43 protein-coding genes are annotated in these 40,525 nt (G+C 64.1%); 12 read left to right on the top strand and 31 right to left on the bottom strand.

The window, feature by feature from the left end; all coding sequences use genetic code 11:
- The first annotated feature begins 96 nt into the window (after window positions 1-96).
- Genes gspD through gspG form a run of 3 tightly spaced genes read left to right on the top strand, consistent with a single transcriptional unit; the run spans window position 97 to window position 3,190 of the window.
- A complete protein-coding gene (gene gspD, locus CK228_RS33435; RefSeq protein ID WP_095771383.1) occupies window positions 97-2,223 on the top strand; it encodes a type II secretion system secretin GspD in 2,127 nt (708 codons plus the stop codon).
- A 2-nt stretch (window positions 2,224-2,225) separates the two neighbouring features.
- The gene (locus CK228_RS33430) at window positions 2,226-2,720 is read left to right on the top strand and encodes an A24 family peptidase (RefSeq protein WP_095771384.1); all 495 of its coding nucleotides are present in this window, start codon (window positions 2,226-2,228) and stop codon (window positions 2,718-2,720) included.
- The gene (gene gspG, locus CK228_RS33425) at window positions 2,720-3,190 is read left to right on the top strand and encodes a type II secretion system major pseudopilin GspG (protein ID WP_179296124.1); all 471 of its coding nucleotides are present in this window, start codon (window positions 2,720-2,722) and stop codon (window positions 3,188-3,190) included. The genes CK228_RS33430 and gspG overlap by 1 nt, the downstream gene beginning before the upstream one ends.
- Window positions 3,191-3,211: 21 nt before the next feature.
- Here gspG and CK228_RS33420 read toward each other — a convergent pair whose 3' ends face one another.
- From CK228_RS33420 to CK228_RS33370, 11 genes are all read right to left on the bottom strand, one after another.
- Window positions 3,212-3,931: a general secretion pathway protein GspJ gene (locus tag CK228_RS33420; RefSeq protein ID WP_245438173.1), complete on the bottom strand. Its 720-nt coding sequence runs from the start codon at window positions 3,929-3,931 to the stop codon at window positions 3,212-3,214.
- Window positions 3,928-4,287: a prepilin-type N-terminal cleavage/methylation domain-containing protein gene (locus CK228_RS33415; protein WP_095790580.1), complete on the bottom strand. Its 360-nt coding sequence runs from the start codon at window positions 4,285-4,287 to the stop codon at window positions 3,928-3,930. The genes CK228_RS33420 and CK228_RS33415 overlap by 4 nt, the downstream gene beginning before the upstream one ends.
- Window positions 4,284-4,757 (bottom strand): GspH/FimT family pseudopilin, encoded by a 474-nt coding sequence (locus CK228_RS33410; RefSeq protein ID WP_095790579.1) that lies wholly within the window; start codon window positions 4,755-4,757, stop codon window positions 4,284-4,286. Before CK228_RS33410 ends, CK228_RS33415 begins: the two co-directional genes overlap by 4 nt.
- Window positions 4,754-5,971 (bottom strand): type II secretion system F family protein, encoded by a 1,218-nt coding sequence (locus CK228_RS33405; RefSeq protein WP_095790578.1) that lies wholly within the window; start codon window positions 5,969-5,971, stop codon window positions 4,754-4,756. The genes CK228_RS33410 and CK228_RS33405 overlap by 4 nt, the downstream gene beginning before the upstream one ends.
- A complete protein-coding gene (locus CK228_RS33400) occupies window positions 5,971-7,614 on the bottom strand; it encodes a GspE/PulE family protein (RefSeq protein ID WP_095790577.1) in 1,644 nt (547 codons plus the stop codon). The genes CK228_RS33405 and CK228_RS33400 overlap by 1 nt, the downstream gene beginning before the upstream one ends.
- Window positions 7,611-8,537: a hypothetical protein gene (locus CK228_RS33395; RefSeq protein ID WP_095790576.1), complete on the bottom strand. Its 927-nt coding sequence runs from the start codon at window positions 8,535-8,537 to the stop codon at window positions 7,611-7,613. Before CK228_RS33395 ends, CK228_RS33400 begins: the two co-directional genes overlap by 4 nt.
- Window positions 8,534-9,091 carry a hypothetical protein gene (locus CK228_RS33390; RefSeq protein ID WP_095790575.1) on the bottom strand — a complete coding sequence of 186 codons (558 nt, stop codon included), beginning with the start codon at window positions 9,089-9,091 and terminating at the stop codon, window positions 8,534-8,536. The genes CK228_RS33395 and CK228_RS33390 overlap by 4 nt, the downstream gene beginning before the upstream one ends.
- Window positions 9,088-9,681, bottom strand: a complete 594-nt coding sequence (gene gspM, locus CK228_RS33385; protein ID WP_095790574.1) for a type II secretion system protein GspM — start codon at window positions 9,679-9,681, stop codon at window positions 9,088-9,090. Before gspM ends, CK228_RS33390 begins: the two co-directional genes overlap by 4 nt.
- Window positions 9,682-9,683: 2 nt before the next feature.
- Entirely contained in the window at window positions 9,684-10,637 is a 954-nt protein-coding gene (locus tag CK228_RS33380) for a PilN domain-containing protein (RefSeq protein ID WP_245438171.1), read from the bottom strand.
- Between the two features lie 393 nt (window positions 10,638-11,030).
- Window positions 11,031-12,158 (bottom strand): serine hydrolase domain-containing protein, encoded by a 1,128-nt coding sequence (locus tag CK228_RS33375; RefSeq protein WP_095790573.1) that lies wholly within the window; start codon window positions 12,156-12,158, stop codon window positions 11,031-11,033.
- A gap of 100 nt (window positions 12,159-12,258) precedes the next feature.
- On the bottom strand, window positions 12,259-13,299 hold the full coding sequence (locus tag CK228_RS33370) for a proline racemase family protein (protein WP_095790572.1): 1,041 nt from the start codon (window positions 13,297-13,299) through the stop codon (window positions 12,259-12,261).
- Window positions 13,300-13,407: 108 nt separating this feature from the next.
- Between CK228_RS33370 and CK228_RS33365 the strand changes: the two genes are divergently transcribed.
- Entirely contained in the window at window positions 13,408-14,370 is a 963-nt protein-coding gene (locus CK228_RS33365; RefSeq protein ID WP_095790571.1) for a dihydrodipicolinate synthase family protein, read from the top strand.
- Between the two features lie 73 nt (window positions 14,371-14,443).
- On the opposite strand, the gene CK228_RS33360 is transcribed toward CK228_RS33365, so the two are convergent.
- From CK228_RS33360 to CK228_RS33330, 7 genes are all read right to left on the bottom strand, one after another.
- A complete protein-coding gene (locus CK228_RS33360; protein ID WP_095771394.1) occupies window positions 14,444-15,190 on the bottom strand; it encodes an SDR family NAD(P)-dependent oxidoreductase in 747 nt (248 codons plus the stop codon).
- 38 nt (window positions 15,191-15,228) lie between these two features.
- Entirely contained in the window at window positions 15,229-16,407 is a 1,179-nt protein-coding gene (locus CK228_RS33355; protein ID WP_095790582.1) for an alanine--glyoxylate aminotransferase family protein, read from the bottom strand.
- Between the two features lie 25 nt (window positions 16,408-16,432).
- On the bottom strand, window positions 16,433-17,239 hold the full coding sequence (locus tag CK228_RS33350) for a 4-pyridoxolactonase (protein ID WP_095771395.1): 807 nt from the start codon (window positions 17,237-17,239) through the stop codon (window positions 16,433-16,435).
- Window positions 17,240-17,286: 47 nt separating this feature from the next.
- Window positions 17,287-18,222: an ABC transporter permease gene (locus tag CK228_RS33345; protein ID WP_095790570.1), complete on the bottom strand. Its 936-nt coding sequence runs from the start codon at window positions 18,220-18,222 to the stop codon at window positions 17,287-17,289.
- A gap of 3 nt (window positions 18,223-18,225) precedes the next feature.
- The gene (locus CK228_RS33340) at window positions 18,226-19,323 is read right to left on the bottom strand and encodes an ABC transporter permease (protein WP_095790569.1); all 1,098 of its coding nucleotides are present in this window, start codon (window positions 19,321-19,323) and stop codon (window positions 18,226-18,228) included.
- The gene (locus tag CK228_RS33335; RefSeq protein WP_095790568.1) at window positions 19,320-20,888 is read right to left on the bottom strand and encodes an ABC transporter ATP-binding protein; all 1,569 of its coding nucleotides are present in this window, start codon (window positions 20,886-20,888) and stop codon (window positions 19,320-19,322) included. The genes CK228_RS33340 and CK228_RS33335 overlap by 4 nt, the downstream gene beginning before the upstream one ends.
- Window positions 20,889-20,965: 77 nt before the next feature.
- On the bottom strand, window positions 20,966-21,994 hold the full coding sequence (locus tag CK228_RS33330; RefSeq protein WP_095771399.1) for a BMP family protein: 1,029 nt from the start codon (window positions 21,992-21,994) through the stop codon (window positions 20,966-20,968).
- A 99-nt stretch (window positions 21,995-22,093) separates the two neighbouring features.
- Between CK228_RS33330 and CK228_RS33325 the strand changes: the two genes are divergently transcribed.
- Window positions 22,094-22,519: a hypothetical protein gene (locus CK228_RS33325; protein ID WP_095790567.1), complete on the top strand. Its 426-nt coding sequence runs from the start codon at window positions 22,094-22,096 to the stop codon at window positions 22,517-22,519.
- Between the two features lie 37 nt (window positions 22,520-22,556).
- Here the strand turns inward: CK228_RS33325 and CK228_RS33320 are convergent, their stop codons facing one another.
- From CK228_RS33320 to CK228_RS33275, 10 genes are all read right to left on the bottom strand, one after another.
- A complete protein-coding gene (locus CK228_RS33320; protein WP_095771401.1) occupies window positions 22,557-23,567 on the bottom strand; it encodes an ABC transporter substrate-binding protein in 1,011 nt (336 codons plus the stop codon).
- A 33-nt stretch (window positions 23,568-23,600) separates the two neighbouring features.
- The gene (locus tag CK228_RS33315) at window positions 23,601-24,428 is read right to left on the bottom strand and encodes an ABC transporter permease (RefSeq protein WP_095790566.1); all 828 of its coding nucleotides are present in this window, start codon (window positions 24,426-24,428) and stop codon (window positions 23,601-23,603) included.
- Entirely contained in the window at window positions 24,425-25,255 is an 831-nt protein-coding gene (locus tag CK228_RS33310; protein ID WP_095771403.1) for an ABC transporter ATP-binding protein, read from the bottom strand. Before CK228_RS33310 ends, CK228_RS33315 begins: the two co-directional genes overlap by 4 nt.
- Window positions 25,256-25,385: 130 nt before the next feature.
- A complete protein-coding gene (gene fhmpcd1, locus CK228_RS33305; RefSeq protein WP_095790565.1) occupies window positions 25,386-26,315 on the bottom strand; it encodes a 5-formyl-3-hydroxy-2-methylpyridine 4-carboxylate 5-dehydrogenase in 930 nt (309 codons plus the stop codon).
- Window positions 26,312-27,943 carry a choline dehydrogenase gene (locus tag CK228_RS33300; RefSeq protein ID WP_095790564.1) on the bottom strand — a complete coding sequence of 544 codons (1,632 nt, stop codon included), beginning with the start codon at window positions 27,941-27,943 and terminating at the stop codon, window positions 26,312-26,314. The genes fhmpcd1 and CK228_RS33300 overlap by 4 nt, the downstream gene beginning before the upstream one ends.
- Window positions 27,944-28,054: 111 nt before the next feature.
- The gene (locus CK228_RS33295; protein ID WP_095790563.1) at window positions 28,055-28,777 is read right to left on the bottom strand and encodes a class II aldolase/adducin family protein; all 723 of its coding nucleotides are present in this window, start codon (window positions 28,775-28,777) and stop codon (window positions 28,055-28,057) included.
- A gap of 70 nt (window positions 28,778-28,847) precedes the next feature.
- Window positions 28,848-29,306, bottom strand: coding sequence for a YbhB/YbcL family Raf kinase inhibitor-like protein (locus tag CK228_RS33290; RefSeq protein ID WP_095790562.1), 459 nt, complete (start codon window positions 29,304-29,306; stop codon window positions 28,848-28,850).
- Window positions 29,307-29,335: 29 nt separating this feature from the next.
- On the bottom strand, window positions 29,336-29,926 hold the full coding sequence (locus tag CK228_RS33285) for an amino acid synthesis family protein (protein WP_095790561.1): 591 nt from the start codon (window positions 29,924-29,926) through the stop codon (window positions 29,336-29,338).
- Between the two features lie 69 nt (window positions 29,927-29,995).
- Window positions 29,996-31,135: an NAD(P)/FAD-dependent oxidoreductase gene (locus tag CK228_RS33280; protein ID WP_095790560.1), complete on the bottom strand. Its 1,140-nt coding sequence runs from the start codon at window positions 31,133-31,135 to the stop codon at window positions 29,996-29,998.
- Window positions 31,136-31,177: 42 nt separating this feature from the next.
- Window positions 31,178-31,996, bottom strand: coding sequence for a 2-(acetamidomethylene)succinate hydrolase (locus CK228_RS33275; RefSeq protein WP_245438174.1), 819 nt, complete (start codon window positions 31,994-31,996; stop codon window positions 31,178-31,180).
- Between CK228_RS33275 and CK228_RS36190 the strand changes: the two genes are divergently transcribed.
- From CK228_RS36190 to CK228_RS33265, 3 genes are all read left to right on the top strand, one after another.
- Window positions 31,893-32,111, top strand: a complete 219-nt coding sequence (locus tag CK228_RS36190; RefSeq protein WP_245438175.1) for a hypothetical protein — start codon at window positions 31,893-31,895, stop codon at window positions 32,109-32,111. The two genes, CK228_RS33275 and CK228_RS36190, sit on opposite strands and share 104 nt — an antisense overlap.
- A gap of 85 nt (window positions 32,112-32,196) precedes the next feature.
- Window positions 32,197-32,868: a GntR family transcriptional regulator gene (locus tag CK228_RS33270; RefSeq protein ID WP_010914325.1), complete on the top strand. Its 672-nt coding sequence runs from the start codon at window positions 32,197-32,199 to the stop codon at window positions 32,866-32,868.
- 149 nt (window positions 32,869-33,017) lie between these two features.
- A complete protein-coding gene (locus CK228_RS33265) occupies window positions 33,018-34,562 on the top strand; it encodes a GMC family oxidoreductase (protein ID WP_179296122.1) in 1,545 nt (514 codons plus the stop codon).
- Here the strand turns inward: CK228_RS33265 and CK228_RS33260 are convergent.
- Window positions 34,559-35,560 (bottom strand): bile acid:sodium symporter family protein, encoded by a 1,002-nt coding sequence (locus CK228_RS33260; RefSeq protein WP_095790581.1) that lies wholly within the window; start codon window positions 35,558-35,560, stop codon window positions 34,559-34,561. The two genes, CK228_RS33265 and CK228_RS33260, sit on opposite strands and share 4 nt — an antisense overlap.
- Before the next feature lie 93 nt (window positions 35,561-35,653).
- Between CK228_RS33260 and CK228_RS33255 the strand changes: the two genes are divergently transcribed.
- Entirely contained in the window at window positions 35,654-36,502 is an 849-nt protein-coding gene (locus tag CK228_RS33255; RefSeq protein ID WP_095790558.1) for a LysR substrate-binding domain-containing protein, read from the top strand.
- A 167-nt stretch (window positions 36,503-36,669) separates the two neighbouring features.
- The gene (locus CK228_RS33250; protein ID WP_095790557.1) at window positions 36,670-37,344 is read left to right on the top strand and encodes a GntR family transcriptional regulator; all 675 of its coding nucleotides are present in this window, start codon (window positions 36,670-36,672) and stop codon (window positions 37,342-37,344) included.
- Between the two features lie 173 nt (window positions 37,345-37,517).
- Here the strand turns inward: CK228_RS33250 and CK228_RS33245 are convergent, their stop codons facing one another.
- Window positions 37,518-37,958: an Lrp/AsnC family transcriptional regulator gene (locus CK228_RS33245; protein ID WP_095771477.1), complete on the bottom strand. Its 441-nt coding sequence runs from the start codon at window positions 37,956-37,958 to the stop codon at window positions 37,518-37,520.
- Window positions 37,959-38,091: 133 nt separating this feature from the next.
- Here CK228_RS33245 and rocF point away from each other — a divergent pair, with 133 nt between their 5' ends.
- Window positions 38,092-39,024 carry an arginase gene (gene rocF, locus CK228_RS33240; RefSeq protein ID WP_095790556.1) on the top strand — a complete coding sequence of 311 codons (933 nt, stop codon included), beginning with the start codon at window positions 38,092-38,094 and terminating at the stop codon, window positions 39,022-39,024.
- A gap of 2 nt (window positions 39,025-39,026) precedes the next feature.
- Entirely contained in the window at window positions 39,027-40,082 is a 1,056-nt protein-coding gene (locus CK228_RS33235) for an ornithine cyclodeaminase (protein ID WP_095790555.1), read from the top strand.
- A gap of 102 nt (window positions 40,083-40,184) precedes the next feature.
- Here CK228_RS33235 and CK228_RS33230 read toward each other — a convergent pair.
- The coding region (locus CK228_RS33230; RefSeq protein WP_143750627.1) for an SIS domain-containing protein at window positions 40,185-40,525 on the bottom strand (341 nt) is incomplete at its 5' end.

Genomic DNA, 40,525 nt, shown 5'->3' with positions numbered 1-40,525 from the left:
CCCCACCTACCCTGTGGATAGACCCCAAACACCGCCATCATTCCCGACATCGGCCAGCAAGAAGCCCTAGACTGAAGCCCTTGGGGAATCGGGTGGATGTCGAGCAAGCCGAGTCGTTGCGTCGTGTTGTTCACGCTGCTGGCTGTTGCCGGCTGCACCTCCGCGCCGGGCAAGGACTTCTTCACCGAGACCATCGACAGCCTGCATGCCAAGAACTCGCCGCTGCGGGCGGGCTATAGCGGGCCTGCCGCCGTCACTTCGGCTTCGAACGCGGCACAGCGCTTCAACGGCGCGCAGTATCAGGGCACTGGCCAGTTCGTCTCGTCGGGCGCCCCGGTCACCAAGGTGACAAGCGATGGTTCCGGCAAGTTCGAGCTCAATCTGGTCAATGCGCCGATCGCCGACGCGGCCAAGGCGGTGCTGGGCGATGCGCTGCACCTCAACTACATCGTCGACCCGCGCGTGCAGGGCACCGTCACGCTGCAGACCTCGCAGCCGGTGTCGCAGGATGCGCTGGTCGATATCCTGCAATCGGCGCTGGCGGTGAATGCCGCCGGCATCACCAGCCGCGGCGGCACCTACCAGATCGTGCCGCTGTCGGAGATCATGGCCTCGACGCCGCCGGTCTCAGTGCCGTCGACCTCGCCGTCCGGCCCCGGCGTCAAGGTGCAGGTGCTGCAGCTGCAATTCATCGCCGCCGACGAGATGAAGACCATTCTGGAACCGATCACCCGCCAGGGTTCGGTGCTGCGCGTCGATTCCACCCGCAACATCATCACCGTCGCCGGCAGCGACAGCGATCTCAATGCCATCCGCGAAGCGGTTTCGGTGTTCGATGTCGACTGGATGCGCGGCATGTCGGTGGCGCTGCATCCCCTGAAGACCTCCAAACCGGAAGCCGTCGCCGCCGAACTCGATTCGATCTTCGGCACCAAGGACGGTCCAGGCGCCAAGCTCATCCAGTTCATCCCCAATGACAGGCTGAATTCGGTGCTGGTGATCACCTCGCGCCCGGCCTATCTGGCGCGCGCGGCCACCTGGATCAACAAGCTCGACAGGCTGGCCGAGACCAATGAAAGCCAGCTCTTCGTCTACCAGATCCAGAACCGGCCGGCCAAGGAACTGGCATCGGTGCTGAGCTCGGTTCTCGGCACCACGGTGAAGACCGAAGGCCAATCGGGCGGCTCGAACGTGTCGCCCGACCAGACGCCGATCGCCATGCAGTCGGACGGCGTCACGCCGGCGCCGCTGACCGGGCCCTCGCCCTCGCTGCCGCAGCAGGACAACGAGGCGCCCGCCCATGCCACTGTCGTCGCCGATGTCGAGAACAATGCGCTGCTGATCCAGACCACGGCGCGCGACTACCAGCGCATCGAGCAGATCCTGACCAAGGTCGACGTGCTGCCGACGCAAGTCATGCTGGAAGCGGTGATCGCCGAGGTCACGCTCAACGACGACCTGAAATACGGCCTGCGCTGGTTCTTCGAGAATGGCGGCACCAAGGTCTCCGTGACCGACGTGGCCAAGGCCGCCGCGGCGGCCACCCTGCCCGGCTTCAACTGGAGCTATGCAACCGACAACATCCAGGTGACGCTCAGCGCACTTTCCAAGATCACCGACGTCAACGTCATTTCGGCGCCCACCATCATGGCGCTCAACAACCAGAAGGCGATCTTGCAGGTCGGCGACCAGGTGCCGATCCTGACCCAGCAGTCGCAGGACACCGGCAACGGCAGCGCGCCGATCATCAACTCGGTCCAGATGAAGGATACCGGCGTCATCCTGACGGTGACGCCGCGCATCAACAATGCCGGCAGGGTCATGCTCGACATCCAGCAGGAGGTCAGCAACGTCACCAAGACGGACAGTTCCGATATCGACTCCCCAACCATCCAGCAGCGCAAGATCCAGACGCGCGTGCTGGTCAATGACGGCGAGAGCCTGGCACTGGGCGGCCTCATCCAGCAGAACAACAGCGTCGACCGCAGCCAGGTGCCGATCCTCGGCGACATCCCGATCTTCGGCAATGCGTTCAAGCAAAAGAACGACACCATCAGGCGCACCGAATTGATCATCTTCATCCGGCCGCATGTCGTACGCGACATCAATGAGGCCCGCGAGGTGACCGACGAATTCCGCGGCAAGATCAGCCTGCAGACGCCGATCCAGAAACGGCGCGGCGGCACCAAGCTGCAGCAGGATCTGAAGAGGCTGGCATATTGACGATGGCTACGCACCCCTCTCTCGTGCTTGCCGCCACGGTCGCCCTGGCGGCCGTTCTCGCCGCCATTTCGATCACCGATTTCCGCCGGCAGATCATTCCGGACGGGCTCAACCTGGCGCTCGCCGGCATCGGCCTTTCTTATCAGCTGGCGGCGGACGCCGAGGGGGTGCCGGTGCAGATCCTCTTCGCCGCCGCGACTTTCGCCGCTGCCTGGCTGCTGCGGCGCGGCCATTTCCTGATGACCGGCCGGATCGGCCTCGGCCTCGGCGACGTCAAGATGCTGGCGGCCGCTTCATGCTGGATCAGTCCGCTGCTGTTGCCGGTGCTGCTGTTCATCGCCAGCGCCAGCGCTTTGCTGTTCGTCGGCGGACAGGTGGTCGCGACAGGGCCGGCGGCAGCGCGGGCCCGCGTCGCCTTCGGTCCGTTCATCGCCATCGGCCTCGGCGCAAGCTGGGCGCTGGAGCAATTTGCAGGTCTAGACATGGGACTGCTCTGATGATGCGCTTTCTTCAACCCTCCGAAAACCTTCAATCCTCCGAAACAAAAGGCCGTGCTCGCGACGATCGCGAAAGCGGCTTCACCCTGGTCGAGCTTCTGGTCGTGCTGGCCATCATCGCGCTGATCGCCACGCTGGCGGCGCCACAGGTGCTGCGCTATCTCGGCGCGGCCAGGACCAATGCGGCCAAGGCGCAGATCCGCAACATCGAAAGCGCGCTCGAACTCTACTATGTCGACAATGCGAAATACCCGACCGACGAAGAGGGGCTCAACGCCCTGGTCGCGCAGCCGGCCGGTGAAACGCGCTGGAACGGGCCTTATCTCAAGGGAAGTACCGGCCTTAAGGATCCATGGGGCAGGCCCTACTCCTACGAAGTGAAGGCCGATGCCAGCGGCGTGGTCATTCGCAGCCTTGGCAAGGATGGCAAGCCCGACGGAACCGGCGAGGACCAGGATGTCACCAACTGAGGGCGGCCGGTGAGAGCGCGCTCAATTCGTGCGAGGGGGGCCGGCCAGATCGAGGCGGGTAAACCCTCGCGATGAATAGGCCGCGCCATCGCGTACCACCGAAAGGGTGAAGCGCACGGCGGCGGGCAGTCGCCGCGGCGCATTCCAGCCCGGCAGCCATGATGGCGGCGCCAGCGCGTTGTCGAGATATTCGAATTTCATGGCACTCACGCCGCCGATCAGCCGCACCGGTTCGCCGGACACCGCTGCGCCGGGTTTGCCGCCGCGCCGCGTTCTCTGGACGATGGCCAGGGCGGGTCCCGTCTGGCCTCCGTCGCCAAGCGACACGGTAATCTCGCGCAATGCGGTGGATTTGAAACCGATCGCCTGAACGGCATTGAACTCGATCCGGGCAGCATCGCCGCTGAGATAGAGCACCTGGTCCGGCGACGATTTCGACAGGGGCAAAGGCTCGGCATGGCTTATCGCCGTCTCGAGAAACCGCGATGCGGCATCGGCCTCCATCTGGAACTCGGTTGCCTTTTCGATGCGCACCATCGTTCGGGCCTGGCCGAGAAAGACCATCATCAGCGATGTGATGACGCCGATCAGCGCCAGCCCGACCAACACATCGATGAGCGCAAAACCCGCCACCGGTGCGGAGGGTTGCGGATGCGCATCGACGCCCAATGAAGCAGCACGCGCAAGATGACGGCCAACGGCGCGGGCCTTCGTCCGAGTGCGGGAGAGCGGCCAACTCATGGCGCGGCCGGGCCTTGCGCCGGCACAAAGGTCAGAAACGACCCGCTTGGAAACGCGCCGCCCGGCTTCTCGATGAGAACAGCGGTCACCTTCGCTTTCGCGACGTCCATCGTGCGGGTCTTCAGGGTCCAGCCGGGTTGCGCCGCGGTTTGTGCCCGGGCCTCGTAGTCGGCCAGCATCATTCGAACCGTTCTGGCCGCCTCGACCTGGCGTTTGGCCGCGGCAATGCTGCGGCTGGCCAGCACGATCGACTGGCTGGCGATGCCCAGCACGAGCGCCAGGATCGTCATGGCGACGATCATCTCCAGGATCGAGAATCCATCTTCGGACGAGGATTGGGGCAATGGCCCGGTCATGGCAGGGTTCGCCATGTCGGAAGCCCTGTCAGCCAGTTGACCCCGATGCGCGCGGTCCGGCCTTTTTGCTGCAGCGTGATGTCCATGCCGGAAGCGCGGCCGTCGGGAAGGAAGGTCAGCACCGTCTGCCGGTCGGCGACGACAGTCTCGCGGCCGGTGATGACGGTCATTTTGACATCGTCCGGCAAGGCCAGGCTGTCTCGTTCGCCGAAACGGATGAAACGGCTACCCAGATCGACAAGAACCTGCTTCGGCCGGGTGGTGGCGATGGCCAATGTGCGCGACAGGCGCAGCCGCATGGTGATCTCGCCGGCCACCGTCTCCAGGCTCTTGGTGCGATAGTGGCTGACCAGCCCCGGTGCGGCGATGGCCGCGACAAGCGCCATGATGGCCAGCACCACCAGCATCTCGACCAGCGTGAACCCCGCCGTTGCGTCCGCAGGTGCGTTGGCTCCGGAAGCGGCGGTCATTGCAGCGCCAGATCGTTGATGCTGAGGATCGTCGTCATCACCGAAATGACCAGGCTGCCGACGAGAAAACCGAGCGAAATCGTCAGCGCCGGCGTCAACAGCTTCAGCACGGTGTCGATCCGCCGCGTCAGCGTCAGCTGAAGCATCCTGGCGGCGCGATCCAGCACCACGGGAAGCGCATTGGCCTCTTCGCCAAGGGAGACCAGCGACATTGTCGCGTGATCGAAAATCCCTGCCTTGACGATCGCGCCGTGCAGGCGGGCGCCATTGGCGACATTGTCTTCGATCGATGCAAAGCTTGCCGCCAGCGAACTCTGCCTGGAAACATTGGCGGCAAGGCCAAGCGCCTCGGTCATCGCCACGCCATTGCCGAGCAGCAGCGCAAGCGTTTCGAGATAGCGCGCGATCACGGCGTCCCTGACCAGCGCGCCGATCAGCGGGATCTTCAACAGCCAGCGCGAAAGCTGTCTTCTGGCGCCGGCGGAACGGGACAGCAGGAGATAACAAAGCAGGCCAAGCATCGCAGCCAGCGGGAAAATGAAGGGGTAGTCGCGGAACACCGTGCCGAAGGCGGAAAGCATGGTCATGGTGAACGGCTTGGGGGCCGATGAGCCCTCGAAGATCGGCTCCAGCGCCGGCACCAGGACCGTTGCCAGAATGACCAGCGCGCCGCTCATGACCAGGAGCAGGAAGGCCGGATAGGCGAGCGCCTCGATGATCGCGGCGCGGCGCTTGGCCGTCGCCTCGAACGTGTCCGCCAGCCGCTGGCAGATAAAGGCCATCTTGCCGCTGCGCTCGCCGCTGGCAAGCAAGGCGGCAACGTCCGGGGTGATGCCCGGCAGAGCGGCAAAGGCTTCGGCGATCGGCCGGCCGCCGGTCGTCAGGTCGAGCACCGATTGCAGTTGCTGGCGCCGCTGCCGGTTGGCTTCGCCGGAAATGACCGCGCCCAGGGCGCGGTCGACCGTGAAGCCGGCGTTCAGCAACACCGCAAGCTCGGAAAACAGTCGGCTGAGGTCGACCCTGCGGGTCAGCGTCAGCGCGCTGCGCCCCGGCAGGCGAAGCTGCGGCCTTTCGCTGTTCACCGGCGCAAGATGGTAGGAGCGGCGGCCCTGCTGCGCCAATTTGCGGGCGGCGTCCTGTTTGGTCGACGCATCGAGAACGCCGGCCTCCGTCGAGCCGTCGGCCAGGTAGGCGCGATAGGCGAAGGCCGGCATCAGTCACCTCCCGCGAGATCGATGACACGGCGGACCTCGTCCATCGTGGTGACCTGCGATCGGGCAAGCGCGGTTGCATGGACCGACATCGGCACGAGGTCGTCCTCGGCGGCAATGCGGCCGATCTCCATTTCGCCGGCGCCCTGATCGATAAGCTCGGCAATGCGCGGTGACACCTGCAGCATTTCATAGGTCACCGTGCGCCCGCTGTAGCCGGAGCCGTTGCAGGTGCGGCAGGCCGGACCGGTCTGCTCCGCGCCCCGGCAGGTCGGGCAGATACGGCGCAACAGCCGCTGCGCGATGACGCCGCGGATCGTCGCGCCGAGCAGATAGCCGTCGATGCCCATGTCGCGCAGCCGTGTCAGCGCGCCTGCGGCACTGTTGGTGTGCAGTGTCGAGAACACGAGATGGCCGGTCAAGGCCGCCTGGACCGCGACCTGCGCCGTTTCGCGATCACGAATCTCCCCGAGCAGGATGATGTCGGGATCCTGGCGCAGGATCGAGCGCAAGGCAGCGGCGAAGTCGAGGTCGATCGCGGGATTGACCTGCAACTGGGTGATGCCGGCCATGCGGTACTCGACCGGATCCTCAACGGTGAAAATCTTGACGTCCGGCCGCGAACGCTCGGCCAGGATCGAATAGAGCGTCGTCGTCTTGCCGCTGCCGGTCGGCCCGGTGATCAGCACGATGCCATTGGCCGCTTGCGACATGTTGCGGATCTTGGCCTGCGCGGCACCATCGAAGCCAAGCTTCTCCAGCTTCAGCTCGACGCCGGCGCGATCGAGAATGCGCAGTACGATGGCCTCGCCGTGAATGGACGGAATGACCGAGACGCGCAGGTCGACGTCGCGGCCGCGCACGGCAATACGCATGCGTCCGTCCTGCGGCAGGCGCCGTTCGGCGATGTTGAGCCGCGACAGGATCTTGATGCGGGTGGAGATACCGGACAGCATCGCGATCGACGCGGTGTCGATGGTGGACAGCATGCCGTCATGCCTGAAGCGGATGCGGACATGGTCCTCGAGCGGCTCGATGTGGATGTCGGTGGCTCTCGCGTCGACCGCCTTGTGGATGGTCTCGGCGACGAAGCGCACGATCGGCGCCTCACGGGCAAAATCCTTCAAGCGCTCGAGGTCGTCAGGGCCGAAATCCAGGATTTCACCGTTGCTGCCGCCATTCGAAACGGCAGCCAGCGCTGATTGCTCGATGCGGTCGATGCATTCGGCGATCAGGCGCCTTGGCAAGATGCGCAGCGCCAGGGTCCGCTCATAGTGGAAGGCCAATGCATCGATGGTGGCCGAGGAGAAAGGATCCGCCACGGCGACGACAAGCCGTTCGGCGTCCATCTGCAGCGGCAGGATGGCGTTTTCCCTGAGATAGGCCAGCGGCACGCTTGCCAGCATTTCGGGGCTGACCTGTTCGGGGATCTCGACCGGCATCGGTGCGTCGAGGTAGCGGCTGAGGCTGCTGGCAAGCTCCTGCTCGCCGATCAGCCCAAGTTCCGTCATCACCGTATCGAACGGATGTCCCGAAGTTCGCGATGCCCCCAAGGCGCGTTGGGCGGCATGCGCGGTCAGCACTTTCTCGCCCTCGAGAAAGGCGAGAAACGCTTCGATCTCCTTCGTCTGGACGGCAGCGTTCATGAGCTCCACCCCCGCAGGATCTGCGCCGTCTCATTGCCGAAAAGCACCTCGCAGCCGGCGGTGCCGGCGACTGGCGGCAATGCGCCGGCTTCGGCGGCCGGGCTCCGGGAGACGCGCGAGAATGCCGCGCCCGTCGGAGATTTTTCGATGATGAACCCGGCCTCGCCCGCGATGCCGGAGCCGTCCCGCCTCACCACCACTTCGACCGTATAGGCGGACGCATCGGCCACCGCCTGAACGACCGAAGCACTGGAGCCACCGGCAAGGGCGGCGCGCAGACGGTCTGGCGCGCGGTCGGCGCTGATCGTGCCACGCTTCGAGTTGACCGTGAAAACGCCATTCAAGGTCCGCAGGGGTATCGACGACAGTGCCGAAAACTCCTGCAGTTCGGATACGGATTCGAACGGCGCCTGCTTGTCCTCGGGCGGCCCGACGGCGCTTCTCGACCGCGGCAGGTCGGCGAACAGCTTGGCGTTGTCGCGAAACCGGAGCGCGGCCTTGGCCAGTTCGGTCGACGCCCGCTGCTCGAAGCCGAGCGCCGCGAAGCCGAGCTCGAGCAGGCGGTCATCCGCGGCATTGAGATCGATCAGCCCGCCATGATCCTGGACGCGCACGGCGAAACTGAACCCTGCCGACCGGCATGATGCCGGCGTGGAATCCAGCGGAAACTGTTGCCGGCCGGAGGTGCCGGTCAACATGCTCGCGACCACATTGCCGAGGCCTTCGGCCAGCAGCGATAGGCGCTCCTGTTCGACCTCGCTGTTGGCGATCATCAACCGTGTTTTGGCCGTCACGGCAAAGGGGACGACGATCGCCGAGACGATCAGCATGAACACCAGCACGGCAACCAGCGAGAAGCCGCTGCGGGCGCTTTCATCCCGCGAGCTGGTGCCCGCCCTGTCATGGGGAGCGCGGTCGCTCATAGTTGCGGTTCGCTCGGGAGTGACGGCGGCGCATTCTTCCATGGCGGATAAAGCGGGATGCGCGCCAGCTTGCCATCCCGCTCCAGCACGGCCTGATCCTTGTCGATCGCCGACACCCTCCAGCCGTCAACAGTGTCGCCACTGCCATACCAGACCGCGGCTTCGCTGCCGGCGACGCGCAGCAGCGCCTTCGCGGCGCCGCCGTGAATGCTGATGCCCAGCAGCGATGGGGCGACGGCCGGTGGGGCTTCGGGTGGTGGTGGCGCCGGCGCCGGCTCGACCGGTGCAACGGCAACCTCCACCGGCGGCGGCGCGACCGGCGGGGGCACGAATTTCCGGCGCGTCGGCGTGAACAACGGGCGCTGGAACGTCTCGCTAAAATCGCCGGCTTCGGGAAATTGCAGCGATCCCGCGACTAAGGTTGGGCCGCCATCATGCCCCTTGCCGGAGGCCACGGGTGTAATGTCGACAGGTGTGTCGTAAAGCGCGACATTGACCAAAGCGAGGGCCGCGATCACCGCCGCAATCGCCAGGCCGGTGAATTTCCCGGTCATGGCTTGACCCCGGCGGGCGCCATCTGCGTTTGCAAAGGCCCGTAAAACAGGATCTCGGCGAAAAGCTCGGGGTCGCCGGTCCGTCCCGCCGCCGGCCTGACATCGGTGGTGCGCAAGGTGGCTTCGCGGATGAACAGCACCGGCAGCGAGGTCTCGATGGCGAGAATGGCGTTGTGGATGCCTTCCAGCGGCCCCGAAAGGTTGGCCCGCAGCCCGATGAAATCGACGCCGGTTTCGCTGAGCACTGGTGCATTGCCGGCAGACAGCACGCTGACACCATTGGCGGCGGCAATCGCGTTCAGCCGGGTCTGCAGCCCGCCGCGGATGATGGCCTCGCTGCCGCCGGTGAGAAATTCGGGATTGGCCGCGGCTTCCGGACTGGCGGCGCCATCGAGGCGCTTTGCCAGCGCGGCCACGCTCTGCAGCTGGCCGAGAAGCTCGCGCTTTTCCTCGATCCCAGCCTGTGCGGAGGCGACGCTGTCGAACGCAGCGAACACCAGCCAGGCAAGCGCACAGGCCGTGACCGCGGCGATCGCCAGCGCAATCAGGCGGCGGATCGTCGGCCTCGTGTTGAGGATGGCGGAGAGCATCGTCAGAGCGCCCCGATCTTGGCCGAAATGGTGAAGTGCTCGCCGTCCTGACCGGGAACCTTGACCACCGGCGAGGCGAATTCGGGCGCCGAAAACAGTGGCGAGGCGTCGATCGGCTGGATCAGCTCGGCGGCCGAGGTGGAAAAACCTGATATGGTCAGGTCGTCGCCCTTGGCCGAGAGATCGGTCAGCCAGGCCGTGTCGGGCAGCAGATGCGTCAGCTCGGCCCATACGCGCACCAGCGATGCCGTCGTCTTCTTTTCCAGTCGGATCTTTTCGATCCGCTCAATGCCGGCCTGGCGCTTCTGCAGCGAGGTGCGCGCCGCCTTGGCCAGCACCTGCGCATCGGCGATCTGCGTATCTAGTTCAGCCTCGGCCTGCCAGGCGCGCCAATGCGCATGCACGAAGGTCACCAGCACGGCCCCGGCCAGCACCGAAAGGGCCGCAATCCAGGCGGTCCTGGCACGCCGGTCACGCGCCGTCGGCGGCCAGATGGCGGCGAGGCTCAGCGGATCGGCGCGCAGCGTGCCGGCCGGGTGCGACAGCGACAGGCAGCGAACGCACCCGCCGGCGCGGCGGACCGCGTCCAGCACGGCGGCAAGCGTCTTGGCCTTGACGACGTAGTAGACGCTGTCCTGCGCCGCCGTCGCGGCGAAGACGACATGCACCTGCGCCGGGTCGATCGGCGTCGAAGCCATAAGGTCGAGTTCGGCCATGTCGCGTGCCTGCCGAACCGGCAACCGCCGCACCGCGAGATGGCGGGGCAGGAACAGGCCTGGCTGGATGCTGATATCGAAGCTCGGCCTCCTGCGCCGAGACCCGCCTTGGAGCAGTGCCAGTATCTCGTCGGAGGAAGCCGTCAGCGCCAGCGGGATCGACTGGAACTCCGGCGCCTTGGCCTCGCGCACACGAATGCCGTCATCCGCCAGGCTGACGATCCAGTCGGCGGCGGACACTTGCTCTTTCCTGGGAACAACCCGCGTCCAGACCCCTCGCAGCTCATCGAGCCACCAGTCGAAAAAGTCCAGAAATTGCGCGTTGAATGTCGCCACAATCAACCACCCGCCGCCCCGGCTGATTCTCAGCCGGGGTTTCAGGCCGAGACTACTACAGATGGTGGCGTGATGCGGATATTTGCGAAGGCGCAGGAGAGGGATTAGCCACAGCTTTTGTTGGAACGCCGGGGGATAGCGAGGGAGCTATGTGTCTTCCATCGGAAGGATGGGCCTACAATCCCGAACGACCCGAAGCCGGCAAGCCGCCGGCGTGAACCAGGGTCACTTTTCGCCCCGCCGAGCGCGCACCGCTTCCGGCCCGCCGGGCCACTCGGCTGGCTCTTAGCCATTCAGTCAGAGCGAGTCGTATACGGCTTCGATCAACATTTTGCGGCGCGGGTCCATGTCGTCAAAACCCAGCATGCGGTTGGTGACGTAGCCGAAACCGACGCCGGCACCGGGATCGGCAAAGCCGATGGCGCCGCCCCAGCCGGTGTGGCCGAACGTTTGCGGCGACGCACGGCCGCCATAGACCGGATCTTCCATCTGATAGCCGGCGGCGAAGGCGGTGGGTGCGGCGAAGCTTTCGTCCGTGCCGCGAACACGCTGACGCGCCGCCGCTTCGATTGCCGCGCGGCCGATCAGTGGATGGCCCTCCCAGACGCCACCGGCTGCCATCATGCCGTAAATACGCGCCAGTGCGTGCGCCGTCGACTGGCCATTGCCGCCCGGCACCTCGGCGGCGCGCCAGACGCGGTCGTTGGGGGCCAATGCACGGGGCGCCGGATTGTCGGCTGCGTGGGGAAAGGGCGAGGCGCGGACAAAGTCGACCCAGTCCGAGGCACCGGGGCCTTCGATCATCTCGGCGACCCTGGAATCCTCACCGTCCGGCAGACCGACATGAAAATCGGCTCCGAGCGGGCTCGCGATCTCTTCGCCGATGAAGCGGCCGATGCTTCGTCCGTCGACGCGTCGCAGCACTTCGCCAGCAAGATGACCGTAGGTAAGCGCGTGATAGATGCAGCGGCTGCCGGGCTCCCAGAGCGGCGGCATGGCCGCAAGCGCGTCGACAAAGGGCGTCCAGGCGAACATACCCGCCTCGTCCATCGGCACGGCAAGACCATTCAACCCCGCCTGGTGCGACATCACCTGGTCGAGCGTGATGCGCTCCTTGCCTCCGGCCGCGAATTCCGGCCAGTAACGGGCAATGGGTGCGGCATAGTCCAGCCTGCCGCGCTCCACCAACATTGCAATCGCCAGCGCCACGACGCCCTTGGTGCAGGACCAGACATTGATCAGCGTATCCTGCCGCCACGGGCGGGTTCGCGCGGCATCGGCATGACCGCCCCACAGGTCAACGACAGTCTTGCCGTGGACGACGACGGATACGCCACCGCCATGTTCCAGCCCCTCGGCGAAACACTCGGCAAACGCCGCGCGCACGGCACCAAAGCGCGGATCGCAGATACCATCCATGTTCATGCGTGAATTCTCACCAGGTACTGATATGACGGGCATGCCGCCGTTGAGGCCATTCTGGCTTGGCGAGAACCCGCCAGTCCAGTGAATTGCCGGCTTCGACCTACTGCTTCACCGAGGTGGAGGTGCCCCAGGTATCCGACAGCACGTAGCCTTGGGGATAGGGATCGGTCGGATCGAGATAGTAGCTGTGCTCGCCTGTAATCCAGGCCCGGCCGGTGATCTCCGGAACGATGGCCTTGCGCCCAGCAATTTCCGTCAGCTCCACGATCCTGCCGGTGAAACGCGAGCCGATGATCGATTCGTGGATCAACACGTCGCCAACGCCCATCATGCCGCGCGCCTGCAGCAAGGCCATGCGGGCCGACGTACCCGTTCCGGTCGGGCTGCGGTCGGAGCGGCCCGGCGAGACAATGCAGGTGTTGCGCGTGACATTGCCCGGCCCCTGGAACGGCATGGCGAACTGGACGATCGACACGCCGCGCACATGGTCGAATTGCGGATGCACGACATCGAGCTGCCCGCGCGCGGCCCGCCTGATCTTCTCGCCGGCCACCGCCAGTTCGCGCGCCTCGTCGGGGGCGACCGAGAAGCCGAGCGCCTTGGCATCGACGATGGCGTAGAACATGCCGCCATAGGCGATGTCGACGATGAGCGTGCCCAGCCCCTCGACCTCGATGGCAGCGTCGAGACGTTCGGCAAAGGCGGGTGCGTTGCGCAACGTGATCGAGACGCATTTGCCGTCGCGGCATTGCGCGCGCACCTCGATGACGCCACCCGGCATGTCGAGCTTGAAGCGCGTCTCGGGCTCCTGCATCGGCACCATGCCGGTCTCGAGCAGCACCGTGGCGACGCAGATCGTGTTGGATCCGGACATGGGCGGATATTCTGTCGGCTCCATGATGATGGCGCCGGCGGCGCAATCCTCGCGCGTCGACGGAACGAGCAGGTTGACGTGGCGCGCGACGCTGCCGCGCGGCTCGCAGATCAGCATGCGCCTGATATGGTCATGATCGCGCTCCATCGTGATCATCTTGTCCATCATCGTGCGGCCAGCCGGCGGCAGGACACCGCCGATGATGACGTCGCCGACTTCACCTTCGGCATGACAGCCGACGACACGAATGCTGGTTTTGCTGCGCATTGCTGTTCCTGCGTTGGTCCCTGGCGGCCACGACTATTTTGCTTGGCAAGCCGTGCCGCTTCGGGACAAACTGATCAATCCGCGTGCAAGCCTCAAGGAGAATCCGAAATGACCTCTAATGTTTTTTCCGGCTGCATGCCGGCGTTGATGACCCCATGCACGCAGGACCGCCAGCCCGACTTCGACGCGCTGGTGCGCAAGGGACGAGAGCTGATCGCGGCCGGCATGTCGGCTGTGGTCTATTGCGGCTCGATGGGCGACTGGCCGCTCCTGACCGACGAGCAGCGCATGGAAGGCGTCGAGCGCCTGGCGAAGGCCGGCGTGCCGGTGATCGTCGGCACCGGCGCGGTCAACACCGCCAAGGCCGTGGCGCATGCGGCGCACGCCCAGAGGGTCGGCGCCCGGGGCCTGATGGTGATCCCGCGTGTCTTGTCGCGCGGGCCTTCGGTGACGGCGCAGCGCCATCACTTCAAGGCAATTCTTGCCGCCGCGCCCGACCTGCCGGCGGTCATCTACAACAGCCCCTATTACGGCTTTGCCACACGTGCGGACCTGTTCTTCGCCCTGCGCGCCGAACATCCGAACCTGGTCGGCTTCAAGGAGTTCGGCGGCCCGTCGGATCTGCGCTACGCGGCGGAAAACATCACCAGCCGCGACGATGAGGTCACGCTGATGATCGGCGTCGACACAGCGGTCTTCCACGGTTTCGTCAATTGCGGCGCGTCCGGCGCCATCACCGGCATCGGCAACGTCCTGCCAAAGGAAGTGCTGCACCTTGTGGGCTTGAGCCAGGCGGCAGCCAAGGGCGACGCCGAGGCCCGCCAGCGCGCGCTGGAACTGGACGCCGCGCTCGCCGTGCTGTCCTCCTTCGACGAAGGCCCAGACCTGGTGCTCTATTTCAAGCACATGATGGTGCTGAAGGGTAATCCCGAGTACCTGCTGCACTTCAACGACACGGATGCCCTGACCGACAGCCAGCGCGGCTATGCCGAAGCGCAGCTCAAACTGTTCGACAGCTGGTATGCCCAATGGTCGAGGCAACCCGGTGTGATTGCAAGGTCCGCAGCCTGAGCCTGGCAGATGCGACGGGCGGCCATGCTACGGCCGCCGGTTGCATCGCGGGGCTGAGCAGCCGCTGTCTGACTTAGTGCCTGACCATCCCGGCGTCGACATTCAGCGTCTGGCCGGTGATCCAGCGCGCATCGTCGGAGGCCAGGAACGAAACCACATCGGCGATATGTTCCGGCTGCCCCTTGCCCTTCATCGCCTGCAGCATTTCGACAAAGCCGAACGCCTCGTTGTGCGGGCTCGCCTTGACGCCATCGCTCTCGATCAGGCCGGGCGTCACCGCATTCGCGGTGATGTTGTATTTGCCGAGTTCGGTGGCCAGCGCCCGGGTGAAACCGATCACGCCGCCCTTGGCCGCGACATAGGCCGCCATGTTCGGTGTGCCGGCAAAGAAGGTGTTGGAAGCGATGCTGATCACCCGCCCGGCCTTGCCTGCCGCGCGCATCTGGTCCGTGCCGGCGCGGGTGACGATGAAGGTCCCCGTGAGATTGACGTCGATGATCTTGCGCCAATGGTCGAGATCGACGTCGTCCCAGGCGACGAACGGCACGATACTGGCATTGTTGACCAGGATATCGATCCCTCCGGTCAGAGCCTGGATTTCGGCGAAGAGTGCCTTGACCGAGGCCGGATCGGAAATGTCGGAGGCGATCGCCCTCGCCTTCCCGCCGATCGACGCGGCGGCAGCCTTGGCGCCTTCGGCGTTGATGTCGCTGAGGATGACGGTTGCCCCGTCGGCGGCAAGCCGCGCGGCGATCGCCTTGCCGATACCCTGTGCGGCGCCGGTAACCAGGGCCGTCTTTCCCGCAAGCCGTTCAGTCATGAAAATGCTCCCTCAATCCGTGATCTGGTGATGTCTGTTCAGGCGTCGGCGTCGACAACGGCCAGCGCCGCTTCGATGCCTTTTCCGATTGCGAGTTTCTGGCCGGCGGCATTCATGGCGCCGCCAAGTGCCGTCAGCGCCGCGATGGCATAGATCGGCTGGGCGGTCGGCCCCATATGGCCGATGCGCGTCAGCTTCCCCAATGTCTCGCCGCGGCCCGACGAAAACACCACGCCGTAGCGGGCGCGCGCGGCCTGGCGAAGCGCCTTCTCGTCGACACCGTCGGGGGTGCGAACGGCGGTAGTCGTTGGCGACGCGACGCTGTCGCTGGCGGCCCAGATCGCCAGGCCCATCGCGGTGACGCCCGCGCGCATGGCCCTGGCGGTGAGCGCGTGGCGCGCCCACACCGCCTCCGGTCCCTCATTGAGGTAGAGATCGAGCGCGACATCGAGCCCGTTGATCTCCGAGACCGACGGCGTGAACGGAAACGGCTTGTCCCTCGACCAGGCGTTTTCCCAATCGACGATGCTGAGCATCGATGCGCGCGGCGCCAGGGGATTGGCCTTCATCTTGGCCCAGGCCCGCTCGCTGACGCCCATCATGGTGAGGCCGGGAGGAGCGCCCAGGCATTTGTTGGGGCCGGTGACATAGATATCGGCCTTGCAGTCTTCTGGATGCGTCTTCATGCCGCCAAAGGACGAGACCGCGTCGACGATGAGATAACCGCCATGCGCCGAAACCAGCGCACCGATGGCGTCGATCGGATTGATGGTGCCGGACGGCGTGTCGTGGTGACAGACGGAGACGATGGTGATTTCCGGATGCGCCTTGAGCATGCCGGCGACCGCCTGCGGGTCGATCGCCTCATTGTAGGGCACCTCGATCTCGAGCAGATGCGGCGAGTACCGTTTCGCCCAAAAGCCGAAGCCCTTGCCGTAGACGCCCGAGGCAAGGTTGAGCACGACGTCATCGGGCGCGATCAGTGACGCCGCCGCCGCCTCGAGGCCGAGCACCGGTTCGCCATGCAGGATGACCGGCTTGTTCGACAGCCGCATCGCCTTCTGCGCCTTGTCGACCACACGCTCGTAGAAGAGCTGGAACGCAGGATCGTAATCATAAAGCACGGTGCGGCCGAGGCCGCGCAGCACTTCTGGATAGGCGTTCACCGGCCCCGCGGTCAGGGTGATGACCGGATCGGCGTGTTCGGGATAGCGCATCATCTTGTCTCCGGATTGGCGGCGGTCAGCCGTAGAATTGCGTGCCGGTCCTGTAGGTCTTGAAGTTGTCCATGTCGTGCGAGTACATCAGCTCGGCGCCATGGTCCTCGGCGAGCTTCTTCACCTTGCGCATCGAATTGACTCCCGCCACCGGGTCGATGTGGAAGGCCGCCTGGCACAGCGTCTCCAGGCTCTTCTGGGTGTAGGCGGCGTCGATGGTGAATAGGATCGGCTTGCGCTTGGGGAATTCGACCAGCAGGCTGTAGTGGCCGATCGAATGGCCTGGCGTCGAGATCAGCTTGACGCCCTTGGCGAGATCGACGTCGCCGTCGATGCCCTCGAAGGTCGAGTTGGCGCGCGTCGTGCCTTCCAGCAGTTGCGCGGTCGCGCCACGCGCTTCGGCGGCCTCCGCCGAGAAGCTCAGGTCGGAATAGCCGAGATGTTCGAAAGGCTGCGGATTGCACGCCTGCGGCACTTCCGAGCGATGGCAGATCTTCTTGGCATGCGGAAAATACTTGTTGCCGCCGCAATGGTCGAAATGGAAATGCGAGTTGACGACGACGTCGATGTCCTTGGGTTCGAGCCCGAGCAGCGCAAGCGCGCCAGGAATGGTCTGGTGCTTTTCCTGGATCGGCTTCTCGAAGGGCAGCACCTTCATGACGTGATCGTAGTCGTAGCCGGTGTCGATGAGGAACCGGCCCTCGGCATGCTCGATCAGGATCGAATAGACGGGGAAGCGCACTTCGCCGCCCGGGCCGCGATTCCAGAACACGTGATAGCCGTCGAGAACGAGCGAGCCGCCGTCGAGCAGGTAGACCTTGGTATCCGACATTCTTGCCTCCTGTTTGGCGCGGGTCCCTTCCGCGCATCTGATTGTGGTCAGCGCGCGCCGCGCTCGTATGGAATGCCTAGTGCCGCCGGAAGGCTGGCACGCCGGCCGAACAGCACCAGCATGGTCATCACCGCCAGGAACGGCAGCATCTGGATGACGTCGGTCGGTATGTTGATGCCGGCCACCTGCATGGCCGTCGTCAGCGACAGGCAGACGCCGAACAGCAGGGCGCCGAACAGCACCCAGACCGGGCGGCCGCGCGCCAGCATGGCCAGCACGATGCCGAGAAAGCCGGCGCCATTGGTGATGAACGGAATGAACAGGCCGGCCCCGACATTGGCGAGATAGGCGCCGCCGAGCCCGGCCAGCGCGCCGGTCGTCACCACCGCGATCGTCCGGGTCCTGATGACGTCGATACCGGCGACGTCGAGTGCTGCCGGCTTGTCGCCGGCCGCCTGCAGATTGAGGCCGAGCTGCGTGCGCCGATAGAGATAGCCCATGCCGAACACCAGCGCGACCGCCAGATAGACGATCAGATGGTGTTTGAAGAAGGCCGGCCCGACGACAGGAATATCCGACAACAGCGGAATGACGGTAGCGTCCGCCGCCGGCAGGCGGGGATAGCTGCGCGAGAATTGGAAATGATGAAGGAGTGCCGTCAGGCCTTCTAGACCGAGCGTCAGCGCGATGCCGATGACGATCTGGTTCAGCCCGATGCGCACGCACAGCAGCGCCATGATCAGCGCCACCGCGACGCCGCCGGCGGCACCTGTAAGGAAGCCCAGCCACAACGACCCGGAATAGAAGGCGCCGACGAAGCCGAGATAGGCGCCGGCCAGCATCATGCCTTCGATACCGATGTTGAGCACGCCGGCTTTTTCCGACATCTGCTCGCCGAGGCCGGCCAGCAGCAGCGGGATGGCGGCGGTGACGGCGCCGAACAGCAGCGCACTGAGAAAGACTTCGCTGAAGAGCCCGGTCATGCCCTAAGCCTTTCTCGACTGGTTGTAGCGATGGTCGACATATTCGGCGAGCGCCAGCACGATCAGCACGATGGAGACCAGCACCAGCGTGAAATGATTGGGCACACCGAGCCGACGGGCCGCACTCTCGCCGCCGATCGACAGCACCGAGAGCAGGAACACGAAACCGATCGCGGCAAAGCCGTTCATGCGGGCGAGGAACACGGCCGGAATGACCGCCAACCCGTAGGCGGGATTCCAGTCGGCGCGGACATTACCCTGGACGCCGATGATGTCGACGGCGCCGGCAAGGCCGGCCAGCCCGGCCGAAATGGCGAAAACAGTGACGGTCAGGCCAGACACGCCGAGCCCCGCATGGACCGCGGCGCGCGGATTGGCGCCGACGATCCGGAGCTTCAGCCCGAACGCCGTGCGCGTCATCACCAGATGCACGATGATGATCGCCGCTAGGCCGAGCAGCAGGCCGCTGGTGATGGTCGTTTCGAACAGGCGCGGCAGCCGGTGTTCCACCGGCAGCGTACGCGTCTGCGGCACGGTCGTGCTGGGATCGCGAAACACCAGTTTGACCAGAACATTGGCGAGCGAGGTGCCCAGGAACGTCATCATCAGCGTGGTGATGATCTCGTTGACGCCCTGATAGGCACGCAGCAGAGCCGGCACCAGCGACCAGATCATCGCCACCGCCATGGCGATGAGGAAAGAAAAGGTCAGCGCCAGCCAGGACGGCATGATCTGAACGAGTACGGGCGCGCTGGCCGCCGCCGTCACCGCGCCAAGCAGGAACTGGCCGTCGCCGCCGAGATTCCACATGCCCGCGCGAAAGGCGACGATCAGGCCGGCGGCAAGAAACAGCAACGGCGCCATCCGCGTCAGCGTTTGCTGGATGCCGAGCGGGGAGAACAGGCCTTTCTCCAGCACGAAGCCGTAATAGGCGAGCGGGTCGACGCCGACGGCAAGCAGGATGCCGCCGGCTATGACGAGAGCGATGAGGATCGGGCCGAGCGTCATCAGCAGCCGATGCAGGATGTCGCGACGCGTCGCCGCCGCGCTCGTGGCATCGAGCGCGGTGGCACTCCCGGTGGGGGCGGTGTCGATGCTCATGCGGCAAGTCCGATCATCAGGCGGCCGATCCTGGTGCGGGCATCGTCCGTGTTCTCGACCGTGCCGACGATCGCTCCGTTGGCGATGACGGCGACGCGGTCGCATATGCTCAGCAACTCCTCGAGGTCGGTGGAGATGAGCAGCACGGCAAGGCCGTGGGCCGCCGTATCGCGGATGCGTTGGCGCGACGCCAATGTGTTGGCGAGATCGAGCCCATAGGTCGGCTTGTTGAAGATCACCACCTTGGCGCCTTCGGCCAGTTCGCGTGCCAGAAGCACCTTCTGGATGTTGCCGCCCGACAGCCGGGCGACCGGCGTCTTCAGGCTTGGCGTGCGCACGTCGTATTCGCGCACGAGCTGGGCGGCGCGCTCGTCGATTTCGCCACGCTGCTCGACGCCGTGGCGCCAGAACGGCGCAGCGCCGACCTGCTTGAGGAAGAAGTTGATCGAAACCGGGAAGGTGCCGACAGTGCCTTCGCCGAGCCGGTCGTCGGTCAGATAACGCAGACCGCGCCGACGGCGTTCGCCGACGCTCAGCGCCTCGATGGCGATGCCCTCCAGCCGCACCGAACCGCTGGTCGCCGCGCGCTGGCCGGCCAGCGCTTCGGCCAGCTGCTTCTGCCCGTTGCCGTCGATGCCGGCGATGCCCAGGATCTCGCCCGGGCGGATGTCGAAGGAGATCGACGATAGGCCCGGCGCATTGTCCGTCGGCGCGACCGCCAGATCCGCGACCTGAAGCAGCGGCGCCGCTTCGGCCCGCACTGTACGGACCGGACGCTCGACAGCTTCCGGATCGTCCTTCTGCTTGCCGAACATCAGTTCCACGATCTCCGAGATGATCGCCTGTTCGCCCAGCGCGGGAAACCGCTCGGGTGGGATCTCGCCGACCTTGCGGCCGAGCTTCAGCACCGAGATGCGGTCGCCGAAGGCCGCCGCCTCCTTGAGCTTGTGGGTGATGAAGACGATGGCCAGGCCCTGCTCGACGAGGCGACGCATCAGCGCGCCAAGTTCGTCGATGCCTTTCGGCGTCAGCATGGAGGTGGACTCGTCGAGGATCAGCAGCCGGCTGTTGCGCACCATGGCGCGCAGGATTTCGACCTGCTGCTGCTCGCCAAGCGAAAGCTCCGACACCTTGGCATGCAGCTTCACCGTGATGCCGAGACTGCGGGTGATCTCGGCGACGCGCGCTTCGAGCTCCTCGGTCCTGGGGCGTTGCCACCAGGGTCCGCCAAGCAACAGGTTTTCCGCCACCGTCAGCGTCGGCACCAGCATCATGTGCTGGAAGACAGTACCGATGCCCAGCGCCAGCGCATGGCGCGGCGATGTGATCGGCGTTGGCTTGCCGTCGACCAGTATGCGCCCTTCGTCCGGCTGCTGCAGGCCCGACAGCATGCCGATCAAAGTGGATTTTCCCGCGCCGTTCTCGCCGAGCAGCACATGCACCTCGCCGGGACGGATCGACAGGTCGACGCTGTCATTGGCAACAATGCCGGGAAACCGCTTGGTCACGCCTTCAAGCGCGACGATGTCGCGCCCGGCAACGGACGATGAAGAAGAACCGCTCATGAAAGCCCTGCACCAAAGAATGGTAATCGGCCGGAGGGGCGAACGGATCACCCCTCCGGCGGCTGACCCGTGATCGCTTACTGGGCGACGCTGGTCATCAGCGCCCTGACAGCGGCCGCGTCATAGACCGGATCGACCTTGATCTTGCCGGAAATGACGTCTTCGCGCAGCGTCTGGATTTCGGCCCAGACATTGTCCGGAATGGCAGCGGTTTTCAGCAGCTTCACCGAGTCGTCCTTGAGACCGATCGTGTAGTGCTTGGTGCCGAACGTGTCGGCCTTGATGTCGGCGATCATGGCCGCATAGACCGGCTCGATGTTCCACACCACCGACGACAGCAGGAAGCCCTTGTCGATCGGCGATTTGTCACCGATGACGTCGATGAAATAGACCTTGCCGCCATCCGCTGCCTTAGTCGTTTCGACCGCCTGCAGCATGCCGAAGCTCGAACCGTTGCCCTGGCCGAAGATGATGTCGGCGCCCGAGGCGATCACGCTTTCGGTGACGCGCTTGCCGCCGGCCGCATCGCTGTAGGCGGCCGGTCCGATCACCGCATAGGTGATCTTGACGTCCGGGTTTTCCGCCTTCACGCCTTGCGCGAACGCCGCCGATTGCGAATTCCATGATGGCGGTTCGCCTGAGACGACGATGCCGACGGACTTGGAACGCGACACCTTGGCGGCGAGACGGCCGGCGAGATAGGCGCCCTGGTGGCCGCTCAGCGTGTAATCGGCAACGAGGCCCTTCTCCAGGCCGTTCGGCGTGTCGACGATCGCCACCGGAACCTTCAACTCCTTGGCGATTTCAGGCGCCGAGGTGTTGTAGCCGCTGGCGTGGGCGATCAGCAGGCTGGCGCCGTCTGACGCAAGTTCGCGCAAGGTCGGACGAACGTCGCCATAGCCGAGGCCCTGGGCCACGACCACATCGACGCCGGCGGCTTTGCCAGCCGCCTTGGCGGCGTCGATGCCTTGCTGGTTCCAGCCGTAATCGGTGCCTTCTTCGGGCGTCAGGATGGCGATCGACTTGATTTCACCTGCAAGAGCGCCACCAATCAAGATACCGCTAAGTATAACTGCACTTACACTGCTTTTTAGAATCTTTAACATGTTACCCTCTCCGTTGACTTGCCAATCAATATTCTTGTTGTTATTGCGCTGAAGCGAGGTAGACTGCCTGAGAAAATTTACCCATGGAGCTCAGGCAAAGTGAAGATCCGTTACATTCTCCCTGTGGCTCTGGCGTTCACATCCTTTGCCAACGCGGTCGAGTTGCATCATGTCATCGTCCGCAAGGGCACCGACGGGCTCGACATGGTGCCGTTGACGATTTCGAATGCGGGCAAGGAAGGGCTGTCCTGCAATGCCGACTTCGCCCACTGGTATTCGGCAGGGATCGCGACGGTCGAGGCGGGCAAGAGCGCCCGCGTCGAGCTCTGGTTCGATGCCAAGACCGGCACGTTCACGATCCTCAACGACAAGCGCGAGAACCTGCCGGTCGAGCGGCTGTGGTGCGGCCTGTCGGGCCGCGCATACGCCACCCGCGTGCAGATCACGCTTGACCGCACCGACGCGGCCAAGGGAGCGCGCGCCGTGTCCTGCGGCGTGGAGCAGGACACGCTGGCGTGCCGATAGGTGCTCATCGATCCGTTGGCCCGCGACATGGCGCGGCCTATTCCTTGGCCAGGAACTTGTCGGTGAAGACGTCGTCCGCCGACAAGGCCGCCTTGAGCACGCCCTGATCGGTAAGCGTCTTCAGCGTTTCCTCCCACTGAGTCTTCGTCATCCAGCCGAGGCCGTGTTCCTTGGTGTCCGGGCTGGTGAAGGTCGACGCGATGTCGGCGTTGATCTGCGCCAGAAGCACATCCTTCTTGTCGGCGTAGCCGGGTGCGGCCTTGGCGGTGATCTCGGCTGCCTCTTCGGGGTGCGCCACGACATAGTCGAAGGCCTCCCTGTACGCCTTGACGAAGCGGGCGACGATTTCGGGCTTGTCCTTGATCATTGTCTGCGAGGTGAACAGGCCCGAGCCATAGGCCTTCCAGCCATGGTCCGAGCCCATCATGATGCTGAGCGAACCGGGGCCGCCGGCCTTGGCCTCCAGTTCGGGAACCTCGGCATCGACATAGCCGACCACCGTCTGGACCCGGCCCAGAAGCAGATAGCTTTCATAGGGCGGCGAAACGCTGTTCAGCGTCATGTCCTTCTCGGTCAGGCCGTTGGCCGCCAGGAAGCCCTTGAAGAAGATGTAGGTCGAACCGGCCGGATGAATGCCGATGGTGAGACCCTTGAGATCCGCCGGCTTGGTGAGCTTCGTCGTCTTCGCCAGCGAGATGATCGCCAGCGGCGAGTGCTGGTTGACGGCCGCCAAGGCCACGACGGGAACATTCTGCGACCGCGCGACGGCGAGCGTGGGAAGATCGCCGAAACCGAAATCAGCGTTCTCGTTGCCCACCAGCCGCATGGCGTCCGGCGAGCCCGACCCCTTGCGGATCTCGGCGACGTCGATGTCGTTCTTGGCGAAGAAGCCTTTCTCCTTGCCGACGAAGAACATGGCGTGGTTGCCGCGCACCACCCAGTCGAGCTGGACGTTGACCTTGTCGGCCGCCAGGGCGACGCTCGAGAAACCGAGTGTCCCGACACACGCCGCAAGCGCGGCTGCCTTGATGAGTGAGCGTCTGAGCATTTTTGTTCCCTTTTTCGTTGGTTGAGAGCGGACCTAGGACTGGCTGAATTTCGGCGCCCACGGCACCACGATGCGTTCGAGAATTTCGGCCGCGTAGTAGAAGGCGATGCCCAACACCGAGACGAGGAGCAGGGCAGCGAAGACCAGGGCGGTATCAAGCTGGGTCGAGGCGAACTGGATGACGTAGCCGAGCCCGTCCGATGCGCCGGCGAATTCGCCGACGATGGCGCCGATGACGCTGAGCGTCGCGGCGATCTTGGTTCCAGCCATCAGGTTGGGCAGCGAATGCGGAACGCGAATCCTGAACAGGATCTGCGTGCGGCTGGCGCCGACCGAATTCATCAGCGACAGCAGCGAGCGATCGACCGACTGCATGCCCGCCAGCATCGACAATGTCACCGGGAAGAAGGCAATGACCAGGATCAGGCCGATCTTGGGCGCGAGCCCATAGCCGAACCAGAGGATGAAGATCGGCGCCAGTGCCACCTTGGGCACGTTCTGGAACAGCACCACCAGCGGATAGAGCGCTCGCCCCAGCCAGTCGAAGCGCACGATGACCAGCGCGATGGCAATGCCGACCGCGACAGAGACAAGGAATCCGAACAGGATCTCGCCCGCCGTCACCAGCGTCGCTTGTATCAGCGTTCCCCATTGCGCGACCAGCGATTGCGCGATCTCGGAGGGGGCGGGAATGATGAAGGCGGATATGGCGAAAATCCGCACCACGGCTTCCCACACCACGATCGTCGCCAGCAGAAGAATGACCGCCGGAAGCCAGCTGCCTGTCGCCGCGCCCCAGCTTGAGGCAGGCCGCGATTCGGGCCGCGACTCGGAGAAATTGGTGGTGGGTTGATCGCTCACGACGCACCTCCCGGTTGATGGCTGGCGCGCAGCATAGTGCGCAGTTGAACCACCAGCCTGACGAACTCCGGATCCTCGGTGACCGACAGGTCGCGCGGATAGGGCAGACCAATGTCGAGGCTTTCGGTGATCCGCCCAGGCTTGATCCCCAGCACGTGGACATGGCGCGACAGGTGAATGGCCTCATCTATCGAATGGGTGACGAGCACGATGGTCTTGCCGGTGCGCTGCCAGATCTCCAGCAGCGACTGGCCCATGGCATCGCGGGTAATGGCGTCGAGCGCGCCGAACGGCTCGTCCATCAGCAGCACCGCCGGATCGAGCGCCAGGGCCCGCGCGATGGCGACGCGCTGGCGCATGCCGCCGGACAATTCATGGGGGCGCTTGTGGGCGCTGTCGCCCAACCCCACCAGCTCCAGCATCTCCTGGCCGCGCGCCCGCAACTTAGCACGCGAGAGCGACTTGTCGGCGATGCCGAGCAGCATCGATGCGTTGTCGACGGCGTTCTTCCAGGGAAGCAAATTGGCGTCCTGGAAGACGAGGCCGATCATGCGCTTGCGCGCTGCTTCGACAGGCGAAAGCCCGGCAATCGAAACGCTGCCGCTCGTCGGATCGACAAGCCCAGCCAGGACCTTGAGCAAGGTGCTCTTGCCGCAACCGGACGGACCGATAAGCGAGACAAACGACCCCTTCGGCACCGAAAGATCGATATTCTGCAGAACCAGTTGCTTGGCCATGACCACCGACACACCCTTGGCGGAGATCAGGTCGTCATGACGGATATGGGCGGGCCGGCCGCCGGCTGCTCGAATGGTTTCAACGCGCATGGCTTGCCACCCCATGCGCCGGCGTTAACCGCAGCCGCACCGTCCAGTCCGCGAAGGCGCCGTTGGCACAAGCGGCCGCCGTTACGACCTCCCCAACCCAGCCGGCTTTGTGAGCTCGATAGACCATTGGCTACTCCCGGCCTTCCAGGATGCGTCGCACCGCGACGAGTTTGCGCGCCCTCTCGCCTTGCAGCGCCTTGGTCTGCTCGGGCGTATAGGAGAACATGCCCTCCCCCGACTTGATGCCGAACTTCGACGCGTTGGTCTTTTCCAGCACCATGGGCGCGACATCGTCGCGATTGGAGAGATCGGCGTTGAGGAAGGACGAGACGGACTTGTAGATATCCAGCCCCGCCATATCGAGCAGCGCCATCGGCCCGATCACGGCGATCTTGTAGCCGATGCCCCAGGACACGCATGTGTCGAGATCTTCCGGATCGATGACGCCGCGCTCGACGAGGTCGACCGCCTCGCGAAGCAGCGCATAGAGCACGCGGTTTTCGACGAAACCGGGGACGTCCTTCTTCACCACCACCGGCAGCAAGCCGATCGAGCGGATGAGATCGCGGATCGTCGCCACGGTTTGCGGCGCGGTCGTCTCGCCGGCGATCACCTCGATCATCGGGATGATGTGCGGCGGGTTCGACCAGTGCATGCCGACCATCCGCTCGGGATGCGAGATATGCGCCTGCAGCTTGGTGATCGGGATACCCGACGTGTCGGACGCGACGATCGTGTCGGAGGCAATCAGACTGTCGATGGTGCGATAGACATCGGCCTTGACCGAAATGTTTTCAGGAACGTTCTCGATGACGAGGTCGGCGCCGGATACCGCATCGCCGATATCGTCGGTGAAGCGAACCGTCCCGACGCCGGCCGACGGCGGCGCGATGCCCAAGGCCTCGAGAACGGTCTCGGCCACGCTCAGCATGGATCGCGCGCGCTCTATCGCTGCCGGGGCAACATCGCAGGCGACCACCTGCAGGCCGCCTCTGGCGAGCCGGGCGGCCATGCCCGGTCCCATCGTACCCAGGCCGATGATGGCGATATTTCGGATCATTGCACTGCCCTGCTTTCTTTTGAGCTCGCGATGAGGTCGGCTGCCTTTTCGGCAATCATGATCACTGCCGCGTTGATGTTTCCGCAGACCAGGTCGGGCATGACGGAAGCGTCCACCACTCTAAGCCCGTCGACGCCGCGAACCCGCAGTTGCGGGTCGACGACCGAGGCCGCATCGGCCCCCATCCGGCAGGTCCCGGCCGGATGATGCACGGTGATGGAGGTCTTGCGGATATGCTCGTCGATCTCGTCGTCGCTCTGGCACTTCGGGCCGGGAAAGAACTCCGCCTCGATGAAGGGCTGCATGGAGGGCTGCGCGGCCAGATCCCTTGCCACCCGGAAGCCGGCCCGAAGCGACTCCCAATCCTTCGGCGAGGCGAGGAAATTCTGGTGGATCAGGGGCGCCGCGGAAGGATCGGCCGAGGCCAGTTTCACCGCTCCCCGGCTTTCGGGCTGTGTCGCCACGATGCGCGTTGCGAAGCCGTCCGCAAACGGCGCCTTGAACGGCTTCAAGTATGGCCATGCCGCGAGCGGCGCCGCCGTGAAGAGCAGCTGCACATCCGGCAAGGGTCGCGCCGGACCGCTCTTGAGGAAGGCGACAACCCCGCCGGGTACGTCGCCGGAAAAACCGCGTCCCGTCAGGTAGGTCTTGACGAAATCGAAGCCGATCCGATCGGCACGCATGTTGCGCAGGAAAGGGCCGCCCGGAGCGCGGCGCCGGTACATGAGAATGACCGAGACGTGATCCTGCAGGTTCTTGCCGACCGCCGGCAGGTTGACCCGCGTCTGGATACCGTGCGCGGCAAGCTCATCCTGCGCCCCGATGCCCGACAGCATCATGAGTTGCGGCGTGTTGATCACGCCACCGGAAAGCAGCACTTCCTTGCGGGCGACAATCGTGCGCTCGCCGCCGCGATGGTTGATGGTGACGCCGGTGGCGCGCGCACCCTCCAGCACGATCCTGGTTGCGCTCGCTTCCGTCACAACGGTCAGGTTGGGCCGCTTCAGCACCGGCCGCAGATAGGCTGACGCGGTCGAGGCGCGCCGACCTTTCGCAATCGTCATCTGGAGGCGGCCGAAACCTTCCTGCCGCTCGCCATTGTAGTCCTTCGTCTGCTCATAGCCTGCCTGCACGCTGGCTTGCGCGAAGGCGTCGATCAGCGTGTCCTTGTAGCGGCAGAACTGGGTGCTGACCGGGCCATTGCCACCGCGATACTGGTCCGCGCCCCCTTCCCAGCTTTCCTGCTTGCGGAAATACGGCAGCACCTTGTCGTACGACCAGTCGCTGAGCCCTGTTGCTGCCCAGCGATCGTAGTCGCCGCGATTTCCCCGCACATAGGCCATGGCGTTGGTCGACGATGATCCGCCAATGACCTTGCCGCGCGCGCACTCGACCCTGCGTCCGCCGACATTGTCTTCCGGCTCGCAGAAATACATCCAGTCATGGCGGCGCTCGGTCAGGATCTTGCCCCAGCCAAGCGGGATGTGGATCATCGGATCGCGGTCCCAGCCGCCGGCCTCCAGCAGCAGCACCGAACATCGCGGATCGGCGCTCAGCCGGTTGGCGAGCACGCAACCGGCCGATCCGGCTCCAACGATGATGTAATCGTAACTTTCCGCGTGCGGCATGGTTTCATTGCTTTCGTCCGACGCCCGGCGTCAGAGAACTATTGCGATGGAGGCTGGAAAAGCCTGGCCGACACCAAGCTTTTCCAGCTGATGTTCAAAGCCCGACGGACATCAGGCGAGACCCGCTTGCCTGAGGCGCTGCGACCAGTGATCCCACCCGCGATCGATCTGGGCGCCGACGAGTTTTCCTGCCGTCTTGATCTCGCCCGGCGACAGATATTTGATGGTGCCGATCTGCAGGCCGGCTGTCTGCGCCGCGGCGTTCTGTTCGAGATAGAAGGCCCGGAACACCACTTCCCGGACGGAATTGCCCACATTCACGACGCCATGGCGCGCCATGAGCACGACGGGATAGTTCCCGAGGCTTTCAGCGATGTCCCCGCAGACGCTCCGGCTGCCGCCAAAGAGATCGGTGTCGTCTCCCTGCGTGTCGCGTATCTCATAGACAGGGACGGCGTCGCCAAGGAAAGCACCCATATGGGTCACGGGCCGCAGCGGCTGGTCGGTGAAGCAATAGGGCAGGACGGCCGGCGAATGACTGTGGAGCACGCACTGAACGTCCGGCCGCGCCTTGTAGATCTCGCTGTGAATATAGCGCTCCAGATAGGACGGCCGGTTGTCCGAGGTCTCGCCGTCGAGATTGAAACGCAGGATGTCATCGACCGTTATCAGGCTCGGAGCAAGCTTCTGAGCCAGGAAGAAACTCTGGGGATCCTCAGGGTCCCGGGCACTGATGTGCCCGAACGTATCCAGGATGCCTTCGTTGAGAAGTATCTTCGTTGCCGTGACGAGTTCCTCGAAGACCTTCTGACGCGCGGGGCTGTTGTCTGTCATTTCCAAATTCTCCCATTGCGGCGATGGCGACCATTCTTGTTGTTGTTATCGGTCGCCAGGGCCGTGGATTTCACTTGTTTTCGTAGATGCCGACGATCCGGTTCTGCTCGATGATGTTGCCGGCATATTTCTGCAGGAACTCCTCCCTGGTGGGCGTCCCCTCGACCTTCGTGTCCAGGGCGTAGACCCAGAAGTAGTAGTGATGCTCTCCATGGCCAGCGGGGGGCTGAGGCCCGTAATATTGCTTGCCGCCGGCGCCGTTGGGTCCCACGCGGAACTTTTCCTGTGCTCCAGAAAGATCCGTGGTCGACGGATCGATGCCGTAGACGACCCAATGCGTGAAGCCGTTGGGCAGGGGCGCGTCGGGATCGTGGCAGATGACCGCGAGCTCCTTCGTCCCTGCCGGGACGCCGCTGACCCTGAGCCTGGGCAATACGTTGCCCTTGTCGCCGGCATGCTCGTCTCGCATTTTCCCGAGCGGCTGGAAATCCGCGGACGTGATCTTGAGGTCCTTGATGTTCAGGGGCATGGAATTCGTCCTTCAGCAATTCGATCGAACTAGGCGCCGGCCTTGAGGTCGGCGACGGATTTGCCGCCGACGCGCTGGTGCACGCGCGGACCCGATGCGACGGCGACGCAGATCAGAAGTTCGTCCGGGCGCGGAGCATCCGGCACGGAAAAGGTAACGGCATCGTAGTGGGAACGGATATAGAGCTCGTCCTTGTGGGCAAGCGGGATATCGATGGTCGTGCCGGCGACAGCGACCTTGCTGACCGACGAGATCCAGGCCTTGCCGCCCCCCACCTGCTGCCGCAGCGGATCTCCGAACACCGTGGTGATGCAGGCGACGACATGTTCCTGTTCGCCTGATGTACCCGCGATACCGCCCTTACCATAGCTTTCGACCGGCCTGTTGCCGAGCAGCGCCACGGCCCTCTCGCCGAGCGCATGACCGATCGCTGCACTCGGATTGGTCAGATCGGACAGTTCGGCGACGAACTTTCCGGCGAAGGGATTGCGAATGACAACGCCAGTCGCGACTTTGACGAGGGTTTCGCCAGGCGTGCCGCCGTCATGCCGGCTTTCCTGGACCGAGGAGTACCATCCCCTGACATCATAATCTCTTTCGACTTCACTGGAATAATTCATCTTTATCTCCTGAAAGGCACGCGCTGTTTCCGCGCGCACCGATTAATTCTTTGACCGGCTCGCCCGACGCTACTGCGGCCACGAGTAGACACGGCGCAGCGGGTCGTAACGGGCGGCTTCCAGCGCCGCCGGCGTGAACATGTTTCCTTTCGAGAGCGAGCGGTTCGCCGCATAGTCGCCAGACAGGGCCTGGCAGCGATCCGTGATCGGGCGAACGCGCGTCTCCCAAGCGACAAGCGCATCCTCGACCGAAGAGCCCTCTTCCAGGTCCTGCGACAGGCTGAAGGCGTTGACCATCGCGCAACCGGCGCCCTGGGCAAGAGCCGGGCACATGGCATGCGCGGCATCCCCCACGAGGGCGACCTTGCCTCTTGTCCAGCTATCCAGCTTGGTCGTTTCGTACTTGTCGTACCTGGCGGTTTTCAGTTTGGCCGCCTCGATCAGGCACGGCTCCAGGAAAGGAAACATCTCGACCCAAACTTCGAGATCGATCGGCACGCTCGATCCATGAGGATCGGCGGCCGGAGCCATCAAGCCGAGATAGAGTTCATTCTCATTGCAGGGCGAATAGAGAATTCGCTGAACACGCGGCCAGAAGTTCCACATGTCAATGGTGTTGTCCCACTCGCCATGGCCGAGCTCTTTCTTCATGCGCGGGACAATCAGCCGGATGAGACCATCTTTCGAAACCCAGCGATCCTGTTTGAAGCCGATGGAATCCCTGACCTTGGAGCCGACGCCATCGGCGCCGACGATCAAGTCGGCTTCGAGAACCTCGCCAGTCTGGAGGGTCAAGCGCCCTTCCGGATCGGCGCCAACCGCCTCGGAATTGACGCGGATGTCGACACCCAGGGCACGGGCCCGGTTGACCAGCGCATCGTGCAGGTGGCTGCGGGTCATGATGCGCCAGGGGAGACCGTTGAACGTCTCCTTGGAAACCGACTTGTTGTGCATCCAGGTCTCGTAGGTCGGAGGCGTGTGCGAGCCCTGGAGAACACCGTCAAGGGCGCCCAGCCCTTCGAGCGCGCGAAGGCCGTTGTGCCAGAGATAGATGCCCGCGCCGAATGCCCGCAGTTCCGAACTCTTTTCGTGCAGCCTGACATCCCAACCATTCTGCTTGAGAGCGATGGCGGCTGTCAGGCCTGCAAAGCCGCCGCCGGCGACCTCGGCACGACGCGTTTTGCCCGGAGTTTTGTTTACATTGGCCATTTTCTATCCTGATGCTGCGTGCAAGAAGACGGCGCTCGGCCGTCAAGCGTCTATGAAGTTGGTGATGGCTTTCAACGTGATCTCGGGAGATACCTCGTTGACGTAGTGGTCGGCGCCCGGCACGACGACGACGGGCAGGTCAGGCCGCAGCCGGCATGTCTTCGCCAGTGCCGCCGCCGAAACCAACTTGCTCGCCTCGCCTCGAACGATGAGGACGGGCTTCGTCACATCGCGGTAGGCGGGCACCAGATCCGATCGCAGGCCTTTGGCGGTCTGCGCCATTGCCGCAGGCGATGCCAATGGACGCAATCCGCCGTCGACCGGCTGATAGCCGCTTTCAGCCCTGATCTTGATGGCGTCGGCGGGAATGTTCGGATAGCGGCCGGCGAGGTATGCTTCGACGGCCTTCACATTCTCGAAAAGCTGGCTCCCCGCGTTCACGCGCGCTTCCAACGCGTCCAAGGCATCGGTCTCGATGTACGGCGTAAAGTCGATCGCGACGACCGATCGCACCAGATCCGGGTATTTCGCCGCGGCCGCGACCGAATTTCGAGCACCAAGCGAATGTCCGACGAGGATGGCACGGCCGCGATCGAGCGTGCGTATCAGGCCGGCGATGTCGTGCGCGTAGTCATTCGCCTCGTAGCCGGTTTCCGGCTTGTCGCTGAGGCCATGCCCCCTCTGGTCAACCGCAATTGTCGTAAACCGGTCCGAAAGCCGAGCCATCAAGGGCTCGAAGACGGCGGAGTTGGAGGTGATGCCGTGGAAGAACAGCATCAAGGGGCCGCTGCCCCTCTGGCGCACGTTCAAGGTGATGCGGCCAATGTCGACGCGTCGCGAGATGAAGTGGTCGGAAGCCATGTCTGCCGCCATGTCCATGATCCTTGGGATCCTCGCCTCGCTGCCCGTCTCCCGCAAAAGGATCATACAGACTGGGGTCACGTCAAGCCGATTGTCTGACAATCTTCATATTTGACAATCTGGCTATCCTGCTGTCAAATTTGCACGGCGTGGCGTATGCTGCTTCAGTTTTGCGACTCAAAGGCTATGAGACGTTACCAATGCCCCCAGATTTGAATTTGCGAATTTCGCCACGAACAGTGCAACGGGAGACCGTCGACAAGTTACGGCTGGCGATCTTCTCCGGGTTGTTTCAGCCGGGTAGCCGCCTCATCGAAAGTCAACTGTGCACACAACTCGGCATCAGCCGCCCCTCGCTGAGGGAGGCTTTGCGCAGTCTTGAGGCCGAGCGCCTGATCGAGATCGTGCCCAACCGCGGGCCGTCGATACCGGCACTTTCCTGGGAGGTGGCAACCGCCATCTACGAGGTTCGAGAGTTGCTGGAAGTCGAGGCGGCGGGACGATGCGCGCTAAGGATTTCTCCGGAACAGTTGCGTGAACTCGAGAAATCGCTTTCCGCATTCGAAGAGGCGGCTTCCAGCAACGACAGCCTGGCGCAGGTGATGACCGCCGCGGATTTCTATTCGATCATACTCGCCAATTGCGGCAACCCGATCCTGGAGGAAGTCCACCGCGGTCTGGTGGCGCGGATCAGCTTCTTTCGAGGACGATCGATGTCGCTGGAGGGCAGAGCACAAAGCAGCTTGGCAGAGATGAGGGAGATATTCGAATCCATCGCCGCCGGCGACGAGAAAGCCGCCCGCAAAGCCTCGAAGCAGCACGTCTTGAGGGCGAAAGCGGCAGCGAAGATATCCATGGACAACGGGATTTGAGTTCTTCGATGGACTGAGGTTCCGTCTGAAGACTCGAAGTCCTTCATGACGTTTCGGATCGGCCAAAGGCGGATCGATGCGCGGGGTTTCTCCGTGTCGGTGTCAGACATGACGACTATCGCAACCGGCAAGTGGCAGATGGAGTGACGATGACCGGGGCCAATGTAGAGCACGCACCGAATTGCGATATCGTCATCGTCGGTGGCGGGTCGGCCGGGTCGTTGCTTGCCGCGCGGCTGAGCGAAGATCCGGGCAGCCGCGTTCTGCTGATCGAGGCCGGCGAGGAGCCGACGGACCCGGACATCTGGAACCCCGCTGCCTGGCCGGCGCTGCAGGGCCGCAGCTACGATTGGGATTATCGCACGGAGCCGCAAGCCGGCACCGCGGGCCGGGTGCATCATTGGGCGCGCGGGCGGTTGATCGGCGGCTCGAGTTGCCTGCACGCGATGGGCTATATGCGCGGTCATCCGTCAGACTTCCAGGCCTGGGTTGATGCAACCGAGGATCGCCGATGGAGTTGGGATGAACTTATGCCCGTTTTCCAGGCTATCGAGGACCACCCGCTTGGTGGCGACGGCCTTCACGGCAAGGGCGGGCCGTTGCCGATCCATTTGCCGGCGGACGAAGTCAGTCCACTTGCTCGCGCCTTCATCGAGGCAGGCGCATCGTTGGGTCTGCCTCGCCTTGAAGGCCACAACAGCGGAGAGATGATCGGCGTCACCCCGAACTCCTTGAACATTCGCGACGGGCGCCGGGTTACGGCGGCGGACGCCTGGCTCACAAAGGCGGTTCGAGGCCGCGAGAACCTGACCATCCTCACGGGCACCCGGGTGCGGCGGCTCAAGCTGGAGGGCAGTCAGGTCCGCAGCCTCGAGGTCGTGGGGCGACAGGGATCGGCCGAAGTGTTTGCGGATCAGATTGTGCTTTGTGCCGGAGCGCTGGAAAGTCCGGCCTTGCTGATGCGTTCGGGCATCGGTCCGCGCGATGTGCTCGATGCAGCGGGGGTCGACTGCCTGATCGATATGCCTGACATCGGTCGAAACCTCCAGGATCACCTGCTTGGCGCCGGCAACCTTTACGCGGCCCGCAAACCGGTGCCGCCATCGCGCCTCCAACATTCGGAATCGATGGCCTATATGCGGGCTGACAGCTTCACCGCCGCCGGGCAGCCTGAAATTGTCGTTGGCTGCGGTGTCGCGCCGATCGTGTCGGAACGCTTCAAGGCACCCGCCGCAGGCACAGCCTACTCGCTGCTGTTCGGCATCACCCACCCGACGAGCCGCGGCAGCGTGCGCATAAGTGGGCCTGAGCTCGGCGATCGGTTGATCATCGACCCGGCATACCTGCACACCGGCCGAGACCGCGAGCGGTTTCGCACAGCACTTGAGGCAGCCCGGACCATCGGGCACAGAGATGAACTCGCCGGTTGGCGAGAGCGCGAACTCCTGCCAGGCGCGCTGAACAGTGCGGCCGAGATGGACGACTTCATCGCGCGATCGGTCATCACGCACCACCATCCCTGCGGCACCTGCAGAATGGGCAAGGACCCGGACGCCGTCGTCGATGCAAATCTACGACTCAAGGCGCTCGACAATCTTTTTGTCGTGGACGCCTCGATCATGCCCAACCTCACCGCGGGACCGATTCATGCCGCGGTCCTCGCGATTGCCGAGACTTTCGCCCGACAGTACTAAGCCACCGAGGCCGTTGGCTCGGCTTGCAGTATGGCAGGCCGGTGCGCCGCCTTGGCATATTTCTGCGCGATCATGGCGCAGACCATGAGCTGTATCTGGTGGAAGAGCATCAGCGGCAGAACGATCGCGCCGACGCCCTGGCCGGCAAAGATCACATTGGCCATCGGCACGCCGCTCGCCAGGCTCTTCTTCGAACCGCAGAAGGTGATCGTGATCTGGTCGGCCCTGTCGAAGCCGAGAATCCGGCTGCCATAGGTCGTCAGCACAAGCACCAGGCCGAGCAGCACCATGTCGGCGACAACGACCACGGCAATGTCGCGCAGCGAGAACATGTGCCACAGCCCCTCGGCGACCGCCGTGCTGAAGGCCAGATAGACGACCATCAGGATCGAGCCGCGATCGACAGGCATCAGCAGTGTCTTGCGGGAGCGTATCCAGTTGCCGATGCGCGGTTCCAGCAGTTGTCCGAGCGCAAAAGGCAGGAGCAGCTGCAGCAGGATCTGGCTCACCGCGTCCCACGAAAAACCGCCATGGCCACCGATGGAGAAGAGCAGGCCGACGAGCAAGGGTGTCAGGAACATGCCGAAGATGTTGGAGGCGGAGGCCGAGCAGATGGCCGCGGGGACGTTTCCGCCGGCGATCGAGGTGAAGGCGATCGATGACTGCACCGTCGACGGCAGGACACAGAGGAACAGAATGCCGAGATAAAGCGGCTTGGGCAGGATCGAGGCGGGCAGATAGCCAAGCGCCAGCCCCAGCAGCGGGAACAGGCCAAAGGTCGTCATAAGGATCACCAGGTGCAGGCGCCAATGCATCAGGCCGGCGACGACGACATCACGCGAGAGCCTTGCACCATGCAGGAAAAACAGCAGCGCCACGGCAAGATTGGTCGCGATCGCGAACCATCCCGCGAACGTCCCGGTCGCCGGCGCGAACGACGCAAGCGCGACGCTGCACAACAGGAGGATCAGAAAGGTGTCCGGCAGAAAGCGGCGCATGACATGTTCGCTCCAGAGTAAGTCCAGTGCTGCCTTTTCGTGCATTGTGAAATGGGATACAAGGAATAACAGTTATCGTAATTTGAGATATCAATGCTCGATCTGGTCCAACTTCGCAGCTTCGTCGCCGTCCAGCAGATGGGAAGCTTTACCTTCGCGGCGGAGAGGCTGGGGCTCGGCCAATCCACCGTCAGCCAGCACATCGGCAAGCTGGAGGCCGCGCTTGGCAGGCAGTTGCTGGCCCGCGATACGCACAAGGTGGTGCTGACGCCAGACGGCGAAGCCCTGCTCGGCCATGCCCGGACCCTGTTGTCGATAGAGGGACAGGTGCAGGCGCTTTTCACCGCACAGAGGCTGCGGGGCACGTTGAGGCTCGGCGTATCCGAGGACCTGGTGACGAGCCGGCTGCCGCTGGTGCTGGAGGATTTCGTCCGGTCTCACCCATCCGTTGACCTTGAACTGACCGTGGCGCTGAGCGGCGTGCTCTACCAGATGCAGGACAATGGCGAGCTCGATCTCGTTCTGGCAAAGCGTCGGCTGGGCGACAGCCGTGGCCGGCTCGTCTATCGCGAGCCGCTTGTCTGGCTCGCCCGCGATCCGGAACACGTCCTGTCGCTCGCGGCCTTGCCGTTGATTGCCTTCCCCGCGCCGAGCGTCACGCGCAGCATTGCGCTGGAAGTGCTCGAACGGCATCGCATGCCGTGGCGTATTGTCTGCACATGCGGAAGCCTGAGCGGCTTGACCGCCGCCGCCCGCGCCGGCATGGGGGTTCTGGTGCAACCGCAAAGCATGTCGCCCTCGGGTTTGAAAGAGATTCCATCCGGGCGCCTGCCGCCGTTGGAGGATGTGGAGTTTGTCCTGATCCCCAGCAAGGGCGCCGACAGGGCGCTCGTCTCGGCGCTGTCGGAAGATATTCTGACCAAGGTGAGAGGTCTGCGCTGACCTATTGCGTTGCGGATGCCTGCGACGAAATTGACGTTGAACAGAGCCTTCACCCCCGGAAACATCTGGCTGATGCCTCATAGCTGTTAGGGAGACCCTGGGCCCCTTGTCCCTGGTGCATTGACATTCTATTGACCGTCTCAGGCGGACGAAGATACGGATTTGCCATGGAGCTGGATCCTTCGACACTCAATCGGGCGCTGCCGCTGCGCGATCAAATCTATCACAAGATCCGCAATCTGATTGTCGTCGGCGAGTTGAAACCGGGTGAAGTCATCAACGAGGTGGCCATCGCCGAGGCGCTCGGCGTATCGCGCACCCCGGTGCGGGAAGCGGTCAAGCGCATCAGCGACGAAGGCCTGGTGAAAATCCTGGCGCAGACCGGCACCTATGTCGCACCGATCAGCCGCGCCGACCTGGAAGAGGCCTATGTCATCCGCCGGGCGCTCGAGATGGAAAGCGCCAGGCGCGCCGCCGCCAAGCTGACGCCGGCGTCCGCCGAACTGCTGGAGGATAATATGGCGGCGCACAAGCTCGCCATAGCACGTGGCCGGTATGCCATCGCGATCCAGCTCGACGACGTCTTCCACCGCACCATTGCCGAGATCTGCGGCCTGCCGATGATCTGGCGGGCCGTCGACATCTCCAAGGCGCAGATGGACCGCGGCCGCTATCTCGCCATTCCCAAGCCCGGCTATGGCGAGCAGACGATCGAGCAGCACGAGGCCATTCTCGACGCGCTGAAGCGACACGACGCCGAGGGCGCTGCGCAGGCGATGGAGAATCATCTCGAGACGTCGTTCCGCAACACACTCGAAGTCGCCGCCGAGCTTCTCGGCTGACGCTCGCCGTCGATCGCAACGGATACGATCAGCCCATGCGAAGAATGGGCGCGTCCACGCCGCGGTCTGGCGGAGGTTCTCGCCGTCATAAGCCGCGCCAACATCCGCGCTATTTCCCCTCGGCTTCGTCGGGGAGAACGTCCTCGGCCGCCAGAACTTCATTGAAGGTGTGCTTACGTCAGTCGTGCCCGCGTCGTGCGCGGCGTCGCCAGGAGCAGGCTCGTTTCGCTGCCCGTTATGCCGGGTATCAATCGGATACGCCGTAGCACCGCATCGAAATCAGTCAGTGACGCCGTCCCGAGCTCTACCACCAGATCCCAGCGACCGTTGGTGGTATGGATGGTCGAGACTTCCGGGAAGCCACCCAGCGCCCGAACCACGCGGTCGGCGGCATGGCCTTCGATCTCGATGAGCATGATGCCGCGGATGCGCTGATCGACGGCGTCGGCGCGCAGCACCACCGTGTAGCCGATGATGTCGCCCGACCGTTCCAGCCTCTCCATGCGTGCCCGAACCGTGGCGCGCGAGACGCCGAGATCGACGGCAAGGTCCGACACGCTGCGCCGGGCGTCATGCCGCAGCAAGGTTACGAGCCGTTCGTCCAAAGCATCCATCGGGATTCCCATTTTGATAAATTCGGCCGCCATTATGATAGGTTATACTTCTCGGATTGCCAATTCTACCTGTTCATATTGCCGGCTCGCCGTGTTCTCCTCTCGCCATTCGAACTTTGGCCGCGGGAAAACAATGCGTTGCAAGATCGTCGGGGCGCCGGTGCAGGACGGCGCCGGCAGAATGGGCTGCGAAATGGGGCCGAGTGCGCTGAGGACGGCAGGGCTTGCCGAGGTGCTGTCCGGCCTCGGCCACACCATCGAGGATATGGGCGCCGTCCAGCCAATGCCGGCGAGGCGCGTCGTGCATGGCAATCTGGCGCTGAAGGCCTTGCCCGAAATATCGGCCTGGACATCCGCCATTGCCGCGGCGGCCTACACGGCGAGCGACGACGCCATGCCGATCTTTCTCGGCGGCGACCATTCGATCTCGGCCGGCACCATGTCGGGCCTCGCCCGCCGCGCCGCCGAGGCCGGGCGCCCGCTGTTCGTGCTGTGGCTCGACGCGCATCCGGATTTCCACACGCTGGACACGACCGCCAGCGGCAATCTGCATGGTGTTCCGCTCGCCTACGCCAGCGGCCAGCCGGGTTTCAGCGGCTATTTCCCGGACCTGCCGGCGGCGGTGGACCCCAAGCGCATCTGCACCATGGGCCTGCGCAGTGTCGACCCGGCCGAGCGCAGCGCGCTCAACCAGGCGGGCGTGACAGTGCACGACATGCGCGCCATCGATGAGCATGGTATCGCGCCGCTGCTGCGCGCCTTCCTGGCGCGCGTGTCTGATGAAGACGGGCTGCTGCATGTCAGTCTCGACGTTGACTTTCTCGACCCGTCGATTGCGCCGGCCGTCGGCACCACGGTTCCCGGCGGCGCGACGTTCCGCGAGGCGCATCTGGTGATGGAGATGCTGTCCGACAGCGGCCTCGTCTCCAGTCTCGACCTGGTCGAGCTGAATCCTTTTCTGGACGAGCGTGGCCGAACCGCGACGCTTATGGTCGACCTGACGGCGAGCCTGATGGGCCGCCGCATCATGGACCGCCCGACCCGCAGCCATTCCGGGAGCTTTTGATCATGACCACGGCAAAGCTGAACATCGTCCCCTTCGTCAGCGTCGACCGGATGATGAAGCTGGTGATCACCATCGGTGTCGAGCGCTTCCTGACCGAGCTCGCCAGCTATATCGAGGAAGATTTCCGCCGCTGGGAGCTTTTCGACAAGACGCCTCGCATCGCCTCACACAGCCATGACGGCGTCATCGAGCTGATGCCGACGAGCGACGGGCGGCTCTATGGCTTCAAATATGTCAACGGCCATCCCAAGAACATGCGCCAGGGCTTGCAGACGGTCACCGCGTTCGGCGTGCTTGCCGATGTCGGCAGCGGCTACCCGATGCTGCTCACCGAAATGACCATTCTCACCGCGCTGCGCACCGCCGCGACATCCGCCGTCGCGGCCAAATATCTGGCACCGCGCGGCGCACGCACCATGGCCATCATCGGCAATGGCGCCCAATCGGAATTCCAGGCGATCGCCTTCAAGGCGCTGACCGGCGTCGACCGGCTCAGGCTCTACGACATTGACCGATCCGCCTCGCTGAAATGCGCCAAGAACCTGGCTGGCATGGGGTTTGACATCACCATCTGCGAAACCGGGCAGGAAGCGGTCGAAGGGGCCGGGATCATCACGACCGTTACCGCCGACAAGCAATGCGCCACCATTCTCACCGACAACATGGTCGGAGCCGGCGTCCACATCAACGCCGTCGGCGGCGATTGCCCCGGCAAGACCGAGCTGCACAGGGACATCCTGCTGCGCTCCGACATTTTCGTCGAGTTCCCGCCGCAGACACGCATCGAGGGTGAAATCCAACAGCTTGATCCCGACCATCCGGTGACCGAGCTCTGGCAAGTCATCGCCGCCCAGGCGTCAGGCCGCCGGGACGCCAAGCAGATCACGCTGTTCGATTCCGTCGGCTTCGCCATCGAGGACTTTTCGGCGCTGCGCTATGTGCGCGACCAGCTGCAGGCAACGGGCCTTTACGAGGAGCTCGATCTGCTGGCCGATCCGGACGAACCGCGCGACCTCTATGGCATGCTGCTGAGAGCGGCCATGCAGACCGCGGCATAACCAGAACCGATGAGATGCCGCGAGTGATCCCGCAGGCATTGAGAGTGACTGCGGGTCTTGTCGATCCTCTCTCCGATGAGATGACGGCCATCGACGTTGCCGTTACTCCACGGTCACCGATTTCGCCAGATTGCGCGGCTGGTCGACGTCGGTGCCCATGAACACGGCGGCGAAATAGGCCAGCATCTGGATCGGCAGCGCATAGATGATCGGCGAGATGATTTCGGGAACGTCCGGCAGGATGATCGTCTCCATCGTCTTGACGCTCACCTGTGCGGCGCCCTTGGCATCGGTGATCAGGATGATCTTGCCGCCGCGCGCCGCCACTTCCTGCATGTTCGACACGGTCTTCTCGAAAATGCGGTCATGCGGCGCAATGACGATGACCGGCATGTTCTCGTCGATCAGCGCGATCGGCCCATGCTTCAACTCGCCCGCCGCAT

It is taken from the genome of Mesorhizobium sp. WSM4312, assembly GCF_002294875.1.
Taxonomy (GTDB): domain Bacteria; phylum Pseudomonadota; class Alphaproteobacteria; order Rhizobiales; family Rhizobiaceae; genus Mesorhizobium.
Note: the sequence above shows the minus strand (reverse complement) of the source record. Positions and strands in the feature narration are given on the sequence as shown.

Excerpts from the sequence above, each read along its gene's own strand:
- CK228_RS33400 (WP_095790577.1), bottom strand. The coding sequence starts at position 7,614 with ATGAACGCTGCCGTCCAGACGAAGGAGATCGAAGCGTTTCTCGCCTTT.
- CK228_RS33250 (WP_095790557.1), top strand. The coding sequence starts at position 36,670 with ATGGAGCTGGATCCTTCGACACTCAATCGGGCGCTGCCGCTGCGCGAT.
- CK228_RS33245 (WP_095771477.1), bottom strand. The coding sequence starts at position 37,958 with ATGGATGCTTTGGACGAACGGCTCGTAACCTTGCTGCGGCATGACGCC.
- rocF (WP_095790556.1), top strand. The coding sequence starts at position 38,092 with ATGCGTTGCAAGATCGTCGGGGCGCCGGTGCAGGACGGCGCCGGCAGA.
- fhmpcd1 (WP_095790565.1), bottom strand. The coding sequence starts at position 26,315 with ATGATCCGAAATATCGCCATCATCGGCCTGGGTACGATGGGACCGGGC.
- CK228_RS33375 (WP_095790573.1), bottom strand. The coding sequence starts at position 12,158 with ATGAACATGGATGGTATCTGCGATCCGCGCTTTGGTGCCGTGCGCGCG.
- CK228_RS33320 (WP_095771401.1), bottom strand. The coding sequence starts at position 23,567 with ATGCTCAGACGCTCACTCATCAAGGCAGCCGCGCTTGCGGCGTGTGTC.
- CK228_RS33340 (WP_095790569.1), bottom strand. The coding sequence starts at position 19,323 with ATGAGCATCGACACCGCCCCCACCGGGAGTGCCACCGCGCTCGATGCC.
- CK228_RS33275 (WP_245438174.1), bottom strand. The coding sequence starts at position 31,996 with ATGGCTTCCGACCACTTCATCTCGCGACGCGTCGACATTGGCCGCATC.
- CK228_RS33395 (WP_095790576.1), bottom strand. The coding sequence starts at position 8,537 with ATGAGCGACCGCGCTCCCCATGACAGGGCGGGCACCAGCTCGCGGGAT.
- CK228_RS33350 (WP_095771395.1), bottom strand. The coding sequence starts at position 17,239 with ATGTCGGATACCAAGGTCTACCTGCTCGACGGCGGCTCGCTCGTTCTC.
- CK228_RS33265 (WP_179296122.1), top strand. The coding sequence starts at position 33,018 with ATGACCGGGGCCAATGTAGAGCACGCACCGAATTGCGATATCGTCATC.
- CK228_RS33420 (WP_245438173.1), bottom strand. The coding sequence starts at position 3,931 with ATGAGTTGGCCGCTCTCCCGCACTCGGACGAAGGCCCGCGCCGTTGGC.
- CK228_RS33410 (WP_095790579.1), bottom strand. The coding sequence starts at position 4,757 with ATGACCGCCGCTTCCGGAGCCAACGCACCTGCGGACGCAACGGCGGGG.
- CK228_RS33430 (WP_095771384.1), top strand. The coding sequence starts at position 2,226 with ATGGCTACGCACCCCTCTCTCGTGCTTGCCGCCACGGTCGCCCTGGCG.
- CK228_RS36190 (WP_245438175.1), top strand. The coding sequence starts at position 31,893 with ATGCCGTGGAAGAACAGCATCAAGGGGCCGCTGCCCCTCTGGCGCACG.
- CK228_RS33365 (WP_095790571.1), top strand. The coding sequence starts at position 13,408 with ATGACCTCTAATGTTTTTTCCGGCTGCATGCCGGCGTTGATGACCCCA.
- CK228_RS33355 (WP_095790582.1), bottom strand. The coding sequence starts at position 16,407 with ATGCGCTATCCCGAACACGCCGATCCGGTCATCACCCTGACCGCGGGG.
- CK228_RS33255 (WP_095790558.1), top strand. The coding sequence starts at position 35,654 with ATGCTCGATCTGGTCCAACTTCGCAGCTTCGTCGCCGTCCAGCAGATG.
- CK228_RS33415 (WP_095790580.1), bottom strand. The coding sequence starts at position 4,287 with ATGACCGGGCCATTGCCCCAATCCTCGTCCGAAGATGGATTCTCGATC.
- CK228_RS33360 (WP_095771394.1), bottom strand. The coding sequence starts at position 15,190 with ATGACTGAACGGCTTGCGGGAAAGACGGCCCTGGTTACCGGCGCCGCA.
- CK228_RS33300 (WP_095790564.1), bottom strand. The coding sequence starts at position 27,943 with ATGCCGCACGCGGAAAGTTACGATTACATCATCGTTGGAGCCGGATCG.
- gspM (WP_095790574.1), bottom strand. The coding sequence starts at position 9,681 with ATGCTCTCCGCCATCCTCAACACGAGGCCGACGATCCGCCGCCTGATT.
- CK228_RS33405 (WP_095790578.1), bottom strand. The coding sequence starts at position 5,971 with ATGCCGGCCTTCGCCTATCGCGCCTACCTGGCCGACGGCTCGACGGAG.
- CK228_RS33330 (WP_095771399.1), bottom strand. The coding sequence starts at position 21,994 with ATGTTAAAGATTCTAAAAAGCAGTGTAAGTGCAGTTATACTTAGCGGT.
- CK228_RS33260 (WP_095790581.1), bottom strand. The coding sequence starts at position 35,560 with ATGCGCCGCTTTCTGCCGGACACCTTTCTGATCCTCCTGTTGTGCAGC.
- CK228_RS33270 (WP_010914325.1), top strand. The coding sequence starts at position 32,197 with ATGCCCCCAGATTTGAATTTGCGAATTTCGCCACGAACAGTGCAACGG.
- CK228_RS33295 (WP_095790563.1), bottom strand. The coding sequence starts at position 28,777 with ATGACAGACAACAGCCCCGCGCGTCAGAAGGTCTTCGAGGAACTCGTC.
- gspD (WP_095771383.1), top strand. The coding sequence starts at position 97 with ATGTCGAGCAAGCCGAGTCGTTGCGTCGTGTTGTTCACGCTGCTGGCT.
- CK228_RS33290 (WP_095790562.1), bottom strand. The coding sequence starts at position 29,306 with ATGCCCCTGAACATCAAGGACCTCAAGATCACGTCCGCGGATTTCCAG.
- CK228_RS33390 (WP_095790575.1), bottom strand. The coding sequence starts at position 9,091 with ATGACCGGGAAATTCACCGGCCTGGCGATTGCGGCGGTGATCGCGGCC.
- CK228_RS33280 (WP_095790560.1), bottom strand. The coding sequence starts at position 31,135 with ATGGCCAATGTAAACAAAACTCCGGGCAAAACGCGTCGTGCCGAGGTC.
- gspG (WP_179296124.1), top strand. The coding sequence starts at position 2,720 with ATGATGCGCTTTCTTCAACCCTCCGAAAACCTTCAATCCTCCGAAACA.
- CK228_RS33345 (WP_095790570.1), bottom strand. The coding sequence starts at position 18,222 with ATGACCGGGCTCTTCAGCGAAGTCTTTCTCAGTGCGCTGCTGTTCGGC.
- CK228_RS33310 (WP_095771403.1), bottom strand. The coding sequence starts at position 25,255 with ATGCGCGTTGAAACCATTCGAGCAGCCGGCGGCCGGCCCGCCCATATC.
- CK228_RS33335 (WP_095790568.1), bottom strand. The coding sequence starts at position 20,888 with ATGAGCGGTTCTTCTTCATCGTCCGTTGCCGGGCGCGACATCGTCGCG.
- CK228_RS33285 (WP_095790561.1), bottom strand. The coding sequence starts at position 29,926 with ATGAATTATTCCAGTGAAGTCGAAAGAGATTATGATGTCAGGGGATGG.
- CK228_RS33235 (WP_095790555.1), top strand. The coding sequence starts at position 39,027 with ATGACCACGGCAAAGCTGAACATCGTCCCCTTCGTCAGCGTCGACCGG.
- CK228_RS33370 (WP_095790572.1), bottom strand. The coding sequence starts at position 13,299 with ATGCGCAGCAAAACCAGCATTCGTGTCGTCGGCTGTCATGCCGAAGGT.